Source organism: Rhizobium sp. 01N48, from assembly GCF_056399145.1.
In genome coordinates this window covers 1-57076 of sequence record NZ_JBFTQT010000016.1, presented here as the reverse complement: position 1 = coordinate 57076, position 57076 = coordinate 1, and the positions used below count along the sequence as shown (strand labels likewise).

Sequence of the window (57076 nt, the reverse complement as noted above, 5' to 3'; positions counted from 1 at the left end):
TGGCGCATGAGCCGGTGCATCGCATTCTGGGCGAGCGGGAGTTCTACGGCCTGCCTTTGTCGCTTTCGGCGGAAACGCTGGAGCCGCGGCCGGATACGGAAATCCTCGTCGATACCATGCTTCCTTATATGAGAGACCTTGCGGGCAGGCATGGCGATCTCCATATACTGGATATGGGAACGGGAACCGGGGCGATATGCCTCGCGCTGCTCAAGGAATGTCCCGAGGCATCGGGCATCGGCAGCGATATCTCCGTCGACGCGCTGAAGACGGCGCAATCCAACGCGGAAAGAAACGGGCTGCAGCAGCGCTTCAAGGCGGTGCAATCCAGCTGGTTTCAGGCCATAGACGGGAAGTTTCACGCTATTGTCTCAAATCCGCCCTATATAGCGTCCAGTGTCGTTGACACTCTTGCTCCCGAAGTGACAAAATTTGATCCGGCCGCCGCACTGGATGGCGGCGTGGATGGGCTTGACGCCTACCGTTCCATTGCCAAGGATGCCGCAAGGTTCATGCATCCAGACGGTGTTATAGGGCTCGAGATAGGCTACGATCAGCGAACGGAAGTGACCGAAGTTTTTGAGGCTGAAGGCTTCAAATGCTTGGAATCGGTGAAGGATTACGGCCACAACGACCGTGTGCTGGTATTCGCCCGTAGCTGATCGGCAACAAGCGGCTGAATAGACTAGTCCATTGGTGTCATTGCGAAGAAAAGGCTTGGATTTAAACGGGAAGCAATATAGGTTGCCCCGACGTATTGGAGAGATAGGTCAGAACGATTGTTCGTTCGAAGCTAGCTCGGCCTCGGGGGTCCACTCTCTTAAACGAGAGTTTCAAAGGTTGAAGACGACCCAATGCGTGAATCAGTCAAACTGACTTGAGAACAAGCGGCAGGTTGGCGCAAAGGCGCATTATGCTTGCGGCACGAATACCCTGAGTCGGACGAACGACCACGGTTGACGGTGCCATCACTCCACACAAACAGAGAATTCAGGTGAACGATCGATGAGGCCAGGACAGCAGAACAAACGCGGTCGCGGGCGTACCAACAATAACGGCGGCGGCGGCGGAAATAACAATAACAACAACAACAATTTCAACCGCAAGGGCGGCAATCCGCTGACGCGGACCTACGACAGCTCCGGCCCAGACGTGAAGATCCGCGGCACCGCGCAGCACATCGCTGAAAAATACTCGCAGCTCGGTCGCGACGCGCAGAGCTCCGGCGACCGTGTCATGGCTGAAAACTACCTGCAGCACGCCGAACACTACTACCGCATCATTGCCGCCGCACAGGCGCAGATGCAGGAACGCTTCCAGCGCGACGACCGCGGCGAATTCGACCGCGACGGCAGTGAGCGCGATGGTGACGAGATGGATGGCGGCGACAATGACGACGTCGTGGTCGTTCAGCCTCCGCGCCAGCAGCAGGAGCACCAGCAGCGCCGCAACAACGATGAGCAGCCGCGCCGTCAGAATGACGAGCAGCAGGGCCGCCGTTCGGACGAGCGCCGCTTCAACAACGAGCAGCGCCAGCGCCGCGACGAAGAGCAGCCGCGCCGTCAGAACGACGAGCAGCCGCGCAGCGAAGAGCAGCCCCAGCCGCAGCCGCGCGCCGAGGAGCAGCCCCGCAGCGAAGAGCGCCCGGCTCGCCAGCCGCGCCGTCGCGAAGAGCGTCCGGCACCGGTTGCAGCCGCAGCCCAGCCCGAAGTGATCGACGGTACCGGCCCGCAGCCGGAGATCGAAGGCATTCCGGCCGAGGTGTCTATGGACGAGGAAAGCGGTGCGGCAACGACCCGCCAGCCGCGCCGTCGCGCCGCCACCCCGCGTCCGCGTCGTCCGCGCCGCGCCGAAGGCGAAGCTGCTGCCGAAGGCGATGCCGGCGCCGGCGAAGCGCCTGCCATGGCCGATGCGGCTTCGGAATAAGCCTTCGCGGCTTGAAAGCAGACATGTTTAAAAGGGCGTCCCTCGGGGCGCCCTTTTTCATTGGGCGGTCGCGCGGTCCCTGAAATATAAGAAATACACTATGAGTTTTTGCAGGGTTGAGACCTTAAATTAGATATTGGTTGTATACCGGGCGTTAACTCTCGCGGCATGATCATCGGTTGTGAGAGCTTCGGTGGATGCGATCTGAGATAGTTGTTACTTGCTGTCAGGATTTGCCCCATAGATCTTCGAAGGAACGCGTTCCCGATGCCTCTCCTAACAACGCGCAACGCCAATGGATGGCGTCGCAGGCAAGGGGATGGGAATGTTCGGTCTGGCATCTGATGCGGGATATATCCTCGGTGCGATTGCAAAATCGCAAGCAATCATCGAGTTCGATCTGAAAGGCAATGTGCTGAAGGCGAACGAGAATTTCTGCAATGCTCTCGGCTATAGCCTTTCCGACATTGTCGGCAAGCACCACAGCATGTTCTGCGAGCCGGCGCTGGCGGCATCGCAGGAGTATCGCGATTTCTGGGCCCGGCTTGGCCGGGGTGAATATGATGCCGGCGCCTACAAGCGGCTCGCCAAGGGCGGGCGCGAGATCTGGATCCAGGCCTCCTACAACCCGGTCTTCAAGCACGGCAAGCCGTTCAAGGTCGTGAAGCTCGCGTCCGATATCACGGATGCCAAGAACAAGGCGGTCGAGGACGCCGGCAAGCTGGACGCGATCTCGCGTTCGCAGGCGGTCATCGAGTTCAAGCCGACAGGCGAGATCATCAAGGCCAACGAAAACTTCTGCAACGGCCTCGGCTATTCGCTGAATGAGATCGTCGGCAAGCATCACAGCATGTTCTGCGAACCGTCCTACGCGCGCACCGAGGAATACGCCAACTTCTGGCGCCGACTGGCTGCGGGCGAGTTCATCGCCAACGAGTTCGTTCGCTATGGCAAGGGCGGCAAGGAGATCTGGATCCAGGCGGCCTACAATCCGATCACGGATGCCAATGGCCGGGTTTACAAGGTGGTGAAGTTCGCCACCGACGTGACGCAGCGCATGAGCGCCATCAGCCTGCTTGGGCAGGCGCTGCGCGGGCTTTCGGAGGGCGACTTGACGAAGACGGTCGAGACAGCCTTCGTGCCCTCGATGGAGCAGCTGCGGCATGATTTCAACGCGACGATCGCCCGGCTCTCGGAGACCATGAAGACCGTCGGCGAAAACGCGCATGCGATCGCTGCCGGTTCCCGCGAGATCGGCTCGACGGCCGATTCCTTCTCGAAGCGCACGGAGCAGCAGGCGGCCTCCGTCGAGGAGACTGCGGCGGCGCTGGAGGAGATCACCACGACGGTCAACGATTCCAGCCACCGCGCCGACGAGGCCGGCAAGCTCGTTTCCCAGACCAAGAAGGGGGCGGAGCAATCCGGTCAGGTCGTTCGCAGCGCCGTGGCGGCGATGGACCAGATCGAGCAGTCGTCGCGCGAGATCACCAATATCATCGGCGTGATCGACGACATCGCGTTCCAGACAAATCTTCTCGCGCTCAACGCCGGTGTCGAGGCGGCGCGCGCGGGCGAGGCGGGCAAGGGCTTCGCGGTCGTTGCGCAGGAGGTGCGCGAACTGGCGCAGCGCTCCGCAAGTGCGGCCAAGGAGATCAAGTCGCTGATCACCAAGTCCAGCGAGCTGGTGCGCAACGGGGTCGATCTGGTCGGGCAGACTGGAAAGGCGCTCGAGACCATCGTCAGCCAGGTCAACGACATCAATGTCAATGTCGTGGCGATCGTCGAGGGCTCGAAGGAGCAGGCGACGGGGTTGAAGGAGATCAATCAGGCGGTCAACCAGCTCGACCAATCCACGCAGCAGAACGCGGCCATGGTCGAGGAGAGCACGGCGGCGAGCCACAAGCTGGCGGCCGAGGCCGAGGCGCTGCGCGGGCTGATCGCGCAGTTCAAGCTCAGCGAGGCCTATGCCATCAGGCCACCGTCCAGGGCGGCGCAGAGCTCGCCCGCGCTGCATCTGGTTTCGCGCGTGGCAAGAGCCCACGGCATGGCGGCGCCGGTGGCGGACAGCTGGGAAGAATTCTGATCGTCATATCAGAATGATCGAGGCGGCCGGTATCGCTTAAATGCGGTGCCGGCCGTTTCATTTTGGCGCGCGAGGTAAACGATGGAATGCGTATCATTGATTGTATAAATCGGCGCGTATATTCCAGAACGGGTACACATCGCACGCCCCTGTTTCGCCTTATTCCACCTGGCCGTCTCATCCTGCTGCAATCCGTCCCATTTACGGAGACATATGTCTCCGGTTGTGCATGTATTTTGCATTAGCTATTCATAATATGTTATCCGTCTTGCGAGGCTTACAAAACCTATACGCGAAACACATTGAAATGTTAGAATTTACGCATATTCTTGTTTTCATGTAGAGGCGGGCTGGCTTCCACTCTTGGTTACAGACCGCCGCTTCGGGAATGCGCGCTTCCCTTCATTGGTTTCGACTGCCTGGGCATTGGGCCCGGCAGCATCTCGTGGAGGTTGGAATGAACTTTAATGCATCGAAATACGCTGTTCTGGCCGTAGGTTGCGCCGCTTTTCTGGCTCCGCTGCCCGCGAGCGCCTTTGACGTCGGCGGCAGCAATGGTCTCAGCATCGGGACCACCAATGGGCTCAGCGTATCGCTCGGCGGCGCAAATGGCGTCAATGCAAACGTCGGCGGAAACGGCAATGTTGCAACCGCGTCGGTCGGCGGTGCCAGTGGCGTCAATGCAAACGTCGGTAGCAACTCAAGCGGCGGCCTCGGCGTTTCGGCGTCGGTCGGTGGGTCCAGTGGCGTCGGCACGAACACCTCTATAGGTGGTGGTAGCGGTGGCGGCCTCGGCGTCAGCAACACCGCGAGCGTCGGCGGATCGCGCGGGCTCAACACGGGTGTCAACGCCAATGTCGGCGGCTCCAGCCTGCTGGGCGCGAAGGCGAAGGTGGCTCTCGGCACCAACACACTGCTGAACCTCAATCTCGGCCTGCCGGGAACCGATGATCCGCAGAACCCGAACGACCCGACCAACGGCAACAATGGTACCAACGGCACCAATGGAACCAATGGGCGCAACAGCCTCAACAACATGAACAGCCGGCAGCTCCAGGCCTTCAACGACATGTCATCAGGTGACCGGGCGAAGATGAAGGTTCGCTGCAAGGATATCCTGGCCGGCGGCGGCGGCGGCTTCGACGGCAGCCTCGTCAAGCTCTGCAAGATGGTCATCGCGATGCGCTAAGCGGCGCTCGCCCGGCGATCCGGTTGCGAGATGTTCTCCCAAGCAGCGAGTATCGCGCCGCCTAATCACCAACAGGCAGGTGAGCGCGATACGCCTGCTGGGTTCACGAAGCCGGGATCATCGGGATCGACGTCAGAAACAGGGGTGCGGCATGATTGCCGCACTTTTCGTTTGTGGGTCGCAGTCAACGCGGTCTAGGCCGCTCCGTCAGCTTGCGCTGTACTTCACCGCCGTGATGGTGACCGGCCCGTATTGGGTCGGGATACGAACGAAGACAGGCGCTATGACGTTGGCCGCGTCGGCCTTGGCAAACCAGATTTCCATGCGGCTGCTCTTGCTCAGATACTCGATGTCGCTGCGGCCCTTCTTGTAGCCCGAGCGCGGCACGAAGCGCACGTTGCAGACGGTGGCCTTGCCAGTGAAGCCCTGCGTGGAAAAGTCCTTCGATCCGCTCGGCGACAACACGAGATCCATGCGCATCTCGCCGTCATAGATCGGCAGTTTCTGCGCGCAGACATTGGTGTCGGCGGGGAAGATCAGGCCGGAAATGGGGTCGAGCACGGCGCGCATGTCCGAGGCCGGAACGTCGACCCAGTTCTGCGGCGGCTTGCGCGGGGGCTTCACGGTGGTCGAGGTGATGTTGCCGTTGGAGTAGCGGACATCATAGGTGCGGGCGCGCTTGCCGCTCTTGTAGTAGAGCAGATAGTGGTCCGCCTGCATGCGATTGCCGCGCAGCCGGCCATCGACGCTGGTCTTGGCCGAGATGGTGGTGACAAGATCGGCGAGGCCGGCCGAGCTGATGTCGCCGGAGACGCGATAGGTCTTGTCGTCCTCGATGCGGGTCATGAAGGCGGCGCGCGCGATGGTGATGATGCCGAGCGCGACCTTGTATTCCGTGTGATGCACGACTTCGGCGGCGCCTGCCGGAATGGCCATCAGGCCCGCCAAGGCGGAAATGAAAATGCGTTTGCCCCAATGAGCCATGAATTGAACCTTGTTCGGTGCGCTGGTCAGGTCGCGAGATACGGTCTATACGCCTGTCGTGGCCTTTAGAGAACAAAAGCTTTTTGACGGAATTGCGAGGCTTTTGGACTGAATCGCCGGAAAGGCCAAGGTTTGGCTTGACGTGCACGGTCTGTCTGATTATAGAACCGCAACTTTCCAATCATGGCCTGATGGATTGCAAGCTCGACTTTGCGCGGGTCGGCAATCGATGGCCGAGAAAAACAAGAATAGGTGTCCCATGTCCCGCATGTGCGAATTGACCGGCAAGGCAGTCCTCGTTGGCAACAATGTCAGCCATGCCAACAACAAGACCAAGCGCCGGTTCCTCCCGAACCTGTGCCAGGTTACGCTGATCTCCGACGCGCTCGGCCAGCGTTACCGTCTTCGCGTTTCGGCTGCTGCTCTGCGTACCGTCGAGCATCGCGGTGGTCTCGATGCTTTCCTGATCAAGGCAAGCGAAAACGAACTGTCGATGCGCGCTCGTCTGCTGCGCCGCCAGATCGTCAAGAAGACCGCTGAAACGGCTGTTGCTGCTTAAGCAATAACCGACTTTAAGCTATACGGCTTCAAAAGGCTTGCACGGATAATCCCGTTCAAGCCTTTTGCTTTGCCTGATATTCCTCCAACTGGTGGCATACCCCAGGATAAAAAAATGCTTCAGACGCGCTATACCCTTATCTACGTCGCCCTGATGACGCTTGTCGTCGTCTCGTCGAACTTCCTCGTGCAGTTCCCGCTGAACGTCACGTTCGCAGGCGTCAATCTCGCCGATCTGCTCACCTGGGGTGCCTTCACCTATCCGGTCGCCTTCCTGATCACCGATCTCACCAACCGTCAGTTCGGGCCGCAGGCGGCGCGCAAGGTGGTGTTTGCCGGCTTCCTCGTCGGCGTGGCGCTCTCCTTCTTCACATCGGTGCCGCGCATCGCGATCGCTTCCGGTACGGCCTATCTGGCCGGTCAGCTGCTCGATATCGCGCTGTTCAACCGGCTGCGCCGGCAGGCCTGGTGGCGCGCGCCGCTGGTCGGCTCGGTGCTCGGTTCCATGCTCGACACGGTGATCTTCTTCTCGCTGTCATTCGCCGCCTTCTTCGTCTTCCTCGGCCCGAACGAGCCTTTCGCGCTCGAGGCGTCGCCTGTTCTCGGCGTTTTCGCCGCCGAGGCGCCGCGCTGGATTTCCTGGGCGATCGGCGATTTCTGGGTGAAGCTCCTGGTCGGCCTCGTGATGCTTCTGCCCTACGGCGCGCTGATGAGCGTGCTCAGGCCGATGCAGGGCGCCCGCGCGGCCAGCTGATCCTCGATAAAATCTAACGGCGGCGCTTCATCATGAAAGCGCCGTCGCCATTTTGGGGCGGTCGCGGACGTATTGCCGGGGCGAGCAGCCCATGATCCGCTTGAATGCCGTGCTGAAGGCCGCCTCCGACTCGTAGCCGAGCGAGGGCGCGATGACCGAGATCGGGTCGCGGGAGTTCTCCAGCCGGTTGCCGGCCAGCAGCATCCGCCATTGCGCCAGATACTCCATCGGCGAAGTGCCGACCGTTTCCCTGAATTTCTGCGCGAATGTGGAGCGCGACATGCCGGCGTGCGAGGCAAGCGCCTGCAGCGTCCAGCGTTCGGCCGGGCTGTCGTGGATCGCCGATATCGCAGCACTCATCTGTCGGTCGGCGAGCGCGAAGAGCCAGCCAACGCCGGTGTTCGAGCGATCCGCCAGATGCAGCCGCAAGGCCTGCACGAGGATCATATGGGCGAGGTGCTCGACGATCAGAAAGCCGCCCGGCTGCGGTGCGCGCAGTTCCTGCATCATCTGCTCGACGGCAAAGCGCAGCGCTGCCTGGCTTTGCTCGTCGCGTAAGAGCACGATCGGCGGCAGCATTTTCAGCAGGATATCGGCGTGACTGCCGGCAAGGCCGAAGCGGCAGCTGACGATCGAGAAGTCGCGGCCATCGTTCAAGGAGACGATGCCATCCTTGCGTGGGCCGAGGAATATCGTGGCGGCCGGGATTGGCTCAAGTGCGAGATCGGTGGCGAGCCTGAACGGCCGGCCGCGTGGGAGCAGAAAGCTGTCGCCGGGGCGTAGATGTACCGGATCCTCGATACCCTCGACACTGAGCCAGCAGCTACCCGACACGATGGCGCCGCACTTGATGCCACCATTCTGGTCTGGAAACTGGATCGCCCAATCGCCGCCCGCCTCCATGCCGGCGGAGAGATAGTTTTGCGGCTTCAACAGCGAGAGAACGTTTGACAGAGGATCCATTGAAAACTCCGGACGATCGCGAAGATATTCCGGACAATATAACATGGACCGTATCGTCTCAAGGCCCTAGCTTTTCCTCGACACGCCCGCACTCGACACGTCCGCATCGGCAGGCGCGTCGCAGCAAGCAAGGAGATGAGCATGCGCGTTTTCGTTACCGGTGCCACCGGCTTTGTCGGCTCGGCCGTCGTTCAGGATCTCATTCAGGCCGGCCATCAGGTGCTCGGTCTCGCCCGCTCGGATGCTTCGGCCGCCTCGCTAGAGGCTACGGGGGCAAAGGCTCATCGCGGCGATCTCGAGGATCTCGACAGTCTGCGCCGGGGGGCTGATGCCTGCGACGGCGTGATCCATACGGGCTTCATCCACGACTTCTCCAAGTTCAAGGAGAATTGCGAGATTGACGGGCGCGCCATCGAGGCGATGGGCAAGGTGCTCTCGGGCTCCGGGCGGCATATGGTCGTGACCTCGGGCACGGGTCTGCTGGCGCCGGGCGCGGTCGCCACGGAGGAGATGGCGGCACCCTCGTCGTCAGCCATTCCGCGCGTCTCGGAGAAGGCGGCGCTCTCCATGGTGCCGGATGGCCTCAGCGCCTCGGTGGTCCGTCTTCCGCCCTCGGTACATGGCGATGGCGACCATGGCTTCGTGCCCATCGTTATCGGTCTCGCGCGCGAGAAAGGTGCCTCGGCCCATATCGGCGAGGGCATGAACCATTGGCCGGCGGTGCATCGCCTCGATACTGGCAGCCTCTACCGGCTGGCGCTGGAGAAGGCGCAGGCGGGTGCGCGTTACCATGGCGTGGCGGAGGAGGGGATACCGTTTCGCGAGATCGCCGGCGTCATCGGCAAGCGGCTGGGCCTGCCTGTCGTTTCAAAGTCGCCGGAAGAGGCGGCGGAGCATTTCGGCTGGTTCACGCATTTCGCGTCGATCAACAACCGGGCGTCCAGCGCCTGGACGCGGGAAACGCTCGGCTGGGAGCCCAGGCATCAGGGGCTGATCGCCGATCTCGACCGACATGCTTACTTCGAGGGCTGACGCGCCCTGTCAATGCGAGGCGGCGGTGTCGGCCGATGGGCCGGGCCGCTGCTCGTCGAGCTTGAATTCCAGCATCAGGTTGCGCTGGAGAATCGAGTGGTTGTCGTCGGAGACGATGATGACATGGGTGCTGCCATCGGCGGCGGTAAAGGTGTCTAGGCCTTCCATGTTGTCGATCTGGTAGCCGAAATCGCCCTCTATCAATATCTCGCCATCCATGACGCTCCCGGGCTTGATATCGGCCGACTTGATGCGGCGGATGCGCATGCCGATGCCTTCAGCCATGTTGAAACGGCGCTCCAGCAGTAGGAGGTCGCCATTCGGCAGGAAGGCGCCGTCGGTGGCGTCGAAGTCGCCGTAATGGGCAAGCGCCAGCTTACCTTTCAGCGGTCCGTCCAGGATCGCGGCATAGGCGTTGCCGTCGTCGTCGAGGCTGCGCTCGGCGACGATCAGCGTGCCGCCTTTGAGCGGGCTCGATGGCGGCGAGACGGCGATCGTCTCGAAGCCGCGATTGGCGCGCAGTTGCTTCTTCTCGAAAGGGATGGGGAGTGTGTCGAGCGCGCGCGAGGTCTCGAAACCGGGATCGGGATAGAGATCGACGCGGTGAAACTGCTCATATGAGACCAGCACCTTGCCGTCCTTCAGCGCGACGCCCTCGGCATCCATCAGTGCCTTGCCTTCGAGGATCTTGCCGACGCGGTCGCGCATTGGGGTGATCTCGACATCGGCAAGCCCGCTGAGGCTGCCGTCCGCGCCGCGCTCGATGCGGCCGGTCATCCAGTGGCCGGTATCGAGGACGCCGACGAAATGCTTTTGGTCATCGCGGAAACGGATGGAAGACAGCGAGCCGAAGAGACGGTTCGGGGAGACCATTTCCAGGCCGCCAACGAATTCGAAAGGCCCGAAGCGCTTCTCGTCGGAGCCGATCTTGAAGTTCGAGATGATGCTGCTTCTCACTTCCGCGGCCGGCGTTTCGGCCAATGCGGATGTGCCGGTCGCAAGTGAGGCGGCCAGCATGAGGGCTCCAGCGAAACGGGTTCGGAACGCCGGAGCCGATAGCTTCATGGGCGATCAGCCGGCGCGGCGGGCGCGTCCGCCGCGCGGTTGCGCCGCCTGGTCCTCGAAGAGCGAGGCAAGCTGTTCGGTCATGGCGCCGGCCAGTTCGTCGGCATCGACGATGGTGACAGCGCGACGGTAGTAGCGCGTGACGTCGTGGCCGATGCCGATGGCGAGGAGCTCGACCGGAGAGCGGGTCTCGATGCGTTCGATCACCGCGCGCAGGTGGCGCTCCAGATAGTTGCCCGGATTGACTGAGAGCGTCGAATCGTCGACCGGCGCGCCGTCGGAGATCATCATCAGGATCTTGCGCTGCTCGCGCCGCGCGATCAGGCGGTTATGCGCCCACATCAGCGCTTCGCCGTCGATGTTTTCCTTGAGCAGGCCTTCGCGCATCATCAGGCCGAGATTGGTGCGCGAGCGGCGCCATGGGGCGTCGGCGGATTTGTAGATAATGTGGCGCAGGTCGTTCAGGCGGCCCGGCGTCTGCGGCTTGCCGTTGGCGAGCCACTGTTCCCGCGCCTGCCCACCCTTCCAGGCCTTGGTGGTGAAGCCGAGGATTTCGACCTTGACGCCGCAGCGCTCCAGCGTGCGGGCGAGAATGTCGGCGCAGGTGGCGGCAACCGTGATCGGGCGGCCGCGCATGGAGCCGGAATTGTCGATCAGCAGTGTCACGACCGTATCGCGGAACTGCGTGTCGCGCTCCTTCTTGAAGGAGAGCGCCTGGGTGGGGTCGATGATCAGGCGCGTCAGGCGGGCCGGATCGAGATAGCCCTCTTCCAGGTCGAAGTCCCAGGAGCGGTTCTGCTGCGCCATCAGGCGGCGCTGCAGGCGGTTGGCGAGGCGGCCGACGGCGCCCTGGAGATGGGCGAGCTGCTTGTCGAGGAAGGCGCGCAGGCGCTCCAACTCGGCGGCGTCGCACAGCTCCTCGGCGGTAATCGTCTCGTCGAACTCCTCGGTGAAGACGTGGTAGTCGACCTTCTCGTTGAAATCGTCGAAGGGCGTGTTGGGACGGCGGGTTTCGCCCGGCGTTTCCGAGTCGTCCTCGCCCTCTTCCTGCATGTCGTCGTCGGAGATCTCGGCGCCTTCGGTCTCGCCGTCCTCCATCTGCTCGTCGGCGACTTCGCTGTCCTCGACGGGGGCGGCATCCGAGCCGGCATCGTCCTCGACATCGTCGTCGTTCTGGTCTTCGCCGCTCGGCTTGTCTTCTTCGTCCTGCTGGTCGTCAGAATCGGGATCGCTGTCGTCATCGCCATACTCCTCGGCCATTTCCATGGCTGTGAGCATGTTGCGGATGACCTTGGAGAAGGCCTGCTGGTCGTTGATGACGCCGGTCAGGTTCTCGAGATCCTTGCCGGCCTTGTCCTCGATGAAGGAGCGCCAGAGATCGAGCACCTTGCCGGCGGATTCCGGCGGCTTTTCGCCTGTCAGCTTTTCGCGCACCATCATGGCGACGGCTTCGCCGACGGGTGCGTCTTCCTGGCGTTCGATGCCGGAGAAATTGGCCTTGGCGTATTTTTCCGTCGTCATCGAGCGCAGATTGCTGGCGACGCCTTCCATGCGCAGCGCGCCGATCGATTCCACGCGCGCCTGCTCGACGGCATCGAAGATGGCGCGGGCGTCGGAGCCCTGCGGCGCCATCGTCGCGTGCACCTTTTCGTCATGGCAGGCAAGCCGCAGCGCCATCGAGTCACCGAGCCCGCGGGTCACCGCAAGCTCGTGCATCGTCGGGCGCTTGGACAGTTCCGGCAGGCGGATGCGCTCGGCGGTCATGCCCGGCCGCTCGTTGGCGAAGGTCACCTCGACCTCGCCGTCGCCGGCGATCGCGCGCACGCTGCCGGTTATCGCCCGGCGCAGCGGCTCCACGTCGACGGGTGCACCGGGCTTTGCTTTCGAATTGTCACCACGCGCTGCCATGATCCGTTAGCCTCAGGCCTCCAGGACGATGTTGGCGGCGCTTTCCTTCAGCTCGACGCCGAAGGCGCGCTGATAGTGCTCGGCAACCAGCGGACGCTCCAGTTCATCGCACTTGTTGAGGAAGGTGACACGGAAGGCGAAGGCGAGATCGCCGAAGATCTCGGCATTCTCAGCCCAGGTGATGACGGTACGCGGGCTCATGACGGTCGAGAGATCTCCGTTCATGAAGGAGGCGCGGGTGAGATCGGCGACGCGTACCATCTTGGAGACGGTATCGCGGCCGTTCTTGTCCTTGCCGAAGCTCTTCACCTTGGCGGCGACGATGTTCACTTCGTGCTCGTGCGGCAGATAGTTCAGCGTCGAGATGATCGACCAGCGGTCCATCTGCGCCTGGTTGATCTGCTGCGTGCCGTGATAGAGGCCGGTCGTGTCGCCGAGGCCGATCGTGTTGGCGGTCGCGAACAGGCGGAAGGCCGGGTGCGGGCGGATAACGCGGCTCTGGTCGAGCAGCGTCAGGCGGCCGGAGGATTCCAGAACGCGCTGGATGACGAACATGACGTCGGGGCGGCCGGCGTCGTATTCGTCGAAGACGAGCGCGACATTGTGCTGGTAGGCCCAGGGCAGGATGCCGTCCTTGAATTCGGTGACCTGCAGGCCGTCCTTGACGACGATGGCGTCCTTGCCGACGAGATCGATACGGCTGACATGGCTGTCGAGGTTGATACGCACGCAGGGCCAGTTGAGGCGGGCGGCGACCTGCTCGATATGCGAGGACTTGCCGGTGCCGTGGTAGCCGGAGATCATCACGCGTCGGTTATGAGCGAAGCCGGCAATGATGGCGAGCGTGGTTTCGCGATCGAAGAGATAGTCGGGATCGAGATCCGGAACATAGGCGCTGCCCTGGCTGTAGGCCGGAACGCGGATGTCGGAATCGATGCCGAAGACCTCCCTGACCGAAACGGTGGTGTCCGGAAGTTCCGAGATATCAAGGTCAATCTTGCTCATCATGTCTCCAAGGCGGGTGGTCGACACCCTGCCATACTGTCTCAGCTCGTTTCGCGATCATGGCGTTGTGGTATCCCACGCGCTCATGTCTGAACGTCGGCGATGCTTCTCCGGGACTGAAACGAAACCTCGGGGACGATCAAATCACCGCCTGCGAGCATTCTTGACGATAGTCCCGGACAAGAAACGCCGCGTCCGGAAGTGGCCGAGGCGCCTGTGAGACAAACGCGGAAAAAGGTGCCGCGGTTGCCTGCGGCCTCAGCCGATTTGGACCATACCCGATTGAAGACCAAGAGCAAGGACGGGAATTAACAAAAACCGTTCTGCTTCAATAATTGATAGGCCTGGATCACGGCGCGAAAGCGCTCTTCGGAACCACGGTCGCCGCCGTTCGCGTCGGGATGGTGCTTCTTCACCAGTTCCTTGTAGCGGCTCTTGATCTCGGACGATGTGGCGTTGGCCGCAAGGTTCATCGTGTCGAAGGCCTTGGCTTCCAGGCTCTTCAGCTTGCGCTGCTCGGGAAAGCGCGGGCCGCTGCTCTTGTTTTCCTTGACGAAGCCGAAGGGGTCGCGAACCCGCGTATAGGCGCCGGAGCGGATATCCGACTGGATCGGGCTATCCTTGGCCGACTTGTTGACGCCGACGGTCCAGGTCGGGCGGTGGCCGGTGATCGCTTCCTTCTGGTAGCGCGCGATCTCGCCGTCCGAGAGGCCGGAGAAATAGTTGTAGCCCTTGTTGTACTCTTTGACGTGCTCGAAGCAGAAGAGAAAGAACTGCCCCTCGGCATTGCGTCCGACGGGAGCGCGATGCACGCCTTTCTTGTCGCAGCCGTCCCACTGACAGGACGGGGGAGCCTGTTCGGGTTCCTGCTCGCGTTTGCGGCGGGTGCGGATGCGATCGAAATATTTGGAATCAAGTCTCATGACGGCGCTAATTATGGGGCTCAGAATGGGTGAGGACAAGAATTGACAAACGGGAATGTTGCTGGCTTGGTGGGAACCTTTTTCTCAAGGCAGCAAGATCGGCTCATGACGGTTCAATCCTCCATCGAAGAGAAGCTCACCGCGGCATTCGCGCCGGAGCGGCTTGATGTCATCAACGAAAGCCACCTGCATGCCGGCCATCACCCTGACGTTACAGGGGAAGGCGAGACCCATATGCGGGTCAGGATCGTGTCCGCGTCGTTTGCCGGCATGACACGGCTGGCGCGTCACCGGGCGATCACGGAGCTTTTGAAACCTGAACTGGATGCGGGGTTGCATGCGCTGGCAGTGGAGCCGGCGGCGCCCGGAGAGCCGGTGCGCTGGTAAGCCGACACCGCGTCATATGGGCGCGGTGCGGCGGTTTCGCAAGGATGGCCGGTCGTCTCTAACGAATCAGAAGTGCCGTCGCGTATAGGCCGAAGCCGAAGACGGTGTGGGCGACGAGGCCGAGGAAGCGGACCTTGTTGGGGTTCGGCGTCTTCGATGCCGCCCAGCCGATGCCGAGGCCCGGCTGCAGCAGGAACCAGCCGCCGGCGATGGTGACGATGCCCCAGATCCAGGCGGGCAGGAAGGTAGGCGCGACGAGCCAGTAAGGGCCGGTCAGGATCACCAGCATGATGCCGTAGATGATGCCGACGGCGTAGTGGAAGACCCAGCCGAGCGCGACTTCGTGCTTATAGGGTTCGGCCTTGCCGATATCGTCGTGAAAGACGGTGCCCTTGGCGAAGAGATGCCAGAGCCAGCGGCCTGGTGGTCCCCAATTCGGTATTGCGCCCTTGGCAAGCGCGATCGACCAGATGTCCATGAGGACGGTGGCGCCGATGCCGATGGCGATCGAGCGCCAGAGAAGATCAAACATATCAAATCCATAATGATGCTGCTCGCCGGGCTCCTCCCGCAGCGCGCAATGGGTGACAAGGGGGGACGGTAGATCAGGCGGGGTTGTTTTCGTTCTCCTCCGCCGGGCGGATACGCAGTCTGGTGATGCGGTTCTTGTCGCGTTTCATGACGATGAAGCGCTTGCCGTAGAAGGTGAAGGCCTGGCGCTCCTCGGGAATGGTCATGGATTCGTGGATGACGAGGCCGGCGATCGTCGTCGCCTCCTCGTCGGGAAGCTGCCAGTCGAGCGCGCGGTTGAGGTCGCGGATCGGCACGTTGCCGTCGACCACCACCGACCCGTCCGCCTCCTGGCGTACGCCCTGCATCTCGATGTCGTGCTCGTCGGAGATATCGCCGACGATCTCCTCGAGGATGTCTTCAAGCGTGACGATGCCCTGCACCTCGCCATATTCGTCGACCACGACGGCGAAATGCTGCTTGCGGCGCAGGAAGGCGTTGAGCTGCGCTTCAAGGTTGGTGCTGTCAGGCACGAACCACGGCTTCTGCGCGATCTTAATGATGTCGAGCTGTTCGGGCTCGGCGTTGCGCTCGGCGAGCGCTCTCAGCAGGTCCTTCGAATGCACGACGCCGATGATGTTGTCGGTCGTGCCGCGCCAGAGCGGCATGCGGGTGAAGGGGCTGTCGAGAATGGTGCGAACGACCACTTCGGGCGGATCGTCGGCGTTGATGCAGCGCATGGCCATGCGGTGGACCATGATATCGGACAGTTCGAGTTCGCCGAGATCGAGCACGCCGCCGAGGCGGTCGCGATCGGCCTTAACCACCGATCCCTCGCGATGCAAGAGATCGACCGCGCCGCGCAGCTCCTCATGGGCCGAGAGCATGGAGACTTCGCGCGACAGGTTGATGCCGAAGCGGGCGAGGATCCAGCGGACGATGAGGTTTACGAAGGAGGAGACCGGGCCGACGATGAAGACGAAGGCCTTGACGGCCTTGGCGACGGCGAGTGCGAAACGCTCGGGGATCGAGATCGCCCAGCTCTTCGGCAGCACTTCGGCGAAGATGACGAGGATGACCGTCATGGCAAGCGTCGCGAGCGCCACGCCCGAGTTGCCGAACAGGCCGAGAAAGACGCTGGTGGCGATCGAGGACGAGAGGATGTTGGCGAGGTTGTTGCCGATCAAGAGCGCGCCGATCAGCCGGTCTCGGCGCTCGATCAGTTCGCGCACGATGCCGGCGCGTTCCTCGCCGTTTGCCTCAAGCGTGTGGATGCGGCTGCGCGATACGGCTGTCAGCGCCGTCTCGGAGCCGGAGAAGAAGGCGGACATGAGGACGAGGGCCACGATGGAAACGATTTCCGGCCAATATGCGGAAAGAAATGCCAGCGTGCCTTCGAGGGTCATTGCGGGTGTTTTTCCTTGAGGAAGCTCAATACTTCGGATGCCGGGACGTCGTTTGCGACGAAAGACTGGCCGATGCCGCGGGTGAGGATGAAGGTGAGCTTGCCACCCTTGACCTTCTTGTCCTGCGCGATCGCGTCCATCAGCACTTCGGCCGGCGGCAGCGTGCCTGGAATCTGCGACATGCGGGTGGGGAGGCCGACTTCCTTCAAGTGATGCTCGACGCGCTTTGCATCGTCAGGGCTTGCGAGGTTCATGCGGGCCGAGAATTCGTGGGCGAGCACCATGCCGATTGCAACGCCTTCGCCATGGACGAGGCGGCTGCTGTCATAGGCGGTGGCGGCTTCCAGCGCGTGGCCGAAGGTATGGCCGAGATTGAGCAGGGCTCGCTGGCCGTTTTCATGCTCGTCGGCGACGACGACATCCGATTTCGCTTGGCAGCTTGCGGCGATCGCCTCGATGCGGGCGGCGCCGCCGGAGAAGACGGACTGCCAGTTCTTCTCCAGCCAGGCGAAGAAATCGGGCTTGTCGATCAGACCGTATTTGGCGACTTCGGCGTAACCGGCGCGGAATTCGCGTTCGGAGAGCGTGTTGAGCACATCGGTATCGGCCAGCACGAGGTCGGGCTGGTGGAAGACGCCGATCAGGTTCTTGCCGTGGCGGCTGTTGATGCCGGTCTTGCCGCCGACGGAACTGTCGACCTGCGACAGCAGCGATGTGGGGATCTGCACGAAGCGCACGCCACGTCTGACAATGCCGGCAACGAAGCCGGAGAGATCGCCGATAACGCCGCCGCCGAGCGCGATCACGTAATCGTTACGCTCGACGCGGGCTTCCAGAACCTTGTCGCAGGCGGTGATCAGATGCTCGAAGCTCTTGGTCTTTTCGCCGGCCGGCAAGACCAGCGAAGACGATGCAATGCCCGATGCCGTCAGGCTTTCGACGAGGGCGTTGAGATAAAGCGGCGCGACGTTCTCGTCGGTGATGATGGCGGCCTTGCGGCCCTTGAGGCGGGCGGCGATCTCGGCGCCGGCACGCGCGATCAGGCCGGGGCCGATCAGGATGTCGTAGGCGCGGTCGCCCAGCGGCACGTGAACCTTGCATTCGGCAGAGGCGGCAATCGCATTCATCAGGCTGCACTTTCGGTTCTGCTGTCGATCACGGCTTTCAGCACTTCGTCGGCCATCACTTCCTTGCGCACATCGCGCGAGAGGACGGTGAGGTCGGCCTGCTCATAGATCGGGTATCTTGCGTTCATCAGGTTTTCGAGCGTCTGCTTCGGATTTTCGGTCTTCAGCAGCGGGCGGGTGTCGCGCTTGTTGACGCGCTCCCAGAGCACGTCGAGATCGGCCTTCAGCCAGACCGACAGGCCGCCTCGCTTGATATGCTTGCGGGTGCGGTCGTTGATGAAGGCACCGCCGCCGGTGGAGACGAGGCGCGGGCCGCCCTTCAGCAGCCGCTTCATGACCCGTCCCTCGAGCGCGCGGAATTCGTCCTCGCCGTAGGCTGCGAAAAGCTCGCTGATCGACATGCGCGACACGCGCTCGATCTCGGCATCGCTATCGATGAAGGGGATGCCCAGCTGGGTGGCGACGATGCGGCCCACCGACGACTTGCCGGCGCCCATCAGACCCACGAGGATCAGATTGCGCGAACCGAGCGCAGCACGAGCTCTGTCCCTCAGGCTATCGGCAACGATCAGAACTGGGTCGTTCATTGGTCCATTCACACTTTGTTTGCGAACGGTATCAACAAATGCAGGTGTAGCGTCAAGTCAGAGGTAAGGGAATCATGGTTCAAAAGCTGCTTCTTGCACTTGCAAACGCGCTTCTTCATAAAGAAGCAAAGCCATGGAGTTGTTGAATGCCGAGCCTGTTCCGATTTCTCGCCATATTGGCGGTCATCGCCGGAGCGATATACGGAACGATGTGGGCGCTCGTGACTTTCGTCGAGCCGAAGGAGCGCGACGTGACGATCCGCATTCCATCCGAACGTATCAACCCGCCCGCCACCGGCGCGATCAGCCCGGCGAAGAAGTGACGCGATGAGGGATCTCAGCCGCGTTCAGGTCGAGTCCTTTCTCGAAATGATGAGCGCCGAGCGGGGTGCCGCGGCCAATACGCTTTCCTCCTACGAGCGCGATCTCGACGACCTGCATTCCTTCCTGAACGGCAGAAGCGTGCGGCTGACGGAGGCCGCCTCCGCCGATCTCTCGGCCTATCTGGCATCACTTGCCGCGCAGGGCTTCAAGCCTTCGTCGCAGGCGAGGCGGCTGGCGGCGATGCGGCAGTTCTACAAGTTCCTCTATGCCGAGGGGCTGCGCATCGACGATCCGACCGGCATTCTCGACGCGCCGAAGAAGGGGCGGGCGCTGCCGAAGACGATGGGCGTCGACGAAGTCGGCCGGCTTTTGGAAAAGGCCGAGGAGGAGGCGCAGGACGAGGCGCCCGGGCAATTGCAGCGGCTGCGCATGCTGGCGCTCCTGGAGCTGCTCTATGCCACCGGCATGCGCGTCAGCGAGCTGGTGTCGCTTCCCGCCCGCGTGCTCGACCAGGAGGGGCGCTTCCTGATCATTCGCGGCAAGGGCAACAAGGAGCGGCTGGTGCCGCTGTCGCAATCGGCGATCGCGGCGCTGAAGCTCTATGGCCGGATGCTGGCGGCCGAGGCGGCAAAAGCCGAAAATCCACAGGAAAGCCCGTGGCTGTTTCCGGCGGCCTCTAAGGAGGGGTATCTCGCCCGGCAGGTCTTTGCCCGCGACCTCAAGAACCTGGCGATCCGCGCGGGGCTTACCCCATCGATGATCTCGCCGCACGTGATGCGGCACGCCTTTGCCAGCCATCTGCTGGCCAACGGCGCCGATCTGCGCGTGGTGCAGGAACTGCTTGGCCATTCGGACATTTCCACCACGCAAATCTACACGCATGTGCTGGAAGAAAGGCTCCAGCAACTGGTCCAAACGCATCACCCCCTTGCCAAACAGGCGAAAAAGCAGGATTAGGACCGGCGACAAGGGCAGCCAAAAGACAAATGCCCCGGGCACAAGGAACGGAAACGCACCTCATGCACAATTATCTCGACTTCGAAAAGCCGATCTCCGACCTCGAAGGCAAGATCATCGAATTGAAGAAGATTGCCTCGGAAGACGAGAGCATCGACACATCCGATGAAATCGGCAGGCTCGAAGTTCGTGTTCGCGAAGCGACGGTCGAAATCTATTCGAAGCTCAACGCCTGGCAGAAGACCCAGGTCGCGCGTCATCCGCAGCGGCCGCACTTCGTCGATTATGCCAAGACGCTTTTCCAGGAATTCACGCCGCTCGCCGGCGACCGCAAGTTTTCTGAGGACGCCGCGATCCAGGCGGGTCTCGCTCGCTTCCGTGGCCAGCCTGTTGCCGTCATCGGCCAGGAAAAGGGCAACGACACGAAGAGCCGCCTGAAGCACAATTTCGGCAGCGCGCGCCCCGAGGGCTACCGCAAGGCGATCCGCGTGCTTGAGATGGCCGACCGCTTCGGTCTGCCCGTCATCACGCTGGTCGATACGGCTGGTGCCTATCCCGGCGTCGGCGCCGAAGAGCGCGGCCAGGCGGAAGCCATCGCCCGCTCGACGGAAATGTGCCTCGGCCTCAAGGTTCCGATCATCTCCGTCGTCATCGGCGAAGGCGGTTCGGGCGGTGCGATCGCGATCGCCACCGGCAACCGGGTCTACATGCTCGAGCATGCGATCTACAGCGTGATCTCGCCTGAAGGGGCGGCCTCCATCCTGTGGCGCGATTCCGCCCGCGCCAAGGAAGCGGCCACCAACATGAAGATCACCTCGGATGACCTGAAGGCGCTCGGCATCATCGACGGCATCATCGGTGAACCGCTCGGCGGCGCGCATCGCGATCCTGATAGCGTGATCGCGTCGACCGGCGACGTCATCGCCAATGCGCTCGGCGAAATGGCCAGCCGCACCGGCGAGCAGATCCGCAACGATCGCCGCCAGAAGTTCCTGAACATGGGCCGCAACCTCTAACGGGGTTGCGAAGCAGGCTTGGGGGAGGCCGCGGATTGCGGCCAAACCTTGGCCACATTAGTGTTATCAATAGCTTTTGTGCTTGCGGGGGTCGTGGGTGCGCGGCATGGTCGTTAAGGTTTTATAAACCAGATTGGGCCAATGATTCGCTTCACTTCGAACCCGTTCAACGGATTGGGTCGCATCTCGTAATTGGGCTAGATTGAATGCGCTTTCGTCATTTTGCCTATGTTTCCCTGATGGCGCTGGCCTTGGCCGGCTGCAACGACGCGTTGGAAACCACGCAGATCGACCTGTCCAAGGTCAAGAACAAGGTCGAACAGCCGCTTCCGCCGCGCATCCTCAACGAAATGGCCGCGAAGAGCATGGATCGCAATTCGCCGATCCTGATCCGCATCTTCAAGGAAGAAGGTCAGCTCGAGATCTGGAAGGCGAAGACGGACAACCGTTACGACAAGATCGCCAGCTACAAGATCTGCGCCTGGTCGGGCCGTCTCGGTCCCAAGGTGAAACAGGGTGACCGGCAGGCGCCGGAAGGTTTCTACAACCTGACCAAGGCGAACCTGAACCCGAACTCGAAATATTATCTCGCCATCAATACCGGCTTTCCGAACCGCTACGACGCCGTCAACGGCCGCACCGGCACGGATCTGATGATCCACGGCGCATGCTCGTCGTCCGGCTGCTATTCGATGACGGACGAGCAGGTGCTTGAGATCTACGCATTCGCGCGCGACGCCTTCAAGGGCGGCCAGACGGGCGTGCAGTTGCAGGCCTTCCCGTTCCGGATGACGGCCGAGAACATGTTCAAGCACCGGATGAACGAGAACGCCGATTTCTGGAAGATGCTGAAGGTCGGCTACGACAATTTCGAAGTCACCAAGCGTCCGCCGGAAGTGAATTTCTGCGAGAAGAAATACGTCTTCAACCAGCAGTCCTCCGGCGCGTTCAATCCCGGCGGCAAGTGCCCCGAGATGTCGACGCCGCCGGCGCTGACCGCAGCGCTTGCCTCCTACGACAAGACCTATGAGCTGGCCTACACCAAGGCGTCGAAGGAATTCGACGGCATGGCGTGGTACGATCCGTCGGAAGCCGAGCGCAAGGCCGTCGTTGCCAAGCAGCGCAAGGGCCGCGAACTCGCCTATGCGCCGACCGGCACTTCGCTCGAGGCCGGCAAGATGATGAAGGTCGCCGACCTTGAAGGCATGGCGGCTGCCAAGACCGCGACCACGGTTGCGGCCAATACGGTGACCGGCTCGACACCTGCCGACGCCACCGCTGCCGTGAAGACGGCCGATGCCGCGATCGTCAACCCGGCATCCGTGCCGGTGCCGACGCCGAACCCGATGGAATCAGCTCCCACCACCGCGACGGCCTTCGCGCCTGTCGAGCAGCCTGAATCGGTCGAGGTCGCCTCAAAGAAGCCGTTCTGGAAGTTCTGGGGCCGGGACTGATCGCGCGTGAGCGCCATCTCCTACGATCTGCGCGGGTTGAAATGCCCGCTGCCCGTCATCAAGACACGCAAGAAGATGTCGTCGCTGCCATCAGGCGCGACGATCCGTGTCGAGACGACCGATCCCCTGGCGGGGATCGATATTCCGCATTTCTGCCATGAGGACGGTCACGAGCTGATCGAGACCGAGAAGACCGAGAGCGGTCACCGTTTCCTGATACGCAAGCGATAACTCTAAAAGCGCATTCCCGGAGTGCTAGAAGCGCATTCCTGGTATGGCCAGCGGGTTGTCGTTGAGGGCCGTGCGGTCGGCGGTGTCGATGCGCGGCTTGCCGAGGAAGGCGTCGAACAGGTCCTTGACGAAGGCTTCCGGCAAATCCTTGGTGATCAGCACCATGCGGGTGCGCCGGTCCTCGGGATTAGGCCATGCCGGCAGGCGGATCGGCGGGTGGAAAATGCTCTGCACACCATGCAGCACCAGCGGCCGGTCGGGACGATCCGACATCGCCACGATCGCCTTCATCCGCAAAAGCTTTTCGCCATGGGCCGAGCGTAGGAGATCGACGAACATGTCGAGCGCCATCGGATCGATCGGCTTGTCCTCGACGATCGAGAATGAGCGGATCGAGGCGTCGTGACGGTTCACGTCGTGTGCGTGCTGGTGGTCGTGGTGATGATCATGGTGGTGATGCCCATGATCGTGGTGACCGTGAGCGTCATGTCCGTGATGATGATGGCCGTGGTCGTGCCCATGGTGGTCATGATCATGACCGTGATCATGAGCGTCTTCGTCACGCAGCCAGCGGCCCACATCTGCGCTCTTGGTGGCGGGATCGTAAATGCCGTTTACGAGGGTGGCGGCGGTGCCGGTTTCGGCGTCGTCGGCATCCATCAGCGCGGCGCGCGGGTTGAGCGCGCGCAGGCGGGCTTCAAGCTTTTCCAAGATGGCGGGGGAAGCAAGCGTCTTCTTCGAGATGATCAGGCGATCGGCCATGGCGGCCTGTTTGACGGCTTCCACATGGTTGTCGAGCGTCTGCAGGCCGTTGGCGGCGTCGACGACGGTGACGACGCCATCGAGCGAGAAGCTTTCGGCAATGATCGGATTGCCCATGATCGCCTGCATGACCGGCGCCGGATCGGCAAGGCCCGTGGTCTCGACGACGACGCGCTTCACCGGCTTGACGCGGCCGGTCTGGATCGCGTCCATCAGGTTGGCCAGCGTATCCACCAGTTCACCGCGCACGGTGCAGCACAGGCAGCCATCCGACAACTCGATGATTGCGTCGCCGGAGCTTTCGACGAGCAAATGGTCGATGCCGACATCGCCGAATTCGTTGATGATGACGGCCGCGTCCTTCATGGCCAGATCCTTGAGGATGCGGTTCAGAAGGGTCGATTTGCCCGCGCCGAGAAAGCCGGTGAGGATGGTGACCGGAATGCGATCCGCAACTGCGCTCATGCCTGTATGCCTTGGATGTATTTATGCTTTGGAGGTCGCAAGCCTTAGAAGCCAGAGGTAGGCCGCGGTGTCGGGATCGGCACGTTGGCGATGTCGCCGACGCCACCGGCCGTCGCCAGCTTGTCGGGCTGCGGGTCGTTCTGGCCGGGGATCAGGCCTGCATAGACGAAGTTCGGCTCGTGATCCATTTCCTGTATATAGGGCGAATGGATCTTCATGCGGCCCACCTCGTCGCGCGTTTCGCTGCGGATCTTGGCGCCCTTGGCGCTGCAGATCTCGGCCGTGAGATCGGCGACTTCCTGCGTTTCGCCATAGGGCTTCAGTGAGCCCAGCGTGTCGGTGCCTGTCGGCTGCGTGGTGAAGCCGCGCTGCAGCATGTCGGCGGAAGCGTCGGCACGGGCGGCGAGGCTATCGGTGCCGAGCACGACGGAAACCAGCGTGCGGCCGTTGCGCGTCGCCGAGCTGATCTGGTTGAAGCCCGATGCGCAGATGAAGCCGGTTTTCATGCCATCGGCGCCGGCGAAGCGGCCGATCAGCATGTTGATGGCGGGGATGTTCTGCTTGCCCGTGGTGATCCCTTCCAGCGAGAAGTAGCTCGCATATTGCGGGAAATCGCGGCGCAGCGCGACCGACAGGATCGCGAGATCGCGCGCCGTCGTGTACTGGCCCTTGCCGGGCAGGCCGTTCGGATTGACGAAGTGGGTGTCGTTCATGCCGAGCTTGGCGGCTTCGGCGTTCATTCGGAGAACGAAGGCGTCCTGCGTGCCGCCGACTGCTTCGGCGACGGCAACCGCGATATCATTGGCGGACTTGACGATCAGGATCTTCAGCGCGCTGTCGAGCGTCAGCTTCTGGCCCGGCTTGAAATACATCTTGGCCGGCGGCTGGGCGGCGGCGGTCTTGCTCATGACGATCGGCGTATCGACGCTGATCTGGCCGGAGCGGATCGCATCGAAGGTGGTGTAGATGGTCATCAGCTTGGTGAGCGAGGCCGGATACCACTTGCGGAAGGCATCCTCATGCTCGAGCACGCGACCGCTCTGCACATCGACCAGGATATGCGGATTGGCATAGGCCTGCGTCGTCGCGGAAAAAGCGATGGCGGCTGCGGAAGCGGCGATGGTGATCGGCCGCAAGGCGGCAAGCAGGCGTTTCTGGCGCGTCGACACGGTTTGTCCTTAAAGATGTCCTGATGTCTCGAAAGTTTCCCCTATTTAACGTATATGGCCATGACATGGCAAAGGTCATTGTCTAACTTATTTGCGAGCCGTGGTATCAATTCCGTTATTGCCGCCGTTTTCGATTTTCAGCAGGGAAGCAAGCATGCCGATTTTGAACAGAGCCGCCGAACTTCAGGACGAAGTGACCGAGTGGCGCCGGCACATCCATGAGCGGCCGGGCCTGCTCTACGCGGTGGAAGAGACGGCCGCCTTCGTGGCCGAGAAGCTCAAGGAATTCGGCGTCGACGAGATCGTCACCGGCATCGGCCGCACCGGCGTCGTCGGCCTGATCAAGGGCAATGGCGCGGGATCGCGCACGATCGGCCTGCGCGCCGACATGGACGCGCTGCCGCTCACCGAGATATCGGGCAAGCCATGGGCATCGAAGATAGCGGGCAAGATGCACGCCTGCGGCCATGACGGGCACACGGCGATGCTGCTCGGGGCCGCGAAGTATCTCGCCGAGACCCGCAATTTCAACGGCAATGTCGCTGTCATCTTCCAGCCTGCAGAAGAGGGTGGGGCCGGCGGTGACCTGATGGTCAAGGACGGCATGATGGAGCGCTTCGGCATCCAGGAGGTCTACGGCATGCACAACATGCCCGGCCTGCCCGTCGGCCATTTCGCCATCCGCAAGGGGCCGATCATGGCCGCGACCGACGAGTTCACCGTCACGGTCAAGGGGCGCGGCGGGCATGCTGCGCAGCCGAACCGCACGATCGATCCGATCGCGATCGGCACGCAGATCATCACCAACCTGCAGATGATCGCATCTCGCAACGTCGATCCGCTGCGCTCGGTCGTGGTGTCGGTCACCAAGTTCAATGCCGGCTTCGCGCATAACGTCATTCCCAACGAAGCGACGTTCGCCGGAACCGTGCGCACGCTCGACGAGGCCGTGCGCGATCTCGCGGAGAAGCGCTTCCGGCAGATCGTTGCCGGCGTGGCCGAGGCGCATGACGCGGAGGCCGATATCCATTTCCAGCGCAACTATCCCGTCACATCCAACCATGCGGATGAAACCGTCTATGCGACGGCGGTGGCGACCGACATCGCGGGTGCGGGCAACGTCGATACCGATATCGATCCGATGATGGGCGGCGAGGATTTCTCCTACATGCTGAACGCCCGCCCCGGCGCCTTCATCTTCATCGGCAACGGCGATACGGCCGGCCTGCACAATCCGGCCTACGACTTCAACGACGACGTCATCAGCCACGGCATTTCGTACTGGGTGCGTCTGGCCGAGCAACGGCTGGGCGAATGATCGGCTGATATCGAAGACCCGGGCTGTCCGGGTCTTCCCCCGCATCGCGTATGACGCGATGGAGCCCGGCCAAGGCCGTGCCAAAACGATCGAATGTGCAGGAAAATGGTGTCCACGAGAGGATTCGAACCTCCGACCCCAGGATTAGGAATCCTGTGCTCTATCCTGCTGAGCTACGTGGACAGCGTCCCCTGCATAGCTTGACTGTCCCTGTCGATCAACAAGCTTTTGACGACATTCTCCTCTTCGCAATGACCCGCTTGCTCAATCCTGCGCTGGTCCGTTCGGTGTCATGGACACGAGCAATGTCGGGCAAACGCAAATTTTGGGCAGCTGTGTCATAGGGGTACGGTGTTGCGTCATGGCGGCACAGGGTCATGTTGCAATGCAAAACTCGCGTTAACAGTGAGATTTATTAGTTTTGCACAACCATAGAAAGAGCAAGCTCTCGTCACTGTTGTGATCCATGTTCGGGACATCACTGCCCCAGTTTCATGCGATCGAGAGGTCATTTGTCCCAATTCAAGGCGAAAACATCCACGCCGTTCCTGATTTCCGCCGTCTCGTCCGTGCGGGGCACGTTGATCGGGATCGGAATGACGAGCTGCTTCATCAATATCCTGGCGTTGACCGGCTCGTTCTTCATGCTGCAGGTCTATGACCGCGTCATTCCCGCCCGCAGCCTGCCGACACTTGTCGGGCTCGGCATCATCACACTGACGCTCTTCGCCTTTCTGGGGCTGCTCGAACTGTTACGCTCACTGGTGCTGGCGCGGCTGGGGCAGTCGGTCGACGAGCGCTTCGGGCCGATCGTCTTCCGCTCCTTCGCCACCGCGCCGTCGCGGCGCAGCGTCGAGGAAAACGGGCTGCAGCCGATGCGCGATATCGACATGGTGCGCGGCTTTCTCTCCGGGCCGGGGCCGACGGCGCTGTTCGACCTTCCCTGGATGCCGTTCTATCTCGGCCTCTGCTTCCTGTTTCATGTCTGGATCGGGGCGGTGGCGTTGGCGGGCGCGCTTGTTCTCGTTGGTCTGACCATCATCGCCGAGATCCGCACGCGGGCGCCGACGCAGGCCGCGGCGCGGATCGGGCTGGAGCGGACGGCCCTTGCCGAAGCCACCCGCCGCAATGCCGAGACGGTGGCGTCGATGGGTTTCGCGCGACGGCTGGAGGAGCGCTGGTCGGCGATCAATCTGCGCTACCGCGACACGCAGTTCAAGGCGACGGGGATCACCGTGTCGCTGTCGACACTCTCGCGTGTCGTGCGGCTGGTGCTGCAGTCGGGTGTGCTGGCCGTCGGGGCCGTTCTCGTCATTCGCCAGGAGGCGACGGGCGGGATCATGATCGCGAGCTCGATCCTGATCAGCCGGGCGCTGGCGCCGGTCGAACTGGCGATCGGCCAGTGGCGGGGTTTTGCCGCGGCGCGCCAGAGCTGGGCGCGGTTGCTTCGGTTGAGCGAGGCGGATGAGATCGTCGACCCGGACGTGCGGCTGCCTGCGCCGGTCAAAGGCCTGAAGGTGGAGAACCTGCATCTTTCAGCACCCGGCTCGGCCGTGCCGCTGTTGCGCGGCATCTCGTTCGAAGCCAAGGCGGGCGAGGCGATCGGGATCGTCGGGCCGAGCGCTTCAGGCAAGTCGTCGCTGGCGCGCGGGCTGGTCGGGATCTGGGCGGCGCGCATGGGAGCGGTGCGGCTCGACGATGCGTCGTTGTCGCAATGGGAGCCGGAAGCGCTCGGGCGGCACATCGGCTATCTGCCGCAGGAGATCGGGCTCTTCGACGGAACGATCGCCGACAATATCGCCCGTTTCGATCCAACGGCGTCATCGGATGCGGTGATCGCGGCCGCCAGGGCCGCCGGCATTTATGAGATGATCGTGCGGATGCCCGAGGGTTTCGATACCGAAATCGGCGAGGAGGGGGCGGTGCTTTCCGCCGGCCAGCGGCAGCGGCTGGCACTGGCGCGCGCGCTTTACGGCGATCCCTTCCTGGTCGTGCTCGACGAACCGAATGCCAATCTCGACGCCGAGGGCGATGCGGCGCTGACCCGTGCGATCGCGGGGGTGCGTGAGCGCGGCGGGATCGCGATCGTCATCGCCCACCGGCCGAGCGCGCTTGCCGGTATCGACAAGGTGCTGGTGTTGGCCGAGGGCCAGGTGCGCGGTTTCGGGCCGAAGGAAGAGGTGCTTGGGAGGCCCGTGGCGGCTGTATCGGCGGCATTCTCGCCGGTGCGTTTCGGGCGGGTGAGCGAGGGGAGGGCGGCGCGATGAAGCCTCGTGCAAATGGTGCGGGCGCACCGATCGCCGAAGGGGCCATCCGGCGGCTGGCGCTTGTGGCGCTGGCGGCGGTTCTCGTTCTCGTCGGCGTGCTCGGCAGTCTCGCGGCGACCATCCATCTCAACGGCGCGGTGATCGCCTCTGGCACGCTTGTCGTCGACAGCTATGTGAAACCGATCCAGCATCTGAAGGGCGGGACCGTCGGCGAGATCCTCGTTCGCAATGGCGACAAGGTGGAGGCGGGGCAGGTGCTGCTGCGGCTCGACGATACGCAGGCGCAGGCGACGGTTTCGATCGTCTCTCGGCGCTTGCGGCAGCTGGCGGCGCGCACTGCAAGGCTTTCGGCCGAGCGGGATGGGCGGGAGACATTCGCGTTTCCCGATCTTGTGAAACAAGCGCCCCCGGAGGAGCGGGAGACACTGACGCAGGGCGAGCAGCGGCTGTTCGAGGACCGGCGGGCTTCGCTCAGCGGACAGGTGGCGCAGCTGCGCGAGCGCATCCGTCAGCTCGGCCAGCAGGCGGGTGGGCTGGTGGCGCAGCAGGACGGCAAGCGGCAGGCGATCGAGATCATCGGCAAGGAGCTGGCGAGCCTCGAGCCGCTGCTGAAGCAGGGCATCATTCCGGCAACGCGGGTCTATGCGTTGCAGCGCGACGCGGCTGATCTCACCGGCGAGCTCGGCAACCTCGTGGCGTCGGCCGCCGAGGTGAAGGGCAAGATCGCGGAGACCGAACTGCAGATCATCCAGCTTGGCGACGACAGGCGGAGCGAAGTCTCGGACCAGCTGCGGCAGGCGCAAAGCGATACCGGCGAATATGCCGAGCGGCTGGTCGCGGTCGAGGACGATCTCAAGCATATCGACATTCGCGCGCCACAGGCGGGCATCGTGCATCAGTTGTCGGTGCATGCATCCGGTGCCGTGGTGCAGGCGGGAGCGGCGATCATGGAGATCGTGCCGGACGGCGATGCGCTGACGCCCGATCTCCGGCTGTCGCCGCAGGATATCGATCAGGTCGCGGTGGGGCAGGCGGTGGTGTTGCGCCTGTCTGCCTTCAACCAGCGCACCACCATGGAGCTCAATGGCCGGGTGGAGCGCATCGCGGCCGATCTCACCACCGATCAGAAAACCGGCCAGAGCTACTACGGCGTGCGCGTTCATATCGAGGACGGCGAATGGCGAAGGCTTGGAAAGCTGACGCCGGTGGCCGGCATGCCGGTGGAGGCTTTCATCGAAACGGGGGAACGGACGGCGCTGGCCTATCTCGCCAAGCCGTTCACCGATCAGGCCGCCCGTGCCTTTAGGGAGGAATAAGGGCCTGTGCCTGATGGCGCCTGGGAGGAGGCGCGTCGGGCAAGGGAGGAGCGTTCGGCCATCAGGGCATCGTGCGGATGCCCTTGGCAATGTTTCAATCACGAAAACCCTAGGAGATGAACCATGCCACAGTCGATTCAGAACGCAGTCGGCACAAGCCTGTTCTATAGCGGCGCTTCAACCGCCTGGCTGTCGGCGACAGGATCCGGACCGGTGCTCAACGGCACAGCCGGCAATGACAGCATATGGGGTGACAGCTCGGTCAACGTGACCATGCAGGGCGGTACGGGTGACGATATCTATTATCTCTACTCCGCCATCAACCGCGCGGTCGAAGAGCCGGGTGGCGGGATCGACACGATCAACACCTGGATGAGCTATACGCTGCCCGAAAACTTCGAGAACCTGACGGTGACGGGCGCCGGGCGTTATGCCTTCGGCAACAGCGCCGACAACATCATCTCCGGTGCCGCGGGCAGTCAGACGATCGATGGCGGCGCGGGCAACGATGTGCTGATCGGCGGCGGCGGGGCCGATACTTTTCTCTTCACCCGCGGCAATGGCAGCGACCTCATCGTCGATTTCAGCAGCGACGACACGATCCGCTTCAACGGCTATTCGCTGACGAGCTTCGATCAGGTTGTCAGCCACTCGACACAGGAGGGCGCCAATCTCCGGATCGACCTCGGTGGTGGTGAAAGCCTCGTGCTGGCCAATACGACGGCTTCGGCGCTTCATGCCGATCAGTTCCAGCTGACGCTTGATCGCTCGGCGCTGACGATGACCTTCGCCGACGAGTTCGACAGCCTGTCGCTCCATAGCGGCGGTCAGGGAACCTGGGATGCCAAGTTCTGGTGGGCGTCCGAGAAGGGCAGCACGCTGCCCGATAATGCCGAGGAGCAGTGGTACATCAACCCGTCTTATGCCGGTACGGCGTCGGTCAATCCTTTCTCCGTTCATGACGGCGTGCTGACGATCACGGCGGCGCAAACGCCGGCGGCGCTTGCAGGCCAGCTCGAAGGTTTCGACTATACGTCGGGGATGCTGAACACCCATTCCACCTTCGCCCAGACCTACGGGTACTTCGAAATCCGCGCCGACATGCCGACGGATCAGGGCGTCTGGCCGGCCTTTTGGCTGCTGCCGGAGGACGGCTCCTGGCCGCCGGAACTCGACGTGGTGGAAATGCGCGGGCAGGATCCCAACACCGTTCACGTCACCGCGCATTCGGCAGCGAGCGGCAGCCATACGATGGACCAGACGGCGGTCAGCGTCGCGAGCACCGAGGGCTTCCATACCTATGGGGTGCTCTGGGACCAGGACCAGATCGTCTGGTATTTCGACGACGTGGCGATCGCCCATGCCGATACGCCTGATGATATGCACGACCCGATGTACATGATCGTCAACCTCGCCGTCGGGGGCATTGCCGGTTCGCCGACGAATGGCTTGCCCAACGGGTCAGAGATGAAGATCGACTATATCCACGCCTATTCGCTGGCCGACAGCCCGGTTGCCGCTGCCGCGCATGCGGCGACGGACGACTGGCAAACCTGAGGCGGTCCTGTCGGATGCTTTCGGATACGGGCGCTTGAGATGCGCCCGTATTTTTTTGGTCCGCTTTTTTGGGAACGATGAAAGCCCTCTGTCGTTGACCCCATGTCGATACGAAAGAAGGAGAAGCATCATGAAAGCGAAACTGATCGCGGCATCGATCCTGGCACTTGGTCTGGCAACAGGCGGGGCGATGGCCCAGTCCAACCCGAGCCCGGCTGGATCGACGATCGGCAGCAGCACGGTCGATAGCGGCGGTGGCGCGAACGCGGATGCTCCGAACACGACTGGAACATCGCCAACGGTGGTCGATCCGAACGCCACCTACAGCACCACCCCCGGCACGATGAGCGTGGGGCCGAACACCAATACGACAGGCACCGTCGACCGCACGCGCTGCCCGGCACAGCCGGCGCCGGGTACGACGGCCGCCCAGGGCGGCAATAGCGGCGCTTCGGAGAGCGAGGCATGCCCTGACTTCAAGTAATCATCGCATTGCGATCAAGGATCCCGGCGCAGCCCGGGGTCCTTTTTTGTGCGCGGACACCACCAATTCGTCGGGCTTCGGAAGACAAGAACGCGTGATGACGGTGGAACAACAGGCGATGACAGGGATTTATTCAGGCGCCGCCTGATTGACGCCCGAAATCAGCCAGAAATCGGGATGCATGTAGCGAATCAAACCCCACACATTTGCTTTTGAGCATTTGTTAATTTTGTTCATACAACCGGGGTTGGTAAGTTATAACAAGGCACTATGTTTTTCGTCAGGATACTAAGGAGACCACAATGAACAAGACAATCGCATCGATCGTCGCAGCAGCCTCGCTGGCTCAAGTCTTCGCTACTTCGGTAGCGGCAGCGGATCTTGTGACGACTTATGAAGAGCCGGATCAGCGCGATGGCGTCAAGATCGGCGTTCTGACCTGCGACGTCGGCGGCGGTGTCGGCTACGTCTTGGGTTCGGCGAAGTCCGTCGATTGCGTCTTCAACGGTACGCGCGGCTCCGTCGATCACTACAGCGGCACCATCCGCAAGATGGGCGTCGACCTCGGCTTCACCACGCGCGGCCGTCTCGTCTGGGCAGTCTTTGCTCCGACGGCCGGCTATCACCGCGGTTCGCTCGGCGGCCTCTACCAGGGCATCACCGCTGAAGCCACGCTTGCCGGTGGCGTCGGCGCCAACGTGCTGTTCGGCGGCACCGCCGGCTCGATCCAGCTGCAGACCATCAGCGTTACCGGCCAGCTTGGCCTCAACGTCGCTGCAACCGGCACCTCGGTCACGCTGACGCCGGCCGGCTGATTTTATCATATGATTTCATTGGAAAAGCCGTCCCGTCAGGGGCGGCTTTTTCGTTTCATGGGTGCCGTGTGGGTGGCCCATTTCGGGAAGGGAACCTACGGCCGATCGTCGCGTTGTTCTGGTCAAAGGAGACCAAGCTCATGACCATGAAACTCTCGATGCTCGCGGTTGCCTATCTCTTGATCGGCGGCCTTCTCATTGCCGTCAGCTACCAGCCGAGCGGCCCCGTCACGACGCAGAAGACGGATCGCGTCGCCTCGGGCTTCCTGATGGAACGCTTCGCAGGTTGATGCTCAGACGGCTTCGCCGAGGTTGTCGAGCACGGACTGCGCGACGACGATCCGGTTGCGAACCGTGTGATCGCTTGCCGTCGTCTCGGCGACGACGATGGCGCTGGCGAGGTCCGCCTTGGTCGCGACCAATCCGGTGAGAATGATCTCGTCTTGCTCTACCGTCACCGCAATGTGCGAGGCGTCGAAGCCGCTGGCGACGGCCAGCGCGGTGGAGACATACGCCTTCAGGGCCGCCTCTTCGCTCATATCCGTCTTTCGTGCGGACGGTGATAGCTCGTAACTTGCCATGTCATGCCTTCCTTCCTCCCATCCGATTGCGAAATCCGATGCCGCCGATACCGTTTGCACGGTCACCAGCTGACCCGGTAGTTCAGGTTGATGCTTCCCGAGCGGGTGGATGAGCCAGGATTGCTGATTGTTGCGCTCAAATTAAGGTCGGGGAGGATCAACTGGTTCAGCGCCAGCGAACTCGTCACATCGCCATTGAAGCCCGACACGGTGGCTGCCGCAGAGAGCGAGGTGCCGGTCCAGGGCTGGATCAGCTTCAGCGCTTGCGAGGTATCGACGGATGTCTGGCGGGTGTCGACGGCGTCGTAACGGACCTGCACGAAGCGGGTCGAGACCATGTCCAGCGAGTCGGAGAAGATCCAGCTGCGGGAGCGGCTGAGCATCAGTGCGCCGCTTCCCCGCAACGTATCGACGCGCACGCTGGCGGACCGCTCGGCGCGAGCGGCGGGCGTGACGCTGACCTTGGTGATCTTGCCCCATAGCGAGGCCTGCTCGGAACCGCCGAGCAGGACGCCTCCCTTCGATGCCGCAAGGCCGATATCGGCGCCGGCGCTGGTTTCCCATTCGGCGGGCAGGCGAAAGCCCATTGTTGCCTTGTAGGAGCGTTCGGACACTTTCACGGGTGTCCAGATGACGAGGTTTTCTGCGTTGACGCGCGGTGCGAATGAAATGAGCGCGGCGGGCAGAAGCAATAAACTGCTTGTCGCTTTCATGGCCATTTGTCCCTTCGTGACGGTCAGGGTCTTCTGGTCGATGCGGGCTTGAAGCGGAAACGCACGAAAGCGCGCAGGATTTCGCCTTGTAAACCCAACATCTCGTTCTGGTTTCTATCGCGTCCGGCCTTTGGCGCGGATACGGAAGCGGGCGCGAAATTTGCGCCGCCGGAGCTTGAAAATTGCAACCGATACGATTGCCAATGCTCCTATCCCTGAGGATTGTTGTCAGGATCACATCGACCGGCGGGGATGTAAACCCCTCAGGCCCAAAAATCTGCTGCACTGCACACTTGCCGGTCATTCCAATCCCCTGTAGAGCCGAGGGAAATGACGGAACGCAGGCAAAATCGCGCATGATCACGGGCAGAAACGGGCCTCGGCGCCTCTCCATCTTCGGTTCGACCGGCTCGATCGGGAAGAACACGCTCGACGTGGTGAAGCATCTGGGCGGTCTCGAAAACTTCGAAATCTCCGTGTTGACGGGCAACGAAAACGTCGATCTTTTGGCGCAGCAGGCGCGCGCGGCCGGCGCCAAACTCGCGGTGACGGCGAGTGACAGCCATTACGAGGCGCTGAAGAGCGCGCTTGATGGAAGCGGGATCGCGGTTGCCGCCGGGCAATCAGGCCTGATGGAAGCAGCCGACCTCGAGGCCGAATGGGTGATGGCGGCGATCGTCGGGACGGCGGGCCTTGCGCCGACGCTGGCCGCCGCCCGCAAGGGCGCCGATATAGCGCTCGCCAACAAGGAATGCCTGGTTTCCGCCGGTGATCTCTTCGTGCAGTCCGTGCGCCGCGGCGGCGGCAAGCTCCTGCCTGTCGACAGCGAGCATAATGCGATCTTCCAGGTGCTGGAAGAGAACCAGCGCCACGCCGTGGAACGCATCATCCTGACGGCGTCGGGCGGACCATTCCGCAACGCCTCGCTGGAGGAAATGGCCGGTGTGACCGTCGAGACGGCGCGCGCGCATCCGAACTGGTCGATGGGGCTGAAGATTTCGATCGACAGCGCCTCGATGTTCAACAAGGCGCTGGAGATGATCGAGGCCAAGCACCTGTTCGGGCTGACGCCGGAGCAGATCGAGGTCATCGTGCATCCGCAATCGGTGATCCATTCGATGGTGGGTTATACCGATGGTTCGGTGCTGGCACAGCTCGGCGCGCCCGATATGCGCACCGCGATCGGCTACGCGCTGGCGCATCCGCGCCGGCCGAACCTGCCGATCGAGCGGCTCGATTTCGCCAAGCTGGCGCGGCTGGATTTCGAGGAACCCGACGAGACGCGCTTCCCGGCGCTGCGGCTCGCTCGCCTTGCGATGACGCGCGGCGGCGTGCAGGGTGCGGTTCTGAATGCCGCCAAGGAAGTGGCTCTTGAGGCTTTCATCGCCGGGCGTCTGTCGTTCCTCGCCATGGCCGATGTGACTGAAACGGTGATGGACCAGCTGGCACATCTGCCGGAGGCCGCGACGATGGACGACGTGTTCGCCGTCGACAAGGAAGCCCGGCAGCGGGCTGCCGGGCTTATCAACTAAGCAGAGATATTTTTGAGTCTGGTCAGGCGACGTGCCGGGCCAGTGCGCAGCGCGACCAAAGCGAATGCAGCGCTTCCACCAGGTGCTCGATGTCGGCATCGGTGTGCAGCGGCGTGGGCGTGATGCGCAGGCGTTCGGTCTTGACCGGAACCGTCGGGTAATTGATCGGCTGGACGTAGACGTTGCAGTTGTCGAGCAGCAGGTCCGAAATCCACTTGCACTTGGCGGCGTCGCCGACCATGACCGGGACGATGTGGCTCGGGTTCGGCATGTGCGGGATGCCGGCCTTGTCGAGCTGGGCGCGGAGCAGGCGAACGCGATCTTGGTGACGGGCGCGCTCGAAGGGGCTGACCTTCAGGTGCTGGATCGAGGCGACCGCGCCGGCTGCGAGCGTCGGCGGCAGCGCCGTGGTGAAGATGAAGCCGGATGCGAAGGAGCGGATGAAGTCGCAGAGCGCGGTGGATGCCGCGATGTAGCCGCCCATGACGCCGAAGGCCTTGCCGAGCGTGCCTTCGATAACCGTCAGGCGGTCCATCAGGCCTTCGCGTTCGGCGATGCCGCCGCCGCGCGGGCCGTACATGCCGACAGCGTGGACTTCGTCGAGATAGGTCATGGCGCCGTACTTGTCGGCGAGATCACAGATTTCCTTGATCGGCGCGATATCGCCGTCCATCGAGTAGACGCTCTCGAATGCGATCATCTTCGGCGCCTTCGGATCGGCGGCGGCGAGCTTGGCTTCCAGATCCTGCAGGTCGTTGTGCTTCCAGATGACGCGATCGCACTTGGCGTAGCGAATGCCCTCGATCATCGAGGCGTGGTTCAGCGCATCCGAGAAGATGATCATGCCGGGGATCTTGGCGCCGAGCGTGCCCAGCGCCGCCCAGTTGGAGACGTAGCCCGAGGTGAAGACCAGGGCCGATTCCTTGCCGTGCAGATCGGCGAGCTCACGCTCAAGCAGAACGTGGTAGTGCGTGGTGCCAGAAATATTCCGGGTGCCTCCCGCACCCGCGCCACAGTGATCAATGGCGTTCTTCATCGCCTCGATCACCTTGGGGTTCTGGCCCATGCCGAGATAGTCGTTGGAACACCAGACGGTCACATCCTTCGGCCCCTCGGGGGTGTGGCGCGTGGCACGCGGGAAATTTCCGCGGTGACGCTCAAGATCGGCGAACACGCGGTAACGACCTTCGTTGTGAAGGCCTTCCAGCTCGTTCTTGAAGAATGCTTCGAAATCCATCTCATGCTCCAGTATCGTGCAGGCGTTCTCCGCCCAATGACGACTGCACGTCAACCCATTTGGTCCGATTTAGCACCATGTGCGTCAATTGGCCCCTAGTTTCGAATTACTTTAATTTGAAATTGGCGTCCTTGGCCAGATCAATCGCGCATTGCAGCTCTGCGCGCGGTGCTTCGCATGGTTCTTGGTGACCGATTTGCCAGTCGATTTTCGTGGCTGCTGGCCAATTGAAATCGATTGGAGCGGTTGCTTGCCCCTTTTTGCGCCATAGTTTGCAGTCTAGGTTACAAAAAAGACAGGAATCAGGGACGGCCACCGCCCACTCGGGCGACCAATCAGGAGTTATTGATGAAAAAGATTATTGCGCTCGCCTTTATCGGCCTATCGATTGCAAGCTGCACGCCGACGCAACAGGGTGCGGGCATCGGTGCGGCATCCGGCGCCATCATTGGCGGCGCGGTTACGGGCAATGTTCGTGGTGCTGCTGTGGGTGCTGCCGTCGGCGGCGTGTCCGGCGCGCTGATCGGCCGCGTGTCCGAACAGCCCGGCCAGTGCTACTACCGCGACGAATATGGTCGCCGCTATATCGACGATTGCCGCGGCTGATCCCTCGCCAAAACCTTTCAAATCCCGGGTCTCTGGCCCGGGATTTTCGTTTTTTTCCGCTAAATCAGCAATCATGCGGTTTAAAACGGTACAACAAAATGAATTTTGCCGCTAAGGTCGCATCAGGCCGGGGGGCGCAGAGCTTAAATCCAGTGTAACCAAAAAGCGGCGGATGCAGATTAGACGGAAGGCACCGAAACCGGGTATTGCGTATCGGCGAGCAGGCATCGTGACAATGGTCGCGGTGGCGACTGCCTTGTCACCGGCACTCGTGTCGAATGCTTACGCCTTCAAGCTTTTCGGGATCAATTTCTTCGGCAAGGACGATACGGACGCCAACCAGGTGCCCGACCCCGTTCGCTATGAGGTGACGCTGACATCGGACGCGAATGATCCCGACCTCAAGGAGGCGCTTGAGAACAGCTCGCGCCTGGTCGGAGACAAGGAGCAGCCGGTTTCGGGTGATCTCGGTGTCGTCGTCAAGGCGCGCGACGATCGCGAACGGCTGATCGCGGCTCTCTATGAAAAGGCGCGCTATGGCGGTGTCGTGACCATCACCGTGGATGGACGCAATATCGACGACCTGCCGCCGAACCCCACTTTCAATCGCTCGCGCCCGGTCCCCGTCAATGTCAGCGTTGCGGCCGGGCCGGTGTTTCATGTGCGCGAAGTGCAATTCGGCGGCGATGCGGCAAACCGCAATCCCGCCGATTACGATCTCGGGTCGGGTGCTTCGGCCGGGTCGCTTACCATCATCAAGGCCGGCGATAAGATCGTCGAGCAGTTGAAGAGCGAGGGACGGCCGCTGGCGAAGCTGACCACGCGCAAGGTGGTGGCCGACCACAAGACCGATACAGTCGACGTCGTGCTCGCCGCCGAGGGCGGGCCGGTTGCGCCGATCGGAACGGTGGGCGTCACCGGCGCCAAGGCGGTGCGGTCGGATTTCATCGAGCGTTATTCGCGCATCAACAAAGGTGATCGTTACTCTCCGGAGGCGCTGAAGAAGGCCGGCGAGCGGCTGCGGGCGCTCGGCGTGTTCTCAAGTGTCACCATTCACGAGGGCGACCAGCTGGCCGGCGACGGCAGCCTGCCGATGATCATCGAAGTGTCGGAGGGCAAGCAGCGCTATTTCGGCGTCGGCGCGCAGTATTCGACGATCGACGGTTTCGGGGTCAATGGCTATTGGGGCCATCGCAATCTGTTCGGCGGAGCGGAAGGGCTGCGCGTCGAGGGCGCGGTCGGCCGCCTCGGGGATGCGACGGCGCTTGGCGATCTCGATTTCTCGGCGGGCATCACCTTCACCAAGCCCGGCGCCTTCGTTCCATCGGGTACGCTGATCGCCAGCATTCTTGCCAAGACCGAAAATCCAGATGCCTATAGCGCCAAGCTGGTGACGGCATCGCTCGGCTATTCCTACGAACTCAACGATACCGACACGTTTACCGGTGCGGGCGAAGTCAGCTGGGAAAAGGATGACGACGCGTTCGGGAACAATACCTACCTGACCTTCGCTGCCCCCCTGCAGTTCGATCGCGATGCGCGCGACAACAAGCTCGACCCGACATCCGGCTACCGGCTGATGGGCAAGGTGACGCCGAGCTACGAAGCCTATAACGGCACGTTCTTCTCCGCTTTCGAGGGATCGGTTTCCGGTTATTACGGCCTCGGCGCCGAAGACCGGATCGTGCTGGCCGGCAAGCTTTCGGCCGGGTTCCTGCTTGGCGCCGACGATCTCGTGAATATTCCCGCCACACGCCGCTTCTTTGCCGGCGGTGGCGGATCGGTGCGTGGTTACGGTTATCAGGAAATCTCTCCCTATAACGCCGCCAACGAGGCGACGGGCGGGGCTTCCTTCATGACCGCGTCTTTCGAGACGCGCGTGAAGATCACCGACACGATTGGCATCGTGCCGTTTATCGATGTCGGCGTGGTCTCCGCCGATGTTGCGCCCGATTTTTCGGATATCAGGGCAGGTGCCGGTATCGGCCTGCGCTACGCTACCCCATTCGGGCCGATCCGGCTTGATTTCGCCGTTCCCCTCAACAAGTTCGAGGGTGGGACGGATTACGGCATTTACGCTGGCATCGGTCAGTCGTTCTAACGAGGTTCAGGCTCGCAGCGAGATTGCGATAGCCGCGCAGAAAACGGGATAGCTCCGGGTCCATGCTTACGCTGACGAACATCTTCAAGTGGATTGCACGACTGCTCGGTTACGGAGCCGGCGTTCTCGTCATCCTGCTTGCCGTGGCCATCGGCATCTTCGGCTTCACCGGCTTCGGCGCCCGCATTCTGGTCGACAAGGTGACGTCGACAATCTCCAACCGCGACATGACCATCCGGGTGATGGACCCGCAGGGGCTGCTCACCGGCGGCCTCGGCGCGACCCGCATCGTACTTTCGGATACGCGCGGAACGTTTGCCGATGTCGACGGCCTGTCGATCAACTGGAATCCGCTGGCGCTTTTCACCGGGCGCTTCCATGCGACGCGGCTGGAGGCGGATGCCATCCGCGTTCTGCGTAAGCCGGTCCGCACATTGCCGTCGCGGCCGGCCGCGGAAGGGGAGGCAGGCGGCGGGTTCTCGCTGCCGATCAAGATAGATATCGATCAGATCTCGTTGCCGAAGATCAGCCTGTCGCAGCCCCTGATCGGGCGCGCTTTCACGCTCTCGGCCGATGGCAGCGTACGTGCGGATTCGAAGGGCGGCGATGCCAATATCACGGTTCACCGCCACGACGTGCCGGATGCCAAGCTGACGGCCGATGTCGCCTTCCTGCCCGAAAACAGCCAGCTTACGGTCAAGGCCAAGCTCAACGAACCGAAGGGCGGGTTGCTCGCCGGCGTGCTTGCTCTGCCGAACAACCCGGCCGTCGAGATTAGCCTCAATGGCGATGGCCCGATCTCCGACTGGAAAGCCAAGTTGCAGGCCTCGCTCGATGGCCAGCAGCGCGCCGCGATAGAAGCGCATCACACGCTGACGCCGGACCAGGCTTTGCATCATGTCGAGATCAAGGGCGGCGGCGATCTGAGCTCGCTGATGCCGGCGGCATTCCGGCCGCTCTTTGCCGGGCAGACGAACATCGATCTCGCGGCCAATTTCGACAATGCCGGCAAGATCGATATCCAGACCGGCAATGTGGCGACTGGCGCCGTCGTCATCGCCGCCTCCGGTACGCTGGACCCGAAGAGCAAGAACAGCCTGAACGCCAATCTGCTCGGGACATCCGGGCCGGTCGATTTCCGCTGGCCGCTGGCGGAAGGCGAAGCGCGCTTCATGATCACGGGCGTCAATCTGGCGCTGACGGGGGATGCCAAGGCATCGCGGCTGAATGCCAGCGCTTCGCTCGATACCGCGGTGCTGCCGCAGGCGACGATCGGTAACGTGAAGCTGACGGCCAAGAGCGACAACTTCAATCTCAGCGGTCGCTCCGGCGCGGTGCAGATCCGCCTTGTGGCCGGCGACATGACCTTCGCCAACCCCGATATCAACAGGGCGGTTCAGGGGCCGGTGACGATCGTACTGCCGCTGCAGATTTCGCCGGCCGCGATCGGCTTCAATGGCGCGACGATTGAAAGCGCATCGGCGAATGCCAGCCTCAACGGTGCGTATCAGCTCACCGACAATTCGCTCACCGGTAATGCCAAGCTCACCGTCGAGCCGCCGGCAATGCCGCCGGCTGTCGCGGCGCGGTTCAAGACGCCTGTCACGATCGAAGGCCAAGTGGCGGGCACCATTCCCGACAAGATCAATCTGTCGAACCTCAGCATCAAGTCGGACCTCACCGTCGCGACGGGCAATATCGTCCTCGACGGAACGACGCTCGATGCGACGCTTGCCGGCCGCGTGCCCGATATCAAGCCGCTGCTCGACACGGCCTCGGGTGCCGTGACCTATAGCCTGAAGGCCGGCGGCGATCTCTCGGCGCTGGCGCTTTCGGCCAATCTCAACGCTCCCGCGATCGATATGGCCGGGCGCGGGCTGAGCGATCTTGCTGTCGCGCTCAATGCGACCGCCGATCCGAAGGCGCCCAAGGCGCAGGTGAAGGCGACCGGCAAGATCGATGGCCAGGCGATCGATATCAGCACCGACGTGTTGTCCGAAGGCGGGCAGACGACGCTGCCGTCGATCAAGGCCAATGTCGGCAACAACAGCCTGACGGGTCACGTCGCGCTGTCCGAAAGCTTCGCGCCGACGGGCGCTTTGACGTTCGACCTGCCCGATCTCAGCCTTATCGCGGCGCTGGCCGGCCAGAAGGCCGAGGGCGATCTCAAGGGATCGGTCGATATTTCCGACGATGCCGGCAAGATCGGCCTGAAGGTGGCGGCGACGGGCAGTGGCCTGAAGCAGGGCAATTTCGCGATCGTCAGCCCCAATGTTGATGTCACCGTTACCGATCTCTCGGCATTTGCGGCAACGGGAGCGATCAAGGCCGACGAGGTCGCATCCGGCACCAACAAGATCGACAGCCTGGCGGTGAATTTCACGCAGCTCGGGAACCGCACGAATTTCAGCCTCGACGGCTATTACGACAACCACCCGCTGGTGGCGGGCGGCGGTGTCGAAACCAATGCCGGCACGACGCTCGTTCAGCTCGACCGCTTCTCAGCCAAGCCGCATGACATTGCGGTGGACCTCGCTGCGCCTTCGCAGCTATCGATCACTGATGGTACGGTCACGCTCGATGGTCTCGAGATCAAGACCGGTGACGGCGCGATCAACGTGACCGGCTCGGCTGGGCAAGCGCTCGACATCAATGCTGTGGTCAAGCAATTGCCGGCAAGCCTTGCCAACAGCTTCGTGCCCGATCTCGATGCCGCGGGTGCGATCTCGGGCAAGGTCGTGGTGACGGGTACGTCGGCGGCACCCGTGGCCGATTTCACGCTCGACTGGAAGAACGCCGCGACCAGCCAGACGAAGGGCGCCGGGCTTTCGGCGCTGGCGATCGGCGCGGATGGCAAGTTCGCCGATAACAAGCTCGATTTCAAAACGGATCTGAGCGGCAAGGGCGGCGTTTCGCTGAAGGCGGCCGGCAATTTCGTCACTGCTGGACAAAATGCGCAGTCGCTGCAGGTCGATGCCGATATCGTCAACATTCCGGCCGGATTGGCCAATGCCTTCGTGCCCGGGCTGAATGCCGAAGGCGCCATTACCGGCAGCGTCACCGCTTCGGGCAAGCTGCCCGCGCCGGCGCTCGATTTCAAGCTGAACTGGAAGAACGCGGCCACCAGCCAGACCAAGGTCGCCAAGCTCTCCTCGCTCGGGCTAACGGCAAGCGGCAAGCTCGAAAACAACATCCTCAATTTCAATGCGAATGCCGGCGGCAGCGGCGGGTTTGCGATCAAGGCCGATGGCAGCTTCGTCGTCACCGGCAATGACGCGCAGACGCTAAAGGTGGACAGCACGCTTGCCAATATTCCGGCGGCGCTTGCCAACGCCTTCGCGCCCGATCTTGCCGCACAGGGCATGATATCGGGCAGCTTCGGCGCATCCGGCAAGCTGCCGATGCCGGCAGCGCAGTTCCAGCTGGATTGGAAGAACGCCTCGACCAGCCAGATCAAGGCGGCCGGCCTTTCGGGCGTCGGCGCTTCGGTGAACGGGACGTTCGCGGACAATACGCTCACTTTCGACAGCAACGTCTCGGCCACCGGCGGCATGTCGGTGAAGGCGGCGGGCAATCTCAAGCTTCAAGGTTCGGCGATCGGCGATCTCAAGGTCGATGCGACGTTGAGCGGAGTTCCGGCTGGGCTTGCCAATGGTTTCGTCGATGGGCTCGGCGCCAGCGGCACGATTTCCGGCACTGCTTCGGCATCCGGCACGCTGCAGCAGCCGAAGGCCAGCTTCGATCTCGCATGGGCCGATGTCGCGACCAGCCAGACGAAGGCGGCGAAGTTGCCGGCCATGGCGCTGGCGCTGAAGGGGACACTTGAGGACAAGGCGCTCGATTTCACCACGAAGCTCGATGGTCAGGACGGCGCGGCGCTCGAGGCGGCCGGCAAGGTCGGGATCGAGGGGACCAAGCCGACGACGATCGAGGCCAATGCGACGCTCAACAAGCTGCCGGCAGCGCTTGTCAGCAGCTTCGTGCCCGATCTCGATGCTGGCGGCATGATCTCGGGGACGGCCAAGGTTTCCGGCGCGCTGCCGCTGCCATCCGTTGATTTCAAGCTCAACTGGGCGAACGCGACGACGCGGCAGACCAAGAGCGCCAACCTTTCGGCGCTCAGCCTCGATGCGACGGGCAAGTTCGCCGACAACAAGATCAATTTCGACGCCAATCTGGCCAGCAACAGCAAGACATTGCTTAAGGCCAAGGGGACGGCGGCGTTGGTCGGGGCCAACATCCAGGGCCTTTCCGTCGACGCCGATATCACCGATCTGCCGGCGAGCCTTGCCAATGGCTTCGTGCCTGGCCTTGGCGCCGAAGGCACGATTTCGGGCCGGGCAAAGACATCGGGAACGCCTGCCAATCCCGTCATCGACTTCAATCTCGATTGGAAGAACGCGGCGACGACGCAGACGCGGGCCGCGGGCGTCGGCTCGCTGTCTGCCAACGCCAACGGCAAGCTCGCCGACAACAAGCTCGACTTCACCACCAATCTGACCGGCAGCAACGTGGCGCTGAAGGCGGCGGGCAACTTCGTGGTCGCGGGCGCCAATGCGCAATCGCTCGCCGTGAAGGCCGACATATCGAACCTGCCGGCGGGCCTCGCCAACGCCTTCGTTCCGGGGCTGGCCGCCGAGGGCAATATCTCCGGCACGGTCGCGGCGTCAGGCAAGCTGCCAATGCCGGATGTCGACTTCAAGCTCGACTGGCGCAATGCCGCGACCAGCCAGACGCGCGGCGCCGGCGTCTCGCCGCTGGCGATCGGCGCGAACGGCAAGCTCGCTTCGGGCCGGCTCACCATCGAGACGACGGTTACCGGCGATGCCGGTCTGTCGCTGCGGGGCGGCGGCAATCTGGCCATTTCAGGGAACCGGGCGCTCGACATGCGCTTTTCCGGAAACCTGCCGTTTGCCGTTCTCGGCGCACAGCTGGCCGCGCAAGGGTTCGTCGCGGAAGGCAACGCCAACTTCAATCTGCAGGTCGGCGGCACCGCGTCGGCGCCCGTGATCAACGGGACGGTTGCAACCAGCGGCGCCAAGGTCATCGACGTCCGGCGCAATCTGGAGATCAACAGCCTGACCGCCGATATCCGCTTCGACGGGCAGCGCGCGGTGATTTCGCGCCTGACCGGGCAGCTTGCGAGCGGCGGCAACATCGCGGTGACCGGCGATGTCGGTATCCAGCCGGCAGCGAACTTCCCCGCCAATATCGACGTCAGGCTCAACAAGGCCGTCTATGTCGACGGCACGCTTGTCGTCGCCACGGTCGACGGCACGATCGGCCTGCGCGGGCCGCTTCTTGCCAACCCGACGCTGAACGGCAAGCTCACACTCGAAAAGGCCTCGATCACCGTTCCGGAGAAACTCCCGACATCGTTGCGCGAGATCGACATCCGCCACAAGAACGCGCCGAAGGCCGTTCTCGCGCAGATGCGCGACACGACGCAGGAAGGCGCGAGGGGCAAGTCGAGCACGCTCAATCTCGATATCCAGGTCGATGCGCCCTCGCAGATCTTCGTGCGCGGGCGCGGGATCGACGCCGAGCTCGGCGGCAGCGTGACCATTCGGGGTACGGCGTCCGTGCCTGTGGTTTCCGGCGGCTTCACCATGCGTCGCGGGCGTCTCACCATCCTCAACCGCCGTCTCGATTTCTCCGACAAGAGTCGGATCACCTTTGCCGGCGATCTGACGCCGGCGCTGCAGATGGCGGCGACGTCGACCTCGGGCACGACGACGCTGACCGTCGATGTGGCGGGACTGGCGACCGATCCGGCCATCACCTTCTCCTCCTCGCCGGCGCTGCCGCAGGATGAAGTGCTGGCGCAGCTGATCTTCGGGCAGTCGATGTCGAAGCTCTCGGCGATCCAGATCGCCCAGCTCGCCGATGCCGTCAGCCAGCTTGCGGGCGGACGCTCGACCTCGCTGTTCCAGGGATTGCGCAACCAGCTGGGCGTCGACGATTTCGATATCAGCACCGATGCCAACGGCCAGACCAATGTCGGCGTTGGCCGCTATCTCAACGAGCGCACCTATATCGAGCTGCAGCAGAACACCAAGGACGGCGCCAAGGCGATCATCAACCTCGATGTCGGGCGCGGCGTGAAGCTGCGCGGTGCGGCCGGCGCCAATGGTGCGGGCGAGGCGGGCGTGGTGTACGAGAAGGAATATTGAGGGTGGGGGCGTTGACGCCCCCCGGCGTTTTCACCTCTCCGGCAGGCCGGCTTTCCGGAAGCCATCGACGAAATGGTCTCCCACATTTGTGTCGCGGAGCGGCTGGGAGTTCAGCCAATGGTCGATCGTGAAATGGGGATGGGCGATCAGGAACAATTCTGCTTCCCGGTGCGCTTCCTCATCGTCGCCCAACTGTGCGAGCGTCGCAGCCAGGAATTTGCGTGAGTTGGTACGATAGGTCTCCTCCCTGCGCAGGGTAACCTTCGTTGCCTGATAGTCGTGCGCGGCGTACTGCGCTTGTCCAAGATGACAAAGATACCAGCAGGCCGGATAAGGATTGAGCCGCAGTGCTTTTTCGATCTGCGCCAGGCCGGCGGCAACCTTGCCATCAAGCACGGACATGTCCGACATGGCAGCCCAGGTGTCGGCGTGGTTGGGGTCCAACTCCAGGGCCTTGGCGAAGGCTCCCTCCGATTCCTCCCATCGCCGCTCATAGGCCATGATGGTCCCCAGAATGTATCGGCAGCCTGCATCGTTGGGATCCAGGTCGACCGCTTTCTGCGCCAACGTCACTGCCATCGCCCGGTTGGGGTCTTCGGGTTCGCCGAAATGAGTCCAGGCGAGCCAACGGTTATATGCGAGAAGACCAAGGGCCTCGGCATATGACGGCTCGAGCTGAACGGCGCGCTGGAGCAGCATATGTGCCTCACGCTCCGTTTGCGGGGATTCTTCCGTCAGGAGGCGGGCGCGGACACACAGATCGTATGCCTCGACGTTCTTCGGACGATTGCGTTGCGCCGGGGCGGTCAGGCGGCCAACGAGGGCTTCGACGATCTTGGCGTTGACTTCGTCCTGCAGCTCGAAAACATCTTCCACCGTCCTGTCAAACCGGTCGGCCCACAGGTGTTTGCCGCCAAGCGCGTCGAACAATTGCGCATTGATGCGGACACGCCCCATCGCGCGTCTGGCGCTCCCCTCGAGGACGTAGCGGACGCCGAGTTCCTGGGCGACCAGCCGTACGTCGACCGCTTTGCCCTTGTAAACGTAGACGGAATTGCGCGCGATGACGAACAGGCCAGCCGTACGGGACAGGTCGGTAATCAGGTCTTCGGTCAAGCCGTCGACAAAATGCGTGTCCGCTTCATCCCCGCTCATATTGGTGAATGGCAAGACGGCGATCGAGGGACCTTCGGGCAACTGCAATATGCTCTGCAGCGCATCCGGCCAATGCCACACGTGGACCGGCCGGGTCAGGTTCTTCAGGTAGCGCTCGCCTGCATCGAAGAACCGCTCGTTGATCTTGCCGACGATTTCGCCGTGGACGCCGGCTGAAATGCAGATGCCTCCCGATGCGGCTTGCGTCTGAAGGCGCGCGGCGACGTTCACGCCGTCGCCAAGGATGTCCGAGCCGTCGCCGATGACATCTCCCACATTGACGCCGACGCGTAAAAGCAGACGTCGGTCTCCCGGGGTCTCGGTGGCAGTGGTGGCCCGTTGTATTTCCAGCGCTGCCTTGACCGCATCCAATGCGCTAGCGAATTCGATTAGGAAGCCGTCGCCTACGATCTTGAAGATTCGACCGTTGTGGCTCAGCACTGCCGGCTCGATAACGCCGGAACGGAGCGCCCGGAGGTTCTCCACCGTCGCGACTTCATCAGCCTCCATCAGGCGAGAATATCCCACCACATCGGCAACGACGATGGCGGCAAGACGCCGCTGAAGAGATGGATCTGTCATCTGAGGACAAGCCTAACGACTGAACTCGCAGGGTATTGTTCGCCCCTGGGTGAGTCAACCGTCGACCGGAAACGGACGAAGCGGCTGACACTTATCTGATCGGAGGCGCTGCGGCCCGCTTGCGTCGTTACTTCTCGTTCTTTTCTTGATCGTGATTTCCAGGCTGTTGTCTGTGGGGGGAGCGCTAACGCAAAACGTATGCATGCAACATCATCCATGCTGACGCAGATGAGAGAAGCTATTGGCGCCTAGCCGCCGCCTTTCCAGGGTGCTGTCGGCTCTTTGCGCAGATCATGGCGAAGGGTTCGCGAATGCATTTGGCGCAAGGTATTGAGCTAAGAGGCGGGTGCCGAGGGCCGGAAGGACGCCGCCAATGCCAGCGACATAGATGATCGGGGATGAGAGGATTTCGAGCCCGAGAAATGCACCTTGCTTGGAATAGGCGACCGCGCACGCTGCGCAGACGGCCGTGGCGCATCCGCCACAAAAACCGGCACAGCGAAATCCCGATCCAAAGCGATAGCGCAAAATGGAGAACAACATGCCTCCCGTTATCGACGGCACGAGGCCAAACGCATATCCCATCGCAAGAAGAAATCCGGCAAGCTCCCAGCTTCTCAGCCACAGGGGCACAAACAGCAGAACCATGCCCAGCGGCGGCCCAACTGCAGCCGTAAAAAGAATGATCTGCCAGGCCGGTGGTTTCAATCGAGTAACCGCTCTCAACTCTCACGTGTTGTCACAGTAGTGTGCCGGCTGATGGCTGGCAATAACCACTAGTGGCGTACAGCTGGCGCCTCTGCCTCTCTCTCCTTAAAAGCTGGTCTTCCGCGTCTTCAGCAATATGTTCGTCTCAGTCGTGTTGATGCCGTCGATCAGTCTTATGCGGCGCAGGGTTTCGTCGAAGGAGACGAGGTCGCGGTCTTCGAGTTCGGCGATGAAGTCCCATTTGCCGTTGGTGCTGTGAAGCGCGCGCACCTGCGGCAGGCCGCGCAGTTGGTCGGCGACCTTGTCGGCGAGTTTGCCGAGCACCTCGATCATGACGATGGCGCGCACGCCGGCGGCGCGGGTCTCGTGGCCGGTGCGGATGGTGAAGGCGGCGATGGTGCCGTTGGCGACCAGTCTGTCGATGCGCGCGGCGACGGTGGCGCGTGAGGCGCCGGTCATGGCGGCAAGCGAGGAGACGGGTGCGCGGGCGTTGTGGCGCAGGGCGCTCAGAAGTTCCTGATCGAGGTCGTCCATGGTCTTACTTTGTGAGAGCGGGATGTCACTTTGTATGGTCGGACTTAGCAAACTGTCAAATCATGCTGTGAAACTGGCACTTTTTCATCTTTTTGTCGCCGTGGCGATGTCAGATATTCAACCGAAGCAGTGAGCAGGAGAACAAGATGCAGGCACAGTCGCGATCGGTCACCCTTATCGGTGCGCCTTTGGAAGAGGGCTCCGGCCGCAGGGGGGCCGCGATGGGGCCGACGGCGCTCCGGATCGCCGGTGTCGACCGCGCGCTTGTCGATCTCGGCCACGATGTCGCCGACGCCGGAGACGTGCAGATCGTGCCGGCCCGCGACCTGCCGAACAATCCGAAGGCGCACAATCTGCGCACCGTCGGCGCGTTCACGCGGGCGCTTGAAGCCGGCGTCTACGAGATCGCCGATGCCGGTCGTTTCCCGATCATTCTCGGCGGCGACCACAGCCTGTCGATGGGTTCGGTATCGGGCATGGCGCGCTATGCGGCCAAGCAGAAGCGGCCGCTTTTCGTGCTCTGGCTCGACGCGCATTCGGATTTCAACACGCCGGAGACGTCACCTTCGGGTAATATTCACGGCATGCCCGTCGCCTATTATTGCGGCCAGGCCGATCTCTCCGACATCCTGCCGCGCGACCGGCCGCTGGTCGATCCGAAGAATGTCTTCCAGGTCGGGATTCGTTCGGTCGATGCGCCGGAGCGCGAGCTGATCAAGGAACACGGCGTCAACGTCTTCGACATGCGTTCGATCGACGAGCAGGGGGTCGCGGCGATCATGCGCGACATTCTCTCCAAGGTCGAAGCGGCGAATGCGCTGTTTCATGTCAGCCTCGATGTCGATTTCCTCGATCCTGACGTTGCACCGGGTGTCGGCACGACGGTGCCCGGGGGAGCGACCTTCCGCGAGGCGCATCTGTTCATGGAGATGCTCTGCGACAGCGGGCTCGTCTCCTCTCTCGATCTGGTCGAGCTCAACCCGTTCCTCGACGATCGCGGCAAGAGCGCCCGCGTTCTCGTCGAGCTGACGGCCAGCCTGTTCGGCCGCCGCATCTTCGACCGCCCGACGCGCGCCGCATAAGAAACCGCATAACAAAAGGGGACGACCATGAGCAGTTCAGCCAGATTGATCGATACCGAGCAGCGCCTGGGCGCCCATAACTACAAGCCGCTCGACGTCGTCCTGACGCGCGGCGAGGGGGTGTATGTCTGGGATACAGATGGCAAGCGCTATCTCGATTGCCTCTCTGCCTATTCGGCCGTCAACCAGGGGCATTGCCACCCGAAGATCCTCGCCGCAATGGTCGAGCAGGCGGGCAAGCTGACGCTGACCTCGCGCGCCTTCCGGAACGACCAGCTGGCGCATCTCTACGAGGAGCTCGCGGCACTGACCGGATCGCACAAGATCCTGCCGATGAACTCCGGCGCCGAGGCTGTCGAGACGGCGATCAAGGCGGTGCGCAAATGGGGATATGAGGTGAAGGGCGTGCCGGAGGGCAAGGCCGAGATCATCGTCTGCTCCGACAACTTCCATGGACGGACGCTCAGCATCATCAGCTTCTCCACTGACCCGGATGCGCGCTCAGGCTTCGGCCCCTATACGCCGGGCTTCCGAACTGTCCCCTTCGGTGATGCGGAGGCGTTCGCGGCGGCGATCAACGAGAACACGGTGGCGGCGCTGATCGAGCCGATCCAGGGCGAAGCGGGCGTCATCATCCCGCAGCCGGGCTATTTCAAGACGGTGCGCCAGCTCTGCACCGACAACAAGGTCACGCTCATCCTCGACGAGATCCAGACCGGGCTTGGACGCACCGGCAAGCTGCTGGCCGAGGAGCATGAGGGTATCGAGGCGGACGTGACGCTGATCGGCAAGGCGCTGTCGGGCGGCTTCTATCCTGTGTCCGCCGTGCTTTCGAACTCCGAGGTGCTCGGCGTGCTTAAGCCCGGCCAGCACGGCTCGACCTTCGGCGGCAATCCGCTTGCCTGCGCCGTGGCGCGCGCGGCACTGAAGGTGCTGACGGAAGAAGACATGATCGGCAATGCCGAGCGCATGGGGAACTACTTCCTCGAGGGGCTGCGGTCGATCCGCTCGAACATCGTGAAAGAGGTGCGCGGTCGCGGGCTGATGATGGCGATCGAGCTGGTGCCGGAAGCCGGCGGCGCGCGGCAATATTGCTACGCGCTGAAGGATCTCGGCCTTCTTGCCAAGGACACCCACGAAAACACCATCCGCTTGGCGCCACCGCTTGTCATCACCAAGGACCAGGTCGAGTGGGCGGTAGAGCAGATCGAGAAGACGATCGTCTGAGACTTAGCTGCGTTGAACGGGTCCGGGATCCGTTCAACGCATCCCTTCCGCTGCATTCCCCCACTCACCGGGCGAAAAATCCTGCCGGTCGGTTTAGATTTGGGAAACACTCTTTCTTTACAGTCCTCAGTAACCGTAACGGTACTCTTCATATTCAGAGAACTGGCGGCTTGAAGGCAAAGTGCATCGACGCCAATGGTGGCGTTGTTGCTTCTGCCCTGGCTTTCGACAGTTGGGACATTTTTAATGACGACGATCAATTCTCCGAGCTTCAGTGGCGACACGCTTGAGATCATTGCCTTCCGCCTGCACGATCAGGAATTCTGCGTGAAGACGACGACCATCCGCGAAATCCGCGGCTGGGCGCCTTCGACGCCGATCCCGCATTCGCCGGCCGACGTCATCGGCGTCATGAACCTGCGCGGCTCGGTCATTCCGATCATCGACCTCGCCTTCAAGCTCGGCATGAAGAGCACCGTCGCCAATGAGCGCAGCGCCATCGTCGTCGCCGAAGTGCACAACATGGTCATCGGCATGCTGGTTGATCGCGTCTCCGACATTCTCACGATTTCGGCCGATCAGGTGCAGCCGGTTCCCGAGGTCACCGCATCCTTCGACCGCGCCTTCTGCGAGGGCATCATCGCGTCCGAAAACGGCATGATCTGCTTCCTGAACCTCGCCAAGATGTTCAAGGAAAACGAGACGGACGATCTGGTCGCCGCATAAGCGCCATTCGATACAATCCGATCCCGCCCCGCCCGAGCAGCCCTCCGGCGGGGCGATCTCGTTTTCGGCCCCTCGGTGATTGCCCGCCGGCCGGCTGCGGCTTGCTCGCAGGCGTGGTTTTTTGGGCGCGCCACCTCTTTAAACTTTCGCGGCTTCCCACCATATCCTGAGCAAGTTCTTCGCCTCGGTTTTTGCCGCCGGCGAAGAGACATGGCTCGCCTCTTGAGGGAGCTCAATCTCAGTCATCGGCCTGTGCCTTATGAGGGCAGGGCGATTTAAGGAGGTCTATTGATGAATATTGAAAAATACTCCGAGCGGGTGCGCGGTTTCATCCAGTCGGCGCAGACCTATGCGCTGGCCCAGGGTCACCAGCAGTTCTCGCCCGAGCATGTGCTGAAAGTGCTGCTCGACGACGACCAGGGTATGGCCGCGTCTCTGATCGAGCGCGCCGGCGGCGACGCCAAGGCCGCCCGCCTTGCCAACGATGCCGCCCTTGCCAAGCTGCCGAAGGTCTCCGGCGGCAACGGCCAGATCTATCTTGCCGCACCACTCGCCAAGGTTCTCTCGACCGCCGAAGAGGCATCGAAGAAGGCCGGCGACAGCTTCGTCACGGTCGAGCGTCTGCTGCAGGCGCTGGCGATGGAATCGTCGACGGCGATCACGCTGAAGAATGCCGGCGTGACGGCGGTGACGCTCAACCAGGTCATCAACGAAATCCGCAAGGGCCGCACGGCCGACAGCGCCAATGCCGAACAGGGCTTCGACGCGCTGAAGAAATTCGCCCGCGACCTGACGGCGGAAGCCCGCGATGGCCGGCTCGATCCGGTGATCGGCCGCGACGACGAAATCCGCCGCACCATCCAGGTGCTTTCGCGCCGTACCAAGAACAACCCCGTGCTCATCGGTGAGCCCGGCGTCGGCAAGACGGCGATCGCCGAAGGTCTGGCGCTGCGCATCGTCAATGGCGACGTGCCTGAGTCTCTGAAGGACAAGAAGCTGATGGCGCTCGACATGGGCGCTTTGATCGCCGGCGCGAAATATCGCGGCGAGTTCGAAGAGCGGCTGAAGAGCGTGCTCAACGAGGTGCAGGCCGAAAACGGCGAGATCATCCTCTTCATCGACGAGATGCACACGCTTGTCGGTGCCGGCAAGGGTGACGGCGCGATGGATGCCTCGAACCTTCTGAAGCCGGCGCTTGCGCGCGGCGAGCTGCATTGCGTCGGCGCGACTACGCTCGACGAATATCGCAAGCATGTCGAGAAGGACCCGGCGCTCGCCCGTCGTTTCCAGCCGATCGTCGTCGAAGAGCCGACGGTCGAGGACACGATCTCGATCCTGCGCGGCCTGAAAGAGAAATACGAGCAGCACCACAAGGTCCGCATCTCGGATTCGTCGCTTGTGGCGGCCGCCACGTTATCGAACCGCTACATCACCGATCGCTTTCTCCCCGATAAGGCGATTGACCTGATGGACGAGGCGGCGGCGCGCCTGCGCATGCAGGTCGATTCCAAGCCGGAAGAGCTCGACGAACTCGATCGCCGCATCATGCAGCTGAAGATCGAGCGCGAAGCGCTGAAGAAGGAAACCGATGTCGCCTCGGCCGACCGGCTTGTCCGGCTCGAGACCGAGCTCACCGATCTGGAAGAAAGCGCCGATGCGCTGACGGCCCGCTGGCAGGCGGAAAAGCAGAAGCTCGGCCTTGCCGCTGATCTGAAAAAGGAACTCGACGATGCGCGCAACGATCTGGCGATCGCCCAGCGCAAAGGCGAATTCCAGCGCGCCGGCGAGCTGACCTACGGCGTCATTCCGGAGCTTGAAAAGAAGCTTTCGGAAGCCGAAGCGCAGGACAATGATCGCAGCGCCATGGTGCAGGAGGTCGTGACCCCCGACAACATCGCGCATGTCGTCTCCCGCTGGACCGGGATTCCGGTCGAGAAGATGCTTGAGGGCGATCGCGAGAAACTGTTGCGGATGGAAGACGAGTTGGCGAAGTCGGTGATTGGCCAGGGTGATGCGGTTCAGGCCGTGTCGCGGGCGGTGCGTCGTGCGCGTGCCGGCCTGCAGGATCCGAACCGGCCGCTCGGCTCGTTCATCTTCCTCGGCCCGACCGGCGTCGGCAAGACGGAGCTGACCAAGGCATTGGCCCGCTTCCTCTTCGACGACGAGACGGCGATGGTGCGTATGGACATGTCGGAATACATGGAGAAGCACTCCGTGGCCCGGCTGATCGGCGCCCCTCCCGGCTATGTCGGCTATGAGGAAGGCGGTTCGCTGACGGAAGCGGTGCGTCGCCGGCCCTATCAGGTCGTGCTGTTCGACGAGATCGAAAAGGCGCATCCGGATGTCTTCAACGTGCTGCTGCAGGTGCTCGACGATGGTCGCCTGACCGATGGTCAGGGCCGCACCGTCGACTTCCGCAACACGATGATCATCATGACGTCGAACCTCGGTGCGGAATATCTGACGCAGCTGAAGGACGGCGACGACAGCGATCTTGTGCGCGAGCAGGTGATGGAGATGGTGCGCGGCCACTTCCGGCCGGAGTTCCTGAACCGCATCGACGAGATCATCCTCTTCCACCGCCTGAAGCGGGACGAGATGGGCGCGATCGTCGACATCCAGCTGCAGCGGCTGGTGAAGCTCTTGGCCGAGCGCAAGATCACGATCGAACTCGACGACGAGGCAACGCATTGGCTCGCCAACAAGGGTTACGATCCTGTCTACGGCGCGCGGCCGCTGAAGCGGGTGATCCAGAAGTACGTCCAAGATCCGCTCGCCGAGCAGATCCTCGGCGGGCAGGTGCCGGATGGTTCGACGGTGAAGATCACCGGCGGGACGGATCGGCTGCTGTTTCGCACGAAAAGTGCTGGTGTCAGTGAAGCGGCGTAAGCGGATTGGCGATTGAGTGGAAACGGCGGCTTCGGCCGCCGTTTTTGTTCGTGAAGACCCCTCCCCAACCCCTCCCCACAAGGGGGAGGGGCTTGCTGGGCGCGATCTCGCCACTTGAATAGAAACCTCTCAACAGCCGCTGGCGGCAGGATCGGGCAGGCGAATGCCACGAGTTAGCCCCTCCCCCTTGTGGGGAGGGGGTGGGGAGGGGACTTTAGAGACAGCTCTCTGGAAGGCCGAGGCGAAACCGCTACTTGCTCGCCACCTGCGGAGGCGGCTGGTTGCCCAGCAGCGTATCGATCCGCTTGCGCTCGTCCTCGAACTTCGCAAGCGCCGGACCCGCGAGCGACTTGCCACCCGGCAGACGCACACGCAGCGGGTCGACCTTGGTGCCGTTGACGATCATCTCGTAATGCAGATGCGGGCCGGTCGATTCACCTGTCGTGCCGACCCAGCCGATCACCTGACCCTGGCGCACCTTGGCGCCCGGGACGACGCCCTTGGCGATCGCGCTCTGGTGGTTATACGAGGATTCATAGCCATTGGCGTGGCGCACGATCGTCTGGTTGCCGTAGCCGCCACTATCCCAGCCGGCCTTCTCCACCGTGCCGTTGCCGACGGCGATGATCGCCGTGCCGCGCGGGGCTGCCCAGTCGACGCCGGTGTGCATGCGGGCAAAGCCCAGGATCGGATGGCGGCGCATGCCGAAGCCGGAGCGGAAGATTCCGTTCGGGACGGGGTTGCGCAGCAGGAACTGGCGAATGCTCTTGCCGTCCTGATCGAAATAATCGATCGAGCCGTCTTCCGGATCCTGGAAGCGGTAGAAGCGCGTCTGGGTATCGCCGAAGCGGGCGTTGACATAGAGCAGTTCGGACTGATCCGTCGCCTGGCCGCTGGCATCGGCCACCGAGAAGAAGGCCTCGAGCGTATCGGTCGGGCGCAGCTCGGCCTGGAAGTCGACGCTGCTGGCGAGAAGCTTGATGATCAGCGCCGTCATGTCCTTGGTCATGCCATAGGAGAGGGCGGCGCGATAAATGCCGTCATAGACGCGGGGAAGATTCTGGTTCGACGGTGCGGTCATGGCGCTGTCGTCGAAGGCGGTGGCGATCGCATCGAGCTTCGGCGGCTCGCTGCCGGCGACGTAATGGTCGGTGTCGTCGAGCGCGACCGTGACGACGTGCCGGGAACCGCGATAGACGCTGGCGCGGATGATTTTCGCCTGCTCGCCCTTCTGCAGGATGCCGATGCGCAGCACATCGCCCTTCGAGAGGTTCTCCGAGCCAAACAATGGCGACAGATAGGTGGAAAGCCCCTTTGCCTGCGGCTCCGGATAGCCCTGGTCCATCATCGCCTTGACGATCGGCGTATCCTGGCGGACCGGCACGATATCGTCGGCGAATTCCTCGGTCTGCGGCGTGATGGATTCCGGCGCCGACACCGTCATGTTCTGCTCGAGCACGCGCGCGGTCAGGCCAGATGCCAGGTCGACATCGTTGTCGTCTGTCGAGAAGCGCTGCGGGTCGACATAATAGAGGGCGGCGACCTGCGAGGTGCCGTCTGTCAGCACCGAGCCGTTGGAGCGGACGTTCTCCTCGATCTCGTCGAGCGACATGCCGGCGGCGATCTTCAGATTGGAAGCCGATGCCGGATAGGCCTCGGTCTTCAGGCTGACTTCGGATTCGACGTCGGAGCCGTAGATCTGGCCGGTGCGCACGCCCGGCTGCGGTTCGGGCTCGTCGGCCGAGAAGATCGAGAGAGGGTTGAAGGCCGGGTAGTCCTCGGTGGCGACGTGATTGGCGGCAAGCGTCATCTTAACGCGCGCGAAGGGCTGACGACGCACCACTTCCTTGTCGCCTTCATGCACGACGGTCGAGACTTCCATGATCTTGCGATCGGACGGCTTGGCGGCAATGGCGGGCGCGATCAGGCGGCCGCCACGGGTGACGTCGGCGTCGGGATTGGCGGTGCCGGCAATGCTGGCATAGGCCTCGGCGGGGATCGCCAGCTGCTGGCGGCCGTCGAGGGCGGCAAACAGCGCCACGCCCATCAATACGCTCGAGGTTATACCGGTCAGAAAGGTGCCGGATAGCCAGCGCAGCGAAACTTCGCGGCGGTCGGGCGCACGTCTGCCATCGGCGAGAAGGGCTGGCTCGTTGCCGAACGAGCGGATCATCATCTTCTCAGTCACCATGGCAAAGGCGTCCGCATCCTTTCAGCTGATCGGGTCAACCAGGCCCAGGGGGCATTTGGGTGGCCGGAAAAGTGCATAGTTTACATATGGGAGTCAAATGAGCGGACCCGAATGGACCGGCCACGACGTTCACGCTGCCCTTGAGACCACCTGATTGTGAAAATGTGAGGGCAGACGGCCTCGTCTCATGCTTTTGCAGTCCTATATAGAGGAGGATGCTTGCCGCAAGCCTGCGCCAACAGGGTGTGTTTCCGGCACTCAAATGAGCCTTCTGGAAATTCCCTATCAAAATCAGTCGGTTGCCAGAAACTGCGATTTTTTGAAAAAGGCTTGTTGACTTGTTTGGGCTAGGGGCCTTATAAGCCGCTTCACAGAACGAGGGCGGCGGCGCTGCTGGCGACGGTGACTTTCGCTCTGGATTTCTTTGATTGGCTGCGATGCTGATTGGTTCCGGATTTCGGTTTGGGACGGGGAATTTCGACTGGTTTGACTGGTCT

At 62.5% G+C, this 57076-nt stretch carries 47 protein-coding genes and 1 tRNA gene (1 of these 48 cut by a window edge); 28 read left to right on the top strand and 20 right to left on the bottom strand.

Features of this window, described 5'->3' with window-relative positions; all coding sequences use genetic code 11:
• The 4 genes from prmC to AC1DOG_RS22845 form a co-directional block, all read left to right on the top strand.
• On the top strand, positions 1–662 hold the 3' portion of the coding sequence (gene prmC / locus AC1DOG_RS22860; RefSeq protein WP_477931278.1) for a peptide chain release factor N(5)-glutamine methyltransferase. Its footprint begins 220 nt before the window's first position; 662 of the gene's 882 nt are visible here — the last part of the coding sequence; its start codon lies off the left edge, out of view; the stop codon is at positions 660–662.
• A gap of 343 nt (positions 663–1005) precedes the next feature.
• The gene (locus tag AC1DOG_RS22855; protein WP_477931276.1) at positions 1006–1926 is read left to right on the top strand and encodes a DUF4167 domain-containing protein; all 921 of its coding nucleotides are present in this window, start codon (positions 1006–1008) and stop codon (positions 1924–1926) included.
• Between the two features lie 325 nt (positions 1927–2251).
• Positions 2252–4009, top strand: coding sequence for a methyl-accepting chemotaxis protein (locus AC1DOG_RS22850; protein WP_477931274.1), 1758 nt, complete (start codon positions 2252–2254; stop codon positions 4007–4009).
• Between the two features lie 457 nt (positions 4010–4466).
• Positions 4467–5198: a polysaccharide biosynthesis GNAT family N-acetyltransferase UppQ gene (locus AC1DOG_RS22845; protein ID WP_477931272.1), complete on the top strand. Its 732-nt coding sequence runs from the start codon at positions 4467–4469 to the stop codon at positions 5196–5198.
• A gap of 207 nt (positions 5199–5405) precedes the next feature.
• Here AC1DOG_RS22845 and AC1DOG_RS22840 read toward each other — a convergent pair whose 3' ends face one another.
• Complete coding sequence (locus AC1DOG_RS22840) at positions 5406–6182, bottom strand: DUF3108 domain-containing protein (protein ID WP_209191818.1); 777 nt, start codon at positions 6180–6182, stop codon at positions 5406–5408.
• A 259-nt stretch (positions 6183–6441) separates the two neighbouring features.
• Here AC1DOG_RS22840 and rpmB point away from each other — a divergent pair, with 259 nt between their 5' ends.
• A complete protein-coding gene (rpmB, locus tag AC1DOG_RS22835; protein ID WP_026283561.1) occupies positions 6442–6741 on the top strand; it encodes a 50S ribosomal protein L28 in 300 nt (99 codons plus the stop codon).
• A 114-nt stretch (positions 6742–6855) separates the two neighbouring features.
• Positions 6856–7494, top strand: coding sequence for a queuosine precursor transporter (locus AC1DOG_RS22830; RefSeq protein ID WP_289730207.1), 639 nt, complete (start codon positions 6856–6858; stop codon positions 7492–7494).
• Positions 7495–7524: 30 nt separating this feature from the next.
• Here the strand turns inward: AC1DOG_RS22830 and AC1DOG_RS22825 are convergent, their stop codons facing one another.
• A complete protein-coding gene (locus AC1DOG_RS22825) occupies positions 7525–8457 on the bottom strand; it encodes an AraC family transcriptional regulator (protein WP_477931269.1) in 933 nt (310 codons plus the stop codon).
• A gap of 141 nt (positions 8458–8598) precedes the next feature.
• Here AC1DOG_RS22825 and AC1DOG_RS22820 point away from each other — a divergent pair, with 141 nt between their 5' ends.
• A complete protein-coding gene (locus AC1DOG_RS22820) occupies positions 8599–9489 on the top strand; it encodes an SDR family oxidoreductase (RefSeq protein WP_477931267.1) in 891 nt (296 codons plus the stop codon).
• 9 nt (positions 9490–9498) lie between these two features.
• Here AC1DOG_RS22820 and AC1DOG_RS22815 read toward each other — a convergent pair whose 3' ends face one another.
• The 4 genes from AC1DOG_RS22815 to AC1DOG_RS22800 form a co-directional block, all read right to left on the bottom strand.
• Positions 9499–10506: an esterase-like activity of phytase family protein gene (locus AC1DOG_RS22815; protein WP_477931265.1), complete on the bottom strand. Its 1008-nt coding sequence runs from the start codon at positions 10504–10506 to the stop codon at positions 9499–9501.
• Between the two features lie 54 nt (positions 10507–10560).
• Positions 10561–12462, bottom strand: a complete 1902-nt coding sequence (gene cobT / locus AC1DOG_RS22810) for a cobaltochelatase subunit CobT (protein WP_018901557.1) — start codon at positions 12460–12462, stop codon at positions 10561–10563.
• Between the two features lie 12 nt (positions 12463–12474).
• Positions 12475–13467, bottom strand: a complete 993-nt coding sequence (gene cobS, locus AC1DOG_RS22805) for a cobaltochelatase subunit CobS (protein ID WP_018901558.1) — start codon at positions 13465–13467, stop codon at positions 12475–12477.
• Between the two features lie 308 nt (positions 13468–13775).
• Positions 13776–14390: a J domain-containing protein gene (locus AC1DOG_RS22800; RefSeq protein WP_018901559.1), complete on the bottom strand. Its 615-nt coding sequence runs from the start codon at positions 14388–14390 to the stop codon at positions 13776–13778.
• Positions 14391–14495: 105 nt separating this feature from the next.
• Between AC1DOG_RS22800 and AC1DOG_RS22795 the strand changes: the two genes are divergently transcribed.
• Positions 14496–14777 carry a BolA family protein gene (locus AC1DOG_RS22795; RefSeq protein WP_047508549.1) on the top strand — a complete coding sequence of 94 codons (282 nt, stop codon included), beginning with the start codon at positions 14496–14498 and terminating at the stop codon, positions 14775–14777.
• Positions 14778–14835: 58 nt separating this feature from the next.
• Here AC1DOG_RS22795 and AC1DOG_RS22790 read toward each other — a convergent pair whose 3' ends face one another.
• The 4 genes from AC1DOG_RS22790 to AC1DOG_RS22775 form a co-directional block, all read right to left on the bottom strand.
• Positions 14836–15309, bottom strand: coding sequence for a DUF2938 domain-containing protein (locus AC1DOG_RS22790; protein WP_477931261.1), 474 nt, complete (start codon positions 15307–15309; stop codon positions 14836–14838).
• Positions 15310–15382: 73 nt separating this feature from the next.
• Positions 15383–16693 carry an HlyC/CorC family transporter gene (locus AC1DOG_RS22785; RefSeq protein WP_018901562.1) on the bottom strand — a complete coding sequence of 437 codons (1311 nt, stop codon included), beginning with the start codon at positions 16691–16693 and terminating at the stop codon, positions 15383–15385.
• Positions 16690–17820 (bottom strand): 3-dehydroquinate synthase, encoded by a 1131-nt coding sequence (aroB, locus tag AC1DOG_RS22780; RefSeq protein ID WP_477931259.1) that lies wholly within the window; start codon positions 17818–17820, stop codon positions 16690–16692. The genes AC1DOG_RS22785 and aroB overlap by 4 nt, the downstream gene beginning before the upstream one ends.
• Positions 17820–18407, bottom strand: coding sequence for a shikimate kinase (locus tag AC1DOG_RS22775; protein WP_018901564.1), 588 nt, complete (start codon positions 18405–18407; stop codon positions 17820–17822). Before AC1DOG_RS22775 ends, aroB begins: the two co-directional genes overlap by 1 nt.
• Positions 18408–18553: 146 nt before the next feature.
• On the opposite strand from AC1DOG_RS22775, the gene AC1DOG_RS22770 reads away from it, so the two are divergent.
• From AC1DOG_RS22770 to AC1DOG_RS22750, 5 genes are all read left to right on the top strand, one after another.
• On the top strand, positions 18554–18730 hold the full coding sequence (locus AC1DOG_RS22770) for a hypothetical protein (protein WP_018901565.1): 177 nt from the start codon (positions 18554–18556) through the stop codon (positions 18728–18730).
• A gap of 4 nt (positions 18731–18734) precedes the next feature.
• Positions 18735–19688 carry a site-specific tyrosine recombinase XerD gene (xerD, locus tag AC1DOG_RS22765; protein ID WP_477931256.1) on the top strand — a complete coding sequence of 318 codons (954 nt, stop codon included), beginning with the start codon at positions 18735–18737 and terminating at the stop codon, positions 19686–19688.
• A 62-nt stretch (positions 19689–19750) separates the two neighbouring features.
• Positions 19751–20704, top strand: a complete 954-nt coding sequence (locus tag AC1DOG_RS22760; protein ID WP_018901567.1) for an acetyl-CoA carboxylase carboxyltransferase subunit alpha — start codon at positions 19751–19753, stop codon at positions 20702–20704.
• 206 nt (positions 20705–20910) lie between these two features.
• Positions 20911–22158, top strand: coding sequence for a L,D-transpeptidase family protein (locus AC1DOG_RS22755; protein WP_477931254.1), 1248 nt, complete (start codon positions 20911–20913; stop codon positions 22156–22158).
• Positions 22159–22164: 6 nt separating this feature from the next.
• Entirely contained in the window at positions 22165–22389 is a 225-nt protein-coding gene (locus AC1DOG_RS22750; RefSeq protein WP_018901569.1) for a sulfurtransferase TusA family protein, read from the top strand.
• 24 nt (positions 22390–22413) lie between these two features.
• Here the strand turns inward: AC1DOG_RS22750 and AC1DOG_RS22745 are convergent, their stop codons facing one another.
• Together AC1DOG_RS22745 and AC1DOG_RS22740 are read right to left on the bottom strand one after the other, a co-directional pair.
• Positions 22414–23616, bottom strand: a complete 1203-nt coding sequence (locus AC1DOG_RS22745) for a CobW family GTP-binding protein (RefSeq protein WP_477931252.1) — start codon at positions 23614–23616, stop codon at positions 22414–22416.
• A 44-nt stretch (positions 23617–23660) separates the two neighbouring features.
• The gene (locus AC1DOG_RS22740) at positions 23661–24785 is read right to left on the bottom strand and encodes a D-alanyl-D-alanine carboxypeptidase family protein (protein WP_477931250.1); all 1125 of its coding nucleotides are present in this window, start codon (positions 24783–24785) and stop codon (positions 23661–23663) included.
• A 154-nt stretch (positions 24786–24939) separates the two neighbouring features.
• Between AC1DOG_RS22740 and AC1DOG_RS22735 the strand changes: the two genes are divergently transcribed.
• Positions 24940–26103: a M20 aminoacylase family protein gene (locus AC1DOG_RS22735; RefSeq protein ID WP_477931248.1), complete on the top strand. Its 1164-nt coding sequence runs from the start codon at positions 24940–24942 to the stop codon at positions 26101–26103.
• A 106-nt stretch (positions 26104–26209) separates the two neighbouring features.
• Here the strand turns inward: AC1DOG_RS22735 and AC1DOG_RS22730 are convergent.
• Positions 26210–26286: transfer RNA gene (locus AC1DOG_RS22730), tRNA-Arg, on the bottom strand.
• Between the two features lie 311 nt (positions 26287–26597).
• Here AC1DOG_RS22730 and AC1DOG_RS22725 point away from each other — a divergent pair.
• From AC1DOG_RS22725 to AC1DOG_RS22700, 6 genes are all read left to right on the top strand, one after another.
• Positions 26598–28370, top strand: a complete 1773-nt coding sequence (locus AC1DOG_RS22725) for a type I secretion system permease/ATPase (protein ID WP_477931246.1) — start codon at positions 26598–26600, stop codon at positions 28368–28370.
• Complete coding sequence (locus tag AC1DOG_RS22720; RefSeq protein WP_477931244.1) at positions 28367–29686, top strand: HlyD family type I secretion periplasmic adaptor subunit; 1320 nt, start codon at positions 28367–28369, stop codon at positions 29684–29686. Before AC1DOG_RS22725 ends, AC1DOG_RS22720 begins: the two co-directional genes overlap by 4 nt.
• Positions 29687–29809: 123 nt before the next feature.
• Complete coding sequence (gene eglC / locus AC1DOG_RS22715) at positions 29810–31243, top strand: endo-1,3-1,4-beta-glycanase EglC (RefSeq protein WP_477931242.1); 1434 nt, start codon at positions 29810–29812, stop codon at positions 31241–31243.
• A 130-nt stretch (positions 31244–31373) separates the two neighbouring features.
• Complete coding sequence (locus AC1DOG_RS22710; RefSeq protein WP_477931240.1) at positions 31374–31727, top strand: hypothetical protein; 354 nt, start codon at positions 31374–31376, stop codon at positions 31725–31727.
• A 302-nt stretch (positions 31728–32029) separates the two neighbouring features.
• Positions 32030–32542, top strand: coding sequence for a DUF992 domain-containing protein (locus AC1DOG_RS22705; RefSeq protein WP_018901578.1), 513 nt, complete (start codon positions 32030–32032; stop codon positions 32540–32542).
• A 140-nt stretch (positions 32543–32682) separates the two neighbouring features.
• Positions 32683–32832 carry a hypothetical protein gene (locus tag AC1DOG_RS22700; RefSeq protein ID WP_183795259.1) on the top strand — a complete coding sequence of 50 codons (150 nt, stop codon included), beginning with the start codon at positions 32683–32685 and terminating at the stop codon, positions 32830–32832.
• Between the two features lie 3 nt (positions 32833–32835).
• Here the strand turns inward: AC1DOG_RS22700 and AC1DOG_RS22695 are convergent, their stop codons facing one another.
• Positions 32836–33123, bottom strand: coding sequence for a BON domain-containing protein (locus tag AC1DOG_RS22695; RefSeq protein ID WP_477931238.1), 288 nt, complete (start codon positions 33121–33123; stop codon positions 32836–32838).
• A 62-nt stretch (positions 33124–33185) separates the two neighbouring features.
• Positions 33186–33836: a hypothetical protein gene (locus AC1DOG_RS22690; RefSeq protein WP_477931236.1), complete on the bottom strand. Its 651-nt coding sequence runs from the start codon at positions 33834–33836 to the stop codon at positions 33186–33188.
• A 356-nt stretch (positions 33837–34192) separates the two neighbouring features.
• On the opposite strand from AC1DOG_RS22690, the gene dxr reads away from it, so the two are divergent.
• Positions 34193–35368: a 1-deoxy-D-xylulose-5-phosphate reductoisomerase gene (dxr, locus tag AC1DOG_RS22685; protein WP_477931234.1), complete on the top strand. Its 1176-nt coding sequence runs from the start codon at positions 34193–34195 to the stop codon at positions 35366–35368.
• Positions 35369–35390: 22 nt separating this feature from the next.
• Here dxr and hemA read toward each other — a convergent pair whose 3' ends face one another.
• Entirely contained in the window at positions 35391–36605 is a 1215-nt protein-coding gene (gene hemA / locus AC1DOG_RS22680; protein ID WP_018901583.1) for a 5-aminolevulinate synthase, read from the bottom strand.
• Between the two features lie 348 nt (positions 36606–36953).
• Here hemA and AC1DOG_RS22675 point away from each other — a divergent pair, with 348 nt between their 5' ends.
• The 3 genes from AC1DOG_RS22675 (at position 36954) to AC1DOG_RS22665 (ending at position 45485) form a co-directional block, all read left to right on the top strand.
• A complete protein-coding gene (locus tag AC1DOG_RS22675) occupies positions 36954–37211 on the top strand; it encodes a YMGG-like glycine zipper-containing protein (protein WP_113239255.1) in 258 nt (85 codons plus the stop codon).
• A gap of 172 nt (positions 37212–37383) precedes the next feature.
• On the top strand, positions 37384–39312 hold the full coding sequence (locus AC1DOG_RS22670; protein ID WP_477931231.1) for an autotransporter assembly complex protein TamA: 1929 nt from the start codon (positions 37384–37386) through the stop codon (positions 39310–39312).
• Positions 39313–39374: 62 nt separating this feature from the next.
• Entirely contained in the window at positions 39375–45485 is a 6111-nt protein-coding gene (locus AC1DOG_RS22665; protein WP_477931229.1) for a translocation/assembly module TamB domain-containing protein, read from the top strand.
• 30 nt (positions 45486–45515) lie between these two features.
• Here the strand turns inward: AC1DOG_RS22665 and AC1DOG_RS22660 are convergent, their stop codons facing one another.
• The 3 genes from AC1DOG_RS22660 to AC1DOG_RS22650 all read right to left on the bottom strand — a co-directional run bounded on the left by AC1DOG_RS22660 (position 45516) and on the right by AC1DOG_RS22650 (position 48464).
• Positions 45516–47222 (bottom strand): adenylate/guanylate cyclase domain-containing protein, encoded by a 1707-nt coding sequence (locus tag AC1DOG_RS22660; protein WP_477931227.1) that lies wholly within the window; start codon positions 47220–47222, stop codon positions 45516–45518.
• Between the two features lie 291 nt (positions 47223–47513).
• Positions 47514–47930: a hypothetical protein gene (locus AC1DOG_RS22655; protein WP_477931225.1), complete on the bottom strand. Its 417-nt coding sequence runs from the start codon at positions 47928–47930 to the stop codon at positions 47514–47516.
• Positions 47931–48035: 105 nt separating this feature from the next.
• Positions 48036–48464 (bottom strand): Lrp/AsnC family transcriptional regulator, encoded by a 429-nt coding sequence (locus tag AC1DOG_RS22650; protein ID WP_018901590.1) that lies wholly within the window; start codon positions 48462–48464, stop codon positions 48036–48038.
• Positions 48465–48610: 146 nt separating this feature from the next.
• On the opposite strand from AC1DOG_RS22650, the gene rocF reads away from it, so the two are divergent.
• The 4 genes from rocF to clpB all read left to right on the top strand — a co-directional run bounded on the left by rocF (position 48611) and on the right by clpB (position 54388).
• The gene (gene rocF / locus AC1DOG_RS22645; protein ID WP_477931222.1) at positions 48611–49546 is read left to right on the top strand and encodes an arginase; all 936 of its coding nucleotides are present in this window, start codon (positions 48611–48613) and stop codon (positions 49544–49546) included.
• Positions 49547–49573: 27 nt separating this feature from the next.
• On the top strand, positions 49574–50773 hold the full coding sequence (gene rocD, locus AC1DOG_RS22640; RefSeq protein WP_477931220.1) for an ornithine--oxo-acid transaminase: 1200 nt from the start codon (positions 49574–49576) through the stop codon (positions 50771–50773).
• Positions 50774–51019: 246 nt separating this feature from the next.
• A complete protein-coding gene (locus AC1DOG_RS22635) occupies positions 51020–51499 on the top strand; it encodes a chemotaxis protein CheW (protein ID WP_047508497.1) in 480 nt (159 codons plus the stop codon).
• Between the two features lie 291 nt (positions 51500–51790).
• On the top strand, positions 51791–54388 hold the full coding sequence (gene clpB, locus AC1DOG_RS22630) for an ATP-dependent chaperone ClpB (protein ID WP_477931218.1): 2598 nt from the start codon (positions 51791–51793) through the stop codon (positions 54386–54388).
• A 250-nt stretch (positions 54389–54638) separates the two neighbouring features.
• Here the strand turns inward: clpB and AC1DOG_RS22625 are convergent, their stop codons facing one another.
• Positions 54639–56579, bottom strand: a complete 1941-nt coding sequence (locus AC1DOG_RS22625) for a M23 family metallopeptidase (protein ID WP_477931216.1) — start codon at positions 56577–56579, stop codon at positions 54639–54641.
• Positions 56580–57076 lie beyond the last annotated feature (497 nt).

What these genes read in the sequence shown, in the direction of transcription:
- AC1DOG_RS22840 (WP_209191818.1), bottom strand. Translation starts at nt 6,182, where the DNA reads ATGGCTCATTGGGGCAAACGCATTTTCATTTCCGCCTTGGCGGGCCTG.
- AC1DOG_RS22705 (WP_018901578.1), top strand. Translation starts at nt 32,030, where the DNA reads ATGAACAAGACAATCGCATCGATCGTCGCAGCAGCCTCGCTGGCTCAA.
- hemA (WP_018901583.1), bottom strand. Translation starts at nt 36,605, where the DNA reads ATGGATTTCGAAGCATTCTTCAAGAACGAGCTGGAAGGCCTTCACAAC.
- AC1DOG_RS22700 (WP_183795259.1), top strand. Translation starts at nt 32,683, where the DNA reads ATGACCATGAAACTCTCGATGCTCGCGGTTGCCTATCTCTTGATCGGC.
- AC1DOG_RS22825 (WP_477931269.1), bottom strand. Translation starts at nt 8,457, where the DNA reads ATGGATCCTCTGTCAAACGTTCTCTCGCTGTTGAAGCCGCAAAACTAT.
- rocD (WP_477931220.1), top strand. Translation starts at nt 49,574, where the DNA reads ATGAGCAGTTCAGCCAGATTGATCGATACCGAGCAGCGCCTGGGCGCC.
- xerD (WP_477931256.1), top strand. Translation starts at nt 18,735, where the DNA reads ATGAGGGATCTCAGCCGCGTTCAGGTCGAGTCCTTTCTCGAAATGATG.
- AC1DOG_RS22625 (WP_477931216.1), bottom strand. Translation starts at nt 56,579, where the DNA reads ATGGTGACTGAGAAGATGATGATCCGCTCGTTCGGCAACGAGCCAGCC.
- AC1DOG_RS22670 (WP_477931231.1), top strand. Translation starts at nt 37,384, where the DNA reads ATGCAGATTAGACGGAAGGCACCGAAACCGGGTATTGCGTATCGGCGA.
- AC1DOG_RS22795 (WP_047508549.1), top strand. Translation starts at nt 14,496, where the DNA reads ATGACGGTTCAATCCTCCATCGAAGAGAAGCTCACCGCGGCATTCGCG.
- clpB (WP_477931218.1), top strand. Translation starts at nt 51,791, where the DNA reads ATGAATATTGAAAAATACTCCGAGCGGGTGCGCGGTTTCATCCAGTCG.
- AC1DOG_RS22855 (WP_477931276.1), top strand. Translation starts at nt 1,006, where the DNA reads ATGAGGCCAGGACAGCAGAACAAACGCGGTCGCGGGCGTACCAACAAT.
- AC1DOG_RS22650 (WP_018901590.1), bottom strand. Translation starts at nt 48,464, where the DNA reads ATGGACGACCTCGATCAGGAACTTCTGAGCGCCCTGCGCCACAACGCC.
- AC1DOG_RS22800 (WP_018901559.1), bottom strand. Translation starts at nt 14,390, where the DNA reads ATGAGACTTGATTCCAAATATTTCGATCGCATCCGCACCCGCCGCAAA.
- AC1DOG_RS22755 (WP_477931254.1), top strand. Translation starts at nt 20,911, where the DNA reads ATGCGCTTTCGTCATTTTGCCTATGTTTCCCTGATGGCGCTGGCCTTG.
- AC1DOG_RS22820 (WP_477931267.1), top strand. Translation starts at nt 8,599, where the DNA reads ATGCGCGTTTTCGTTACCGGTGCCACCGGCTTTGTCGGCTCGGCCGTC.
- cobS (WP_018901558.1), bottom strand. Translation starts at nt 13,467, where the DNA reads ATGAGCAAGATTGACCTTGATATCTCGGAACTTCCGGACACCACCGTT.
- AC1DOG_RS22710 (WP_477931240.1), top strand. Translation starts at nt 31,374, where the DNA reads ATGAAAGCGAAACTGATCGCGGCATCGATCCTGGCACTTGGTCTGGCA.
- AC1DOG_RS22690 (WP_477931236.1), bottom strand. Translation starts at nt 33,836, where the DNA reads ATGAAAGCGACAAGCAGTTTATTGCTTCTGCCCGCCGCGCTCATTTCA.
- eglC (WP_477931242.1), top strand. Translation starts at nt 29,810, where the DNA reads ATGCCACAGTCGATTCAGAACGCAGTCGGCACAAGCCTGTTCTATAGC.
- rpmB (WP_026283561.1), top strand. Translation starts at nt 6,442, where the DNA reads ATGTCCCGCATGTGCGAATTGACCGGCAAGGCAGTCCTCGTTGGCAAC.
- AC1DOG_RS22695 (WP_477931238.1), bottom strand. Translation starts at nt 33,123, where the DNA reads ATGGCAAGTTACGAGCTATCACCGTCCGCACGAAAGACGGATATGAGC.
- AC1DOG_RS22665 (WP_477931229.1), top strand. Translation starts at nt 39,375, where the DNA reads ATGCTTACGCTGACGAACATCTTCAAGTGGATTGCACGACTGCTCGGT.
- AC1DOG_RS22660 (WP_477931227.1), bottom strand. Translation starts at nt 47,222, where the DNA reads ATGACAGATCCATCTCTTCAGCGGCGTCTTGCCGCCATCGTCGTTGCC.
- AC1DOG_RS22635 (WP_047508497.1), top strand. Translation starts at nt 51,020, where the DNA reads ATGACGACGATCAATTCTCCGAGCTTCAGTGGCGACACGCTTGAGATC.
- aroB (WP_477931259.1), bottom strand. Translation starts at nt 17,820, where the DNA reads ATGAATGCGATTGCCGCCTCTGCCGAATGCAAGGTTCACGTGCCGCTG.
- AC1DOG_RS22785 (WP_018901562.1), bottom strand. Translation starts at nt 16,693, where the DNA reads ATGACCCTCGAAGGCACGCTGGCATTTCTTTCCGCATATTGGCCGGAA.
- AC1DOG_RS22675 (WP_113239255.1), top strand. Translation starts at nt 36,954, where the DNA reads ATGAAAAAGATTATTGCGCTCGCCTTTATCGGCCTATCGATTGCAAGC.
- AC1DOG_RS22790 (WP_477931261.1), bottom strand. Translation starts at nt 15,309, where the DNA reads ATGTTTGATCTTCTCTGGCGCTCGATCGCCATCGGCATCGGCGCCACC.
- AC1DOG_RS22775 (WP_018901564.1), bottom strand. Translation starts at nt 18,407, where the DNA reads ATGAACGACCCAGTTCTGATCGTTGCCGATAGCCTGAGGGACAGAGCT.
- AC1DOG_RS22850 (WP_477931274.1), top strand. Translation starts at nt 2,252, where the DNA reads ATGTTCGGTCTGGCATCTGATGCGGGATATATCCTCGGTGCGATTGCA.
- AC1DOG_RS22815 (WP_477931265.1), bottom strand. Translation starts at nt 10,506, where the DNA reads ATGCTGGCCGCCTCACTTGCGACCGGCACATCCGCATTGGCCGAAACG.
- AC1DOG_RS22735 (WP_477931248.1), top strand. Translation starts at nt 24,940, where the DNA reads ATGCCGATTTTGAACAGAGCCGCCGAACTTCAGGACGAAGTGACCGAG.
- AC1DOG_RS22830 (WP_289730207.1), top strand. Translation starts at nt 6,856, where the DNA reads ATGCTTCAGACGCGCTATACCCTTATCTACGTCGCCCTGATGACGCTT.
- AC1DOG_RS22770 (WP_018901565.1), top strand. Translation starts at nt 18,554, where the DNA reads ATGCCGAGCCTGTTCCGATTTCTCGCCATATTGGCGGTCATCGCCGGA.
- cobT (WP_018901557.1), bottom strand. Translation starts at nt 12,462, where the DNA reads ATGGCAGCGCGTGGTGACAATTCGAAAGCAAAGCCCGGTGCACCCGTC.
- AC1DOG_RS22725 (WP_477931246.1), top strand. Translation starts at nt 26,598, where the DNA reads ATGCGATCGAGAGGTCATTTGTCCCAATTCAAGGCGAAAACATCCACG.
- AC1DOG_RS22845 (WP_477931272.1), top strand. Translation starts at nt 4,467, where the DNA reads ATGAACTTTAATGCATCGAAATACGCTGTTCTGGCCGTAGGTTGCGCC.
- rocF (WP_477931222.1), top strand. Translation starts at nt 48,611, where the DNA reads ATGCAGGCACAGTCGCGATCGGTCACCCTTATCGGTGCGCCTTTGGAA.
- AC1DOG_RS22720 (WP_477931244.1), top strand. Translation starts at nt 28,367, where the DNA reads ATGAAGCCTCGTGCAAATGGTGCGGGCGCACCGATCGCCGAAGGGGCC.
- AC1DOG_RS22745 (WP_477931252.1), bottom strand. Translation starts at nt 23,616, where the DNA reads ATGAGCGCAGTTGCGGATCGCATTCCGGTCACCATCCTCACCGGCTTT.
- dxr (WP_477931234.1), top strand. Translation starts at nt 34,193, where the DNA reads ATGATCACGGGCAGAAACGGGCCTCGGCGCCTCTCCATCTTCGGTTCG.
- AC1DOG_RS22760 (WP_018901567.1), top strand. Translation starts at nt 19,751, where the DNA reads ATGCACAATTATCTCGACTTCGAAAAGCCGATCTCCGACCTCGAAGGC.